Source organism: Cupriavidus yeoncheonensis (genome assembly GCF_905397275.1).
Taxonomy (GTDB): Bacteria; Pseudomonadota; Gammaproteobacteria; order Burkholderiales; family Burkholderiaceae; genus Cupriavidus; species Cupriavidus yeoncheonensis.
The window spans coordinates 1-56,629 of the sequence record NZ_CAJPUY010000025.1 but is presented as its reverse complement, the minus strand read 5'-3'; the positions used below and the strand labels follow the sequence as shown (position 1 = coordinate 56,629).

Genomic DNA, 56,629 nt, shown 5'->3' with positions numbered 1-56,629 from the left:
ACGGCGGTGCTGTCGCCGCCCATGATGCCGGCCAGGCTCTCGATCTCCTTGTCGTCCGCGATCACGCCAACCTGCTCGTCAACCTCGATGGTGTTGCCGTTCAGCAGCTTGATCTGCTCGCCCTTGCGGCCCCAGCGCACATCGAGTCCGCCGTGGATCTTGTCCAGGTCGAACACGTGCGACGGGCGGCCCAGTTCGAGCATGACGAAGTTGGAGATATCCACCAGTGCCGAGATGCTGCGCTGGCCCGAACGCTCCAGGCGTTGCACCATCCATGCCGGCGTAGCGGCGTGGGCATTCACGCCGCGGATCACGCGGCCGGAGAAGCGGCCGCACAGATCGGGGGCCGACACCTTCACCGGCAGCTTCTCGTCGATGGTCACCGCCACCGGCTTCATGTCCGGCAGCGTCAGCGCTGCGCCCGTCAGCGCCGCGACTTCGCGCGCCACGCCGTGGATCGACAGGCAGTCCGCCTTGTTCGGTGTCAGCTTGATGACGAAGACCTGGTCGTCCAGGTCCAGGTATTCGCGGATGTTCTGGCCGACCGGTGCGTCATCCTGCAGCACCAGCAGGCCGCCGTGCTCTTCCGACAGCTTCAGTTCGCGGGCCGAGCACAGCATGCCGTAGCTCTCTACGCCGCGCAGCTTGCCGACCTTGATTTCGAACGGCTTGCCGTCGGGCTCCGCCGGCGGCAGGACGGCGCCGACCATCGCGCACGGCACCTTGATGCCGGGCTTGACGTTGGGCGCGCCGCAGACGATCTGCAGTGTCTCGCCGGTGCCGACATCGACCTGACACACATTGAGGCGGTCGGCGTTGGGATGGCGCTCGGTCGACAGCACGTGCGCGACCACCACCTTGTTGAACGGCGGCGCGACCGGGCCGACCTCTTCCACTTCGAGCCCGGCCATGGTCAGGCTGTGCGACAGCGCGTCGGTGGAGATCTTTTCAGGGTTGGCGAAGGTGCGAAGCCAGGATTCCGAGAATTGCATGGCGCTTCTGATCCGGTAAGTATTCTGTGATGTCTGGGACGATGGGCTGGGCGCGGCCGCGCCGCGTCAGGCGAACTGGCGCAGGAAACGCACGTCGCCTTCGAAGAACAGCCGCAGGTCGTTGATGCCATAGCGCAGCATCGTCAGGCGCTCCAGTCCCGAGCCAAAGGCGAAGCCGATATAGCGCTCCGGATCCAGGCCCATATTGCGCAGCACGTTCGGGTGCACCTGGCCGGAGCCGGAGATCTCCAGCCACTTGCCGTTGCCGAATGCCATGTCGATCTCGGCCGACGGTTCGGTGAACGGGAAGTACGACGGGCGGAAACGCACCTGGATATCGTCGCGCTCGAAGAACTTGCGCAGGAAGTCGGTGTAAACGCCCTTCAGATCCGCGAAGCTCACGTCCTCGCCGATCCACAGGCCTTCGACCTGGTTGAACATCGGAGAGTGCGTGGCGTCGCTGTCAACGCGGTAGGTGCGGCCCGGGCAGATCACCTTGATCGGCGGCATCGGCTTGCCGGCGTACTTCTCGACATGCATCTTGGCGTAGCGCACCTGCATCGGGCTGGTGTGCGTACGCAGCAGCAGGAGCTTGTCGTCGCTGTCGCGGCCGTCGATATAGAACGTGTCCTGCATCGAACGCGCGGGATGGTTGTCCGGGTTGTTCAGCGCGGTGAAGTTCATCCAGTCGGTTTCGATCTCGGGGCCGTCGGCCACGTCGAAGCCGATCGAGCCGAAGATCTGTTCCACGCGTTCCCACGTGCGCATGACCGGGTGCAGGCTGCCGCGGCTGACGGCACGGCCCGGCAGGGTCACATCGATGGCTTCGGCGGACAGGCGCGCGTTCATCAGCGCGTCGGCCAGTGCCTGGCGGCGCGCCGTCAGCGCAGCTTCGACCTGCTGCTTCACCTGATTGATGCGTGCGCCTTCGCTCTTGCGCGTTTCCGGGTCGAGCTTGCCCAGGCCCTTGAGCAGTTCGGTCAGCGCACCGGTCTTGCCGAGGAACCTGGCTTTCTCGTTTTCGAGCGTGGCGTTGTCGTTAGCGGCGGCGAAAGCGGCCTGGGCGTCGGCGACGATTTGATCCAGATCCTGGGACATGGCGGTCGTGGAAATAGCTTGGCGCCATGACACGACATCTGTCGCGGCGCAGGTTGGGGTTCGTTTCGAATGGCGTTTCGGCACTGCCTGCGCGCGGCGCCAGGACAGTCGCCGAAGCGGCATTCGAAAATGAAAACGGGGCCCCGTGAGAGCCCCGTTTCAGCAGACCTTGCGGTCGGTGCTTGCCCGGCAACCCCTACGGGTTGCCGCAGCCGGCATCAGGCAACGGTGGCTTTCACCTGGTTGACGATGGCGGCAAAGGCAGGCTTGTCGTGAATAGCCATGTCCGACAGCACCTTGCGGTCCAGTTCAATCGAGGCCTTCTTCAGACCGTTCATGAACACGCTGTAGGTCATGCCATGCTCACGCGTCGCGGCATTGATACGCGCAATCCAGAGAGCGCGGAACACGCGCTTCTTGTTGCGGCGATCGCGGTACGCGTACTGGCCAGCACGCATGACCGCCTGCTTGGCGATACGGTAGACATTATTGCGACGGCCGCGGTAACCCTTGGCAGCGTCGATGACTTTCTTGTGGCGGGCCCGTGCAGTAACCCCACGCTTAACTCGAGGCATTGAATACTCCTTTCGCTGTCGTTAGAGGTTATGCGTACGGCATCATTGCGCGCACCGACTTCAGGTTCGTCTCATGGACGTCCTGGGTACCGCGCAGTTGACGCTTGTTCTTGGTGGTCTTCTTGGTCAGGATGTGACGCTTGAAGGCCTGGCCACGCTTGAACGAACCGTTCGGACGGGCAGTAAAGCGCTTGGAGGCGCTTTTCTTCGTCTTCATCTTCGGCATGAAAAACTCCAGCTCTATGACATGCATGCAGGTGGACGGCTGTCGCCGACGCTTGCAAGACCCGCATCCACTTGTTTTTGCACAGCTCCCTGAAAGGGTTCCGTGCCACTTCCACGCGACACAACGCCGGCATGCCTTGGCATCCCGGCCGCCGCATCGCGCAAAAATTACTTCTTCTTCTTGGGGGCGAGCACCATCACCATCTGGCGCCCTTCCATTTTCGGCATCTGCTCGACCTGGCCGATTTCTTCCAGGTCCGCCTTCAGGCGTTCGAGCACGCGCGCGCCGATTTCCTGGTGCGCCATCTCACGGCCGCGGAAGCGCAGCGTGATCTTGGTCTTGTCGCCGTCTTCCAGGAAGCGCTTCAGGTTGCGCAACTTGACGTTGTAGTCGCCGTCATCCGTGCCAGGGCGGAACTTCACTTCTTTGACCTGGATGATCTTCTGCTTCAGCTTCGCCTCGTGCGCGCGCTTGGCTTCCTCGTACTTGAACTTCCCGTAATCCATGATCCGGGCGACGGGCGGAATCGCGTTCGGGGCGATCTCGACCAAGTCCAAGTCCTTCTCCTCAGCCAGGCGAAGCGCGTCCATGAACTTGACGATGCCAAGCTGCTCGTTATCAACCCCTACCAGGCGCAATTCTGGCGCACTGATCTCCCGGTTGATGCGGTGACCTTTGTCTGTAGCGATGTTCCGTTACCTCAAGAAGACAAAAAAACAAGCCGTGCTTCCGACCCATCAGGCTTTGCTGGCAACGTCCTGTTGCAGACGCTCCACAAACGCGGAGACGGGCATGACACCCAGATCCACGTTGCCTCGGGCACGCACGGCCACTTGATTGGCATCCCGCTCCTTGTCGCCCACCACCAGCAGGTAGGGGATCTTCTGAAGCGAATGCTCGCGGATTTTATACGTAATTTTCTCGTTACGCAAATCGGCCTTTGCCCTAAACCCTTGTTTTAGCAGCGATTGCACGACGTTTTCGGCATATTCGGCCTGCGAATCCGCGATATTCATGACAACCACTTGCTCCGGCGCCAACCAGGCGGGCAGCGCACCCGCATGATTTTCGAGCAGGATGCCCAGGAAGCGCTCGAATGAACCCAGGATCGCCCGGTGCAGCATCACGGGACGTTTGCGCGAGTTGTCCTCCGAGACGTACTCGGCATCCAGGCGCTCCGGCAGCACCAGATCCAGCTGCAGCGTGCCGCACTGCCACGAGCGGCCGATAGCATCCTTGATGTGGTACTCGACCTTCGGGCCATAGAAGGCACCCTCGCCCGGCAGTTCTTCCCACTCCACGCCACAGGCGCGCAGCGCCAGGCGCAGGCCGTCCTCGGCGTGGTCCCAGACCTCATCCGAGCCGGCACGCTGGTCCGGGCGCAAGGACAGCTTGACCGCCACGTCCTTGAAGCCGAAGTCGTCGTACACGGAAAACGCCAGTTCGTTGAACGCTTTCGCCTCGGCCACGATCTGTTCTTCCGTACAGAAGATATGCGCATCATCCTGCACAAAACCGCGCACGCGCATCAGCCCATGCAGCGCGCCGGACGGCTCGTTGCGATGGCAGGCACCGAATTCAGCCAGGCGCAGCGGCAGGTCACGGTAGGAGCGCAGGCCGTGATTGAAGATCTGCACATGGCCCGGGCAGTTCATCGGCTTGATCGCGTAGTCGCGCTTCTCCGATTCCGTGACGAACATGTTCTCCTTGTAGTTCTGCCAGTGGCCGGACTTCTCCCACAGCGAACGATCCATCACCTGCGGCGTACGCACTTCGTCGTAGCCGGCCTCCGTCAGGCGGCCGCGCATGTACTGCTCGACCGCCTGCCACACCTGCCAGCCCTTCGGGTGCCAGAACACCATGCCGGGCGCCTCTTCCTGCAGGTGGAAAAGGTCGAGCGACTTGCCGAGCTTGCGGTGGTCGCGCTTCTCGGCCTCTTCGAGCATATGCAGATAGGCTTCCTGGTCTTCCTTCCTGGCCCAGGCCGTGCCGTAGATGCGCTGGAGCATCTCGTTGTTGGCATCGCCGCGCCAGTAGGCGCCAGCCACCTTCATCAGCCTGAAGACCTTCAGCTTGCCCGTGGACGGCACGTGCGGGCCGCGGCACAGATCGACGAACTTGCCTTCGCGGTACAGCCCTATCTCCTGGTCAGCCGGAATCGAGGCGATGATCTCGGCCTTGTACTTCTCGCCCATCGACTCGAACAGCGCCACCGCCTCGTCACGGTTCCATACCTCGCGCGTGACCTTCTCGTCCTTGCGCGACAGTTCCGTCATCTTCTTTTCGATGGCGGCAAGGTCTTCCGGCGTAAAGGGGCGCTTGTAGGCGAAGTCGTAGTAGAAGCCGTTCTCGATCACCGGCCCGATCGTCACCTGCGCTTCGGGGTAGAGTTCCTTGACCGCATAAGCCAGCAAGTGGGCCGTGGAGTGGCGGATGACGTCAACGCCGTCAGCGTCCTTGTCCGTGATGATGGCAAGCGCCACATCGCGATCGATCGAGTAGCTCGTGTCGACCAGGTTGCCATCCACCTTGCCAGCCAGCGCGGCCTTGGCCAGGCCCGTACCGATGCTCTGCGCCACTTCGGCAACCGTCACCGGGCCGGGAAACTCGCGACGGGACCCATCCGGCAGCGTGATTGCGATCATTTCGACTCTCCAGGATTCCACCCCGGCGCCTGACGCTCGGCGGGCGGATCAAACTGCATCTCTTGTAGCACCGGCCCACCCCGAAAAAGGCGGCGTGCCGGCAACGTTCTTGGTGCTTGCACTCAGCAGGCGGCAAGCTTATCAGGCAGCTGGCAGGCGACAGACGAAAAAAAACGCGGCCAAGGCCGCGTTTCTCTTTGTCAAATCCGGATTCAACCGGGACGGAGGCGCACCTCGACTACTGTCGCATACCAGCGGTAGTAGTTCGCGGTGTCATGAACATGATGCCCTTCCGTTCCTTGCGAGATTGAATCGGACTTGCCGCACTGTGTTGTTGTACAGCTTTGTTGTACAGCTTTGTTGTACTGCTTTGTTGTACTGCTTTACTGCAATTCGTTGGTAGGCTCGATTGGACTCGAACCAACGACCCCCACCATGTCAAGGTGGTGCTCTAACCAGCTGAGCTACGAGCCTAGCGAAGCAGCAATTATAGCCTTACTTTCTTCGCGCCTGCAATACCCCCTGCACATCTTCGATCAGCGACAGTGCGCGCTGCAGTTGCGTGGCCTCCGATACCTCGGCCGTGAACTGCATGCGCGCCACACCCTTGCTCGACAGCGTCTTCACGCCGGTGACGTTGATCTTCTCGCGCGAGAGCACTTCGGAGATATCGCGCAACAGCCCCTGGCGGTCGACCGCCTCGACATGGATGTCGACGGGATACACCGCATCGCTCTTCTTGCCCCATTCGGTCTGGATCACGCGCTCGGGCGCGCGGGCCGAAAGCTGCTGGAAGGTGTGGCAATTGCGCCGATGGATCGATACCCCGCGCCCGCGGGTAACAAACCCCACGATCTCGTCCGGCGGCGCCGGCTTGCAGCAGCGCGACATCTGCGTCATCAGCGAGTCCACGCCCACCACCAGCACGCCGGTCTTGGCGCCACGCGCCACGCTGGTGGCACGGCTTTTCTTGGTGACGGCGTCCTCTTCGCTGACGGGCACCTGGACCTCGCCCTCGGGGTGCCGCAGCGCCTGCTCCACATGCCGCAGGCTGAACTCGTCCTTCGCCACTGCAGCGAACAGATCGTCCGGCGTCTTGAAGCCGAGCCGCGTGGCCAGGTCTTCGAGCTTGACCGCGGTCTTGCCTTCGCGCTGCAGGGTCTTGTCGATCAGCGCGCGCCCCTGCGCGATGGTTTCCTGCGAGTCCAGCGCGTTGAACCATGCGCGCACCTTGGCCCGGGCGCGGCTGCTGGCCAGGTAGCCCAGCTCCGGGTTGAGCCAGTCTCGCGACGGCCCACCCTGCTTCACGGCAATGATCTCGACGGTCTGGCCGTTCTTCAGCGGCGTATTCAGCGGCACCATGGTGCCGTCGACACGCGCGCCGCGGCAGCGGTGGCCGAGATCGCTGTGCAGGTAATAGGCAAAATCCAGCGGCGTCGCGCCCTGCGGCAGCGCGATGACGCGCGCCTGCGGTGTCAGCACATAGATGTGGTCATCGATCGCCGCATGCTTGAGCTGCTCCCACGGCGACTCGTCATGGGCCACGCTGTGGTCGGCGTCGTCCTTCCAGGCCAGCAGTTGCCGCAGCCACGCGATCCGCTCGTCGTAGCTGTCGCTCGCCGCGAACTGTCCGCTGTAGCCCTTGCTGCCCGCTTCCTTGTAGCGCCAGTGCGCCGCCACGCCATACTCGGCGAAGTGGTGCATTTCGTGCGTGCGGATCTGCACCTCGAACGCGCGGCCGTCGTCGCCGATCACCACCGTGTGCAGCGACTTGTAGCCATTGGACTTCGGCCGCGAGATATAGTCGTCGAACTCGCGCGGAATCGGCTGCCAGATATGATGCACGATGCCGAGCACCGTATAGCAGTCCTTGATGTCGTCCACGATCACGCGGAAGGCCCGCACATCGTACAGGTCGGCAAAGTCCAGCTCCTTGCCGCGCATCTTCTTCCAGATGCTGTAGATATGCTTGGGCCGCCCGCTCACCTCGGCACGGATGCCGGCCTGGGCCAGCTCCGACTGCAGGCGCGCGATGGCGCTGGCGATATAGCCTTCGCGCTCGATGCGCTTTTCGTCGAGCAGCTTGGCGATGCGCTTGTAGGTATCGGGCTGCTCGAAGCGGAAGGCCAGATCCTCAAGCTCCCACTTCATCTGCCAGATGCCCAGCCGATTGGCGAGCGGCGCGTAGATGTCGAGCGTCTCCCGCGCAAGACCGGGCAGCGGCTCGCGCTTGTTCTGAGCAAGCCAGCGCAGCGACTGCAGCCGCGACGCCAGGCGCACCAGTACCACGCGGATGTCCTGCGCGAATGCCAGCAGCATCTTGCGCAGCGCTTCCACCTGTTCGTGCCGGGCCTGCGCCACGTTGCGCGATGCCTCCTGCACGTCGTGGCCGCCTGCGATGGCGCCGATGCGCAGCAGCTGCCGCACGCCCTTCACCATCCTGCCGACGTCGTCGCCGAAACGCGCCTCGATGTCCGCCTCCGCCGCTGGCGCGAACTCGGCCAGCGGGAACAGGCAGCAGGCGGCGCGCGCGGCGTCGTCCACGCGCAAGCCGTCGAGGATGCGCAGCATCCCTTCCGCATGCGAGAGCACCGGCTCGCCGGTCGGCAGCAAGGCGTCGCCCGCCTGCTCCCGCACGTACGCCAGCGCACGCCCGACCATGTCGGCGTCCGGGACGCCGGCAACCTGGCCGGCCAGATCGGTAGACGTCACCATAGGGTCACCATGTCACGACGCCGTCTTCAGTTGAGCGCAGCGGTCACCACCACTTCGATCAGGTAATCGGGATTGGCCAGCTTCGCTTCGACGGTGGCGCGCGGCGGCGTGTTGCCCTGTGCCACCCACGCGTCCCACACCTCGTTCATCGCACCGATCAGGCCGATGTCGGTCAGGAAGATCTGGCACGACAGGATGCGCGTCTTGTCGCTGCCGGCCTCTGCCAGAAGGCGGTCGATGTGGCCCAGCACTTCGCGGGTCTGGCCGTGGATGTCGGCCTTCGGGTCGACTTCGGGGACCTGTCCGGCCAGGTAGACCACACCGTTGTACACCGCGTATTCGGACAGGCGCTTGCCCACGTGGGCGCGCTTCAGTTCATTGCTGCTCATGACAAATCAAACGAGTTCAGGTTGATACGACCGATCCGGCTCCGCGCCGCTCAGGCACTGCCCAGGAAAAACTGGCGTGCCACGGCGATCTGCGTCGGATCGACAAAAGTCGGGGCATGCCCCACATCGGGGATTTCCACCGAACTGACATGCTTGCCACGGGCCACCATGTCCGCAACCGTTTCGCGCAGCAGCAGGTCAGATAGCGCGCCACGCACGACCAGCACCGGCACCGGGATAGCTTCGAACATCTGCCACATGGCGGCCTCGCCCGCGGCGAGCTGCTCCGGCGTGGCGCCCCGGAACGGCACGGCCAGCGCCGGATCGTAATGCAAGCCCCATTCCAGGCCCTGCTCGCCCTGCACGGGCTTGAGGATCGCGCCATTCAGCTCCCGCCACTGTTCCGGCGTATGGCGCCCGAATGAAGCGCTGATGGTCTGCAGGTACGCCAGACCTTCCTCAAAGGTCTTGAAGCGCACCGGCAGCCCCAGGTAGGAGCCGATCCGCTCCACGGCCGAGGCCGTGATGCGCGGACCCACGTCGTTGAGCAGCAGCTTGCGCACGGGCGAATTGGGCAATCCCGCCAGGCCCATGCCGATCAGCCCGCCCATCGAGGTGCCGAACCAGTCGACCTTCTCCACGTTCAGCCTGGCGATCAGCGTGACCATGTCCGCCACGTACTTCGGCACCACGTAACCGCTCGGGTCGCGCAGCCAGTCGGAACGCCCGCGGCCTGCCACGTCGGGGCACACCACGCGGTAGTCGCCGCACAGCGACTGGGCCAGCATGTCGAAGTCGCGGCCCGTGCGCGTCAGGCCGTGCACGCACACGAGCACGCGCGGATTGGCCGGGTCGCCCCATTCGTGATAGGCCATTCGGTGCAGGCCCGCCGGACTGATGCACTGAACGAAGCCGAGGCGCGGACTGGCAGACATCTGAACTCCCTGACGAACCGGCCGCCGCACGGGCTTTGCCGGAGGTTGAGCAAAGCAGGATTGTACGCCGCAGCGGTTACAATGCCACAGCACTGCGCGCGCTACCACGCACGCCGCCGCCCCGCATCGCGCTGCCAGCCGCGCTGCCAATCGCGCAGCGCCGTGGCACGGGCGCAGCGGTCCGGCCGGCCGTGTCCGGCCATCCATTCTCTCGACTCTCGATCTCGACGGAGGCTTACATGCTCAAAGGCAAGACGGCACTGGTGACTGGCTCGACCAGCGGCATCGGACTCGGCATCGCGCAGGCACTCGCGGCGCAAGGCGCCAACATCATTGCCAACGGCTTTGGTGACGTGGAGGACGCAAAGCGCGAGATCGCGCAGGCCGGCGCCGGCATCAAGGTGGGCTACCACGGCGCGGACATGAGCAAGTCGGCCGAGATCGAGGACATGATGCGCTATGCCGAGTCCGAATTCGGCGGCGCCGATATCCTCGTCAACAACGCGGGCATCCAGTTCGTGGCGAATATCGAGGACTTCCCGCCCGATCGCTGGGACGCGATCATCGCCATCAACCTGACCTCGGCCTTCCACACCACGCGCCTGGCCTTGCCGGGCATGAAGCAGAAGAACTGGGGCCGCATCATCAACGTCGCCTCGACCCACGGGCTGGTGGCGTCGGCGCAGAAATCCGCCTACGTGGCGGCCAAGCACGGCATCGTCGGCCTGACCAAGGTGACCGCGCTCGAAACCGCGCAGACCGGTGTCACGGCCAATGCCATCTGCCCGGGTTGGGTACTGACACCGCTGGTGCAGAAGCAGGTCGACGCGCGCGCCCAGAAGGAAGGCATCCCGGTCGAGCAGGCCAAGCGCGAGCTCGTGATCGAGAAGCAGCCGTCGGGCCAGTTCGTCACGCCCGAGGAACTCGGCGCGCTGGCGGTGTTCCTGTCCTCCGAGGCGGCGCGCCAGGTGCGCGGCGCGATCTGGAACATGGACGGCGGCTGGGTCGCCCAGTAAAGCCCGCCCGCCTGAACGAAAAAAGCCCCGCTTCGCAGCGGGGCTTTTTGTTTTGGCGCACGATGCTTACAGCAGCGGCGCGCCGGTCTTGCCCTGGATTTCCTCGCGGCTCACGCCCGGGGCGGTTTCCACCAGCTTCAGGCCTTCGGCCGTCACGTCCATGACGCCCAGGTCGGTGATGATGCGGTTGACCACGCCCACGCCGGTCAGCGGCAGGTTGCAATCCTTCAGGATCTTGATGTCTTCCGTGCCGTCCTTCTTCTTGGCGGTGTGTTCCATCAGCACCACCACGCGGCCCACGCCTGCCACCAGATCCATCGCGCCGCCCATGCCCTTGACCATCTTGCCCGGGATCATCCAGTTGGCCAGGTCGCCCTTCTCGCTGACCTGCATCGCACCCAGGATAGCCAGGTTGATGTGGCCGCCGCGGATCATCCCGAAGGAATCGGCCGACGAGAAGATCGACGAGCCCGGCAGCGTCGTCACGGTCTGCTTGCCGGCGTTGATCATGTCGGCGTCCACTTCGTCCTCGGTCGGGAACGGGCCGATGCCGAGCAGGCCATTCTCCGACTGCAGCCACACTTCCATGCCTTCCGGCACCCAGTTGGCCACCAGGGTCGGCAGGCCGATCCCCAGGTTGACGTAGAAACCGTCCTGCAGCTCGGCCGCGGCGCGCGCGGCCATTTCGTCACGTGTCCATGCCATGATGTCTCTCCCTCTTACTTGGCGGCACGCACGGTGCGCTGCTCGATGCGTTTCTCGGGGGTGGTGTTCAGCACCAGGCGCTTGACGAAGATGCCGGCCAGGTGGATCTCGTCGGGGTCCAGCTCGCCGGTTTCGACGATCTGCTCGACCTCGGCCACGGTGAACTTGCCGGCCATGGCGCACATCGGGTTGAAGTTGCGCGCGGTGCGGCGGAACACCAGGTTGCCGGCCTTGTCGGCCTTCCAGGCCTTGACCAGCGCCACGTCGGCGGTCAGCGAGCGCTCCATCACGTACTTTTCGCCGTCGAATTCGCGGATTTCCTTGCCGTCGGCAACGATCGTGCCCACGCCGGTCTTGGTGAAGAAGGCCGGGATGCCCGAACCGCCGGCGCGCAGCTTCTCGGCCAGCGTGCCCTGCGGCGTGAATTCCAGCTCGAGTTCGCCGGCCAGGTACTGGCGCTCGAACTCCTTGTTCTCGCCCACGTAGGACGAAATCATCTTCTTGATCTGGCGCGTGGCCAGCAGCTGGCCCAGGCCGAAGCCGTCCACGCCGGCGTTGTTCGAGATGCAGGTCAGCTGTTTGACACCGGTGTCGCGTAGCGCGGCGATCAGTGCCTCGGGAATGCCGCACAGGCCGAAACCGCCCACGGCGATCGTCTGGCCGTCGCGGACGACGCCTGCAAGCGCCTCGGCGGCGCTGGCGTAGACCTTGTTCATGCTTCGCTCCTTCCTCGGTAGTCCCCTGTCGCCTGGCCCGCCGCCGGGTTGTGCGGCGGACGACGCAAGGAAATTGTAACGGTACAATCGGCGGCGTGCGCCGCGCTCCTGTCCGACCGAAAGGATACGCAACCCGCGCCGCCTGCGCCATTACGTAAAAATACATAAGTAGATGCCCGCCATCGATTACCAGACCGCTTTCCAGCTCGCCCCCGTGGGCCTGGTGTTGTCCCGCGAGCGCATGATCGAGGACTGCAACGACGAGGTCTGCCGCATCTTCGGCACCACGCGGCAGGCGCTGATCGGCGAATCGTTCCAGGTGCTCTACCCCACGGCCGACGAATTCGAGCGCACCGGCGCGCGCATCGTGCCGATCATGAACAAGCGCGGCATGTATTCGGACGAGCGGATCATGAAGCGCGCCGGTGGCGAGCTGTTCTGGTGCCACGTCACCGGCCGGTCGCTGGACCGCTCGCAGCCGCTGGGGGCGGGGATCTGGACGTTCGAGGATCTGTCACAGAAGCGCCAGGTGACGGCTGAGCTGACGGCTCGCGAACGCGATATTGCAGCGCAACTTGTGGAAGGCAAGACCAGCAAGCAGATCGGCAAGTTGCTGGCAATCAGCCCGCGGACGGTGGATATCTACCGGGCGCGGCTGATGAAGAAATACGGGGCGAGTACCTCGGTGGATCTGGTGCAGCGGCTGGTGAACCACTGAGACCTGATTCCGGAAGGTTTTTTACGCTTCGACGATCGTCCGGATCTCCTCCGGCACCGGCACCGCCTTCTCCACCGCGTAGTCGCACCACACCACCTTGGCACCGCCTTCGGCCCACACCACGCCGGGCATGTCGGTACGCACGACCTCCATGCGCGTCTCGAAACTGGTGCGCCCGAGCTGCCCCGCATAAAGGCGGCATTCGATGGTGCCCGGATAGCGCAACTGCTTCAGGAACGTCATGTGGGCATTGATGATGACCGGCCCCTGCCCCTTCGGATCCTTGCCGCCGCGCCCGAGCGAGGCGAACCACTCGATGCGCGCCTGTTCCAGGTACTGGAAATACACCGTGTTGTTGACATGGCCCATCGCGTCCATGTCGCCCCAGCGGATCGGCATGACCGCCGTATAGACGTGCTTCATCACTGTCTCCAAGGCAACAGGCCCGCCATTGCTGGCGGGCCTGTCCGATGATTTAGCGCTTGGCGATCGAGGCTTCCGCCTTGGTCACCAGGTCCGCGCCGATCTGCTTCTTCCACTTGTCGTAGACTTTGGCAGTCGCCTTGCGGAAGGCATCGTGCTCGGCCGGGGTCAGGTGCGTGACCTTGACGCCATGACCCTCCATATCCTTCCACGCCGGCGCGCCCGGCTCGGCCAGGCCCTTGCGGGCCAGCGCGATTTCCTGCTTGCCGGCGTCGATGGCGGCCTGCCTGACGATCTCGCGGTCAGCCGGCGTCCAGCTTTCCCAGATCTGCTTGTTGACCACGAAGATCAGCGGGTCGGCCACATAGCCCCACGTCGTCACGAACTTCTGGCCCACCGTGTACAGCTTGGCGGCGGCGAACACCGACTGCGGGTTCTCCTGGCCGTCCACTGCGCCCGAGGCCATGGCCGGCTGCGCATCGGCCCAGCTCATCTGGGTCGGGTTGGCGCCCAGCGCGTTGAAGGTTTCGATGTACAGCGGCGAACCCACCACGCGCAGCTTCATGCCCTTGAGGTCGTCGGGCTTGCGGATTTCCTTCTTGGAGTTGGAGACCTCGCGGAAACCGTTCTCGCCCCAGGCCAGCGGCACCACGCCCGCCTTTTCCAGCGTCGTGAAGATCTGCTTGCCGACTTCGCCTTGCGTCAGCGAATCCAGCGCCTTGTAGTCGGGCATCAGGAACGGCAGCGAGAACAGGTTCAGTTCCCTGACCTGCGGCGACCAGTTGATGGTCGAGCCCACGGCCATGTCGATCACGCCCTGGCGGATCGCCGAGAACTCGCGCGTCTGGTCGCCGGCCACCAGCGAGGTGCCCGGGTACAGCTTGATGTTGATGCGCCCGCTGGTGCGCTGCCTGACCAGGTCGGCCCAGACCTCGCCGCCCTTGCCCCACGGGAAGGCCGGGCCGAGCACCAGCGACATCTTGTACTCGGGCTTGTAGGTCTGGGCCATGGTGGCGGCGGGCGCGAAGGCGGAAGCGGCGATCGTGGCAGCGATCGACAGCATCAGGGCACGGCGTTTCATCAGGTCTCTCCTCTTGGGAATCGTTGCTTGTTGTTTGTAGTGGCTACCGATCGGAATCAATAGCCCAGGTAGTCCGGCAGCCAGGTGGCCAGCGGCGGATAGGCCAGCACCATCAGCATGGCGACGAACATCGCCAGCAGCATCCAGATCACCCAGGGCACGGTCTCTTCCATGCGCACGCGGGCAATCCGGCACGACACCATCAGGTTCACGGCCAGCGGCGGCGTGAACTGGCCCAGCGCCACCTTCAGCGTCAGCACCACGCCGAACCACACCGGGTTCCAGTGGAAGGCGTTGGCAATCGGCAGCAGCAGCGGCACGAAGATCAGGAAGATCGAGATGCCGTCCAGGAACATGCCGACCGTCATCAGCAGCAGCACGATCAGCGCCAGCACGCCGTACTCGCCCAGCCCGGAGTTGGCGATAGCGTTGGCGAGCGGATCGATCACGCCCAGCGTCGACAGCGCATAGGCGAAGATGCCCGCCAGCGCCACCACGAGCAGGATCACGGCCGAGGTCTCGGCCGCTTCCTGGAAGATCACGAACAGGTCCTTCATGCCGATGCTACGGTAGATCACCATGCCCACGAACAGGCCATAGACCACCGCCACCACCGCGGCTTCGGTCGGCGTGAACCAGCCGGCGCGCATGCCACCCAGGATCAGGAACGGCGCCACCAGGCCCCACGCCGCCTCGCGCAGGCTCTTCCAGAACGGCGGGCGCGGCAGCGCGGCTTCGATCGCGCCCATATTGTGCTTGCGCGCCAGCCATACCGCCGGCACGATCAGCGCCACGCCGGCCAGCACGCCCGGGATCATGCCGGCCGCGAACAGTGCGGGCACCGATGCGCCCGGCACCAGCACGCTATAGATGATGAACGCCACCGAGGGCGGGATCAGGATGTCGGTCGCCGCGGCGGCGCCAACCACCGCCGCGCTGTACGAGCCCGGATAGCCGGCCCGCGACATTGCCGCGATCATCACGCCGCCGACTGCCGCCGCATTGGCCGGACCGGAGCCCGAAATGCCGCCCAGGAACATGGCCACCAGGATGGCCACCAGCGGCAGCATGCCCGGCCCGCGGCCGACGATGGCGATGGCAAACGTCACCAGCCGCTGCGCCACGCCGGAACGGTCGAAGATCGAGCCGACCAGCACGAACATCGGAATGGCCAGCAGCGGATACTTGGCCAGGCCCGCATAGAAATTCTGCGGCACGGCCAGCAGGCCGAACATCTGGGTATCGAGATTGGACAGGCCGATGGCGATCAGGCCGCCCATTCCCAGCGATATGCCAATGGGCACGCCCAGCAGCATCAGGCCAATGAAGACTACGAACAGGATGATGGCGATCAGCGTCATTGCACCTGCCCCACCTGTTCGCTGCGGGCGGCATGCAGCGCCTTGAGCGCGCGCACATTGCGCGCCATCAGCCCGAACGCGCGCAGCGCGATCCCGGCCGACAGCACGGGCAGCCAGACCGAATACCACCAGCTTGGCACGCCAATACCCGGCGAGGTTTCGCCGAAGGTGTACTCATCCCACGTGATACGGGCACCCAATATGGCCAGCGCGATAAACATCACGGCGACGGCCAACGCCGACAGGATGGCCAGCCGTTTCTGCCGCGCCTGGCTGCCGCGCTCGAAGAAGAATTCGATGCGGATATTGCGGTCGCGCGCCACCGCGGCGCTGCCGGCGACCAGCGCCAGCACGATCATCAGGAAAACCGAGAATTCCTCGGTCCAGGCAAATGACTCGTCGGTGAAATAGCGGACCACCACGTTGGCGAAGGTGATGCAGACCAGCAGCGCCATCACGATCACGCCGATCCAGTCCTCGACGCGGGGCGAAACCCGGAATTCGGCGTCCTGCGCCTCGTCTGCCGCCTGCGGGATGACCGCGGAATCGACGACGTGTTGCGGCACGGCGTCGCGCCGTGCCTGCTCTTGATGCTCCATCCTCCCCGGCCTCCGGTCCGGGCTGCTCGGGCCGGACGGCCACCACAGCTTTTTTGTATGTAAAGACTTAATCTGAAAACATGGCGGATTATGCCAAGACTGGCTCGCCCTGTATCGGGTTTTATTGCCACCTGTGTGGAAGCCGCGCTCGAATATCGCCCAAGGGGACCGGATAAGCCCTGGATAAACGAATAAGATGCGCTGCCCTCCGGCTTTTGGCCGGGGCAGCGCAATGGCGGCGCGTCTCCTGACGTCCTTGCCGGATGCGGACCGGGCTCAGACCATGCCGTCGTCGGCGGTGATCACGGCGCCGTTGATGAACTGCGACTGGTCCGAAGACAGCAGCAACAGCAGGCCGTCCAGGTCTTCGGGCTTGCCCAGGCGCTTGCGCGGCAGCATCTGGATCAGCTTCTGGCCGGCATCGGTGTCCCAGTGATGGTGGTTGATGTCGGTATCGATATAGCCGGGGCAGATCGCGTTGACATTGATGCCATGGCGCGCCCACTCGAGGGCCATGGCCTTGGTCATATGCACCACCGCCGCCTTGCTCATGCAGTAGATGCCGATCTGCGACAGCACCTTCAGGCCTGCGACCGACGCGACATTGATGATGCGCGCCTGCGGCAGCGGGTTGCCGTTCTTCTCCGCACCCTTGGCGCGCGCCATCATGCGCTTGGCCACTTCCTGCGCGACGAAGAAGGCGCCGCGGGTGTTGGTGTCAAAGACGAAATCGAAATCTTCCGCGGTGACATCCGTAAGCTTCTGCGTCGTCGAGACGCCGGAATTATTGACAAGGATGTCGATGGCGCCCGCCTCGGTTTCCGCGTGCGCCACGGCCGAGCGGATGCTGGCCGGATCCGTCACGTCCAGGCGCACCACATGGGCGCTGCCGCCATCCGCCTCGATCGACGCGCGCAACTCCTTGAGGCGCTCCGTGCGGCGCGAAGCCAGCACCACCTTGGCGCCGGCGGCGGCAAGAACGGTTGCAAAACGCGAGCCGAGCCCGCTCGAGGCACCGGTCACCAGCGCGACCTTGCCTTCCAGATTGATCGACAAACCCATATCTACCCCGCGAGCTGGCGTGACCGTGTGGTGTACCCTGCCTAATGAGGATCGGAAGGCAGAATACCAAAAAAAGAACGACCGTTCCAAAAAAATTCTTGCCTGAGGGTGACGAGTCCCGGACAATGCCGGAGATTCTAAGAACTTGGCCCGTAAAGGGAAAGAGGGAAAACGCGCGGAACGGCGCGTCCTGGCGTCCTTTGCAAGCAAGCCGGTTCCATACGAACAAACAAGGCATTTCCCACAATTGCAGGCAAGGCGCCAAGAAACAGAGGGTTAGAGACAATGGATCAGCAGCAACTCCTGGAGCAGTTCGGGCCACGTGAGGCCATGGAATACGATGTGGTCGTCGTCGGCGGCGGCCCCGCCGGCCTGGCCACGGCCATCCGCCTGAAGCAACTGGCACAGGAGAAAGGCAACGACGTCAACGTGTGCGTGCTCGAAAAGGGCTCGGAGCCCGGCGCGCACATCCTGTCGGGCGCCATCATGGACCCGCGCGCGCTCAATGAACTGTTCCCGAACTGGAAGGAACTGGGCGCGCCGCTGAACCAGCCTGTCACCGAGGACAAGTTCCTGTTCCTCAACGAGTCCGGTTCCAAGGGCACCCCGAACGCGCTGTTGCCGGAATGCTTCCACAACCACGGCAACTACATCGTCAGCCTGTCCAACGTCACGCGCTGGCTGGGCCAGCAGGCCGAAGCGCTGGGCGTGGAAATCTTTCCCGGCTTCCCGGCCGCCGAAGTGCTCTACAACGAAGACGGCTCGGTCAAGGGTGTGGCGACCGGCAACATGGGCATCGGCAAGGATGGCGAGCCCACCGATAATTTCCAGCTCGGCATGGAACTGCATGCCAAGTACACCATCTTCGCCGAAGGCGCGCGCGGCCATCTGGGCAAGCAGCTGATCGCGAAGTTCAAGCTCGACGCCGGCAAGGATCCGCAGAGCTACGGCATCGGCATCAAGGAACTGTGGGAGATCGACCCCGCCAAGCACCAGCCTGGCCTGGTGGTCCATACGGCCGGCTGGCCGCTGGATCCGGCGACCTACGGCGGCTCCTTCCTGTACCACATGGAAGATAACAAGGTCGCGGTCGGCTTCGTCGTTGGCCTCGACTACACCAACCCGTGGCTGTCCCCGTTCGAAGAATTCCAGCGCTTCAAGACGCATCCGGAGATCCGCCAGTACTTCGAAGGCGGCAAGCGCATCAGCTACGGCGCGCGCGCCATCACCGCCGGCGGCCTGCTGTCGCTGCCCAAGACCGTGTTCCCGGGCGGCGCGCTGGTCGGCTGCGACGCCGGCTACCTGAACGCCTCGCGCATCAAGGGCAGCCATGCCGCGATCAAGACCGGCATGATGGCCGCCGAAGCCGCCTACGACGCCTTGCAGGCGGGCCGCCAGGGCGACGAACTGAGCGCCTATCCGGCAGCCTTCGAGCAGAGCTGGCTGTACAAAGAACTGCTGCAGGCCAAGAACTTCAAGCAGTGGTTCAAGAAGGGCCGCACCACCGCCACGCTGATGACCGGCATCGAGCAGTGGCTGCTGCCGAAGCTGGGCATCCGCAACCCGCCCTGGACCATCCACCGCACCAAGCCCGACCACGTCTACCTGAAGCCGGCGGCCGAGTGCGAGAAGATCGTCTACCCGAAGCCGGACGGCAAGCTGACCTTCGACCGCCTGAGCTCGGTGTTCATCAGCAACACCAACCACGAAGAGAACCAGCCGGCCCACCTGACGCTGAAGGACGCCAGCGTGCCGGTCAACGTCAACTGGGAAAAGTTCGCCGGCCCCGAAAGCCGCTACTGCCCGGCCGGCGTGTACGAGTTCGTGCAGGACGAGACTTCGGGCAAGGAGCGCCTGCAGATCAATGCGCAGAACTGCGTGCACTGCAAGACCTGCGACATCAAGGACCCGACGCAGAACATCGTGTGGGTCACGCCGGAAGGCGGCGGCGGTCCGAACTACGTGAACATGTAAGGACCCGCCCGGCCATGCGCCGGGCCACCATGCAAAAGAGGCACCTTCGGGTGCCTCTTTTGTCTGGCTTGTCCTGGTGGAGCAGCGCCGCGCTAGACCGACAGGCCGCTGCCAAGCAGCAACTGCTCGTAGATGTAGCACTGCAGCAGCGTCATCTCGCGCTCGCCGAGCACATCGAAGGCAATGCCAAACGCGGGATAATCGGCGTCCCCGTGGCTCTCCGCCACGACCAGGGCATCGGCAAGGATTTCGCTGTCGATCGACGCGGTGCGCAAACGAAAGCGCAGCTGGACCCGGCTGCCGACGGCCGGCGCCGGCCCGGATGCCTGTACCAGCGCCCCGCCCGTGCTGAGATCCGACACGATCACCAGGCGCGCGGCACCGTTCGCTAGATCCCCTGAGAACGCATCGTGGTCGCCATCCTGCGACTGCGTCATGTAGGCAGCCAGCCGGGTTGGCACGCGCGCGGCCTTGCGCACCGGCATCTGGTCAAGCTGCGCCGGTGCCGACAGCACCAGGTAGCGGAACGGACTGCGGCACACCGCCGTGATGGTCGACGTGAAGCTATGGATGACGCGCCCCGAAAAGCCGCGCAGCAGCAGCGTGTCGCCGGCCTGCAGCATCAGGTCCCGGCCGCCCAGTTGCGGCCACGTAACGAACAAGCCCTGCTCGACGAAGCCGATCAGGCGGCTGGCCGCCGCACGACTGCTGTCCCCCGGCTGCTTGACGTGCAGCATCGTCCCGACCTGCAGGCCGAGCGGCCCCGGCGGCGGCAAATCGGCTGGCGGATGCTCGCCCGAATCGGCCTCCTGACGGCACAACAAGCCATGGCGGAACACCAGCGCCAGGTCCCGCGAATCGGGGATGACGTTGCCGCTGCCCAGCACCAGATTGCCTTCGCCGTCCAGCAGCGACCAGGGCAACGGCGCCCCCACGGGGAGATCGTTGGGAGAGAGATGGATCATGATGGTTCCGGCTGCGATGCGGGCAAGGACTGATCAATAGTGTGGCGGCTCGCTTTCTGAGCCGCATGCGCCACCCGATTCATATCGACGGATATCGGAAAACATTGAGCGGCTTTTTTAAAACAAGCCTCCCCTTGACGGTTGCACGGTCGCGCGGCAGAATTCGTCAAAATCTGTCTGACAGCCTGACATCTGACACCTGAATCCCATGGCGGACGTCCTTCCTCGCCCGGCCTCGCTGGCCAACCGTATTGCCCAGTCACTGCGCGAAGAGATTGCCGCAGGCCGGTTCTCCGCCGGCGCGCGGCTGCCAGCCGAGTCGGCGCTCGCGGGCACGTTCGGCGTCAGCCGCCCGATCGTGCGCGAGGCCATCGCCCTGCTCAAGGCGGACGGCATTCTGGTGACGCGCAAGGGCGCCGGCGCCTACGTGTCCGACACGCCGGGCGGCCAGGCGTGGCGTGTCGCGAGTGCGCCGGACGGCGGCCCCAGCCTGCCCCAGCTGTTCGAACTGCGCATGGTGGTGGAAACCGCCTGCGCCGAAATGGCGGCGGCGCGCCGTACTGAAGCCGACCTGCTGCAGATCCGCGAGGCGCTTGCCGCCATGCGGGATCACGCCGGCAATTTCGCTGCCGCAGCGGCCGCCGATATCGCGTTCCACCACGCCATCGCCCAGGCCGCACACAACCCCTGCTTCACCGGGCTGACCGATTTCGTCAGCCAGCAGATGCTGGCTGCGCGCCAGCGCGCCTGGGAAAACACGGCCCGGCTGCGGGCCGAAAGCGGCGCCGCGCACACCGCGGATACAGAACATATTGCACTGGTCGAAGCCATCGCCAGCGGCAGCCCGGCCGCGGCGCGGGAAGCCGCGCTTCGTCACCTGAACGCCGCCGCGCAGCGGCTGGGCCTGCCTCTGGCCTGAAAGAGGCCAGCCGGCAACCGGATACAGCATCAACCAGAACAGAGGAAAGAGCATGGACAACGTGGATTGCGTGGTGATCGGCGCGGGTGTCGTCGGACTGGCGGTGGCCAGGGCACTGGCGATGAACGGACGGGAAGTCATCATCCTGGAGGCCGAGAACGCCTTTGGCACCATCACAAGCGCGCGCAACAGCGAAGTCATCCATGCCGGGATCTATTACCCGGCCGGCTCGCTCAAGGCCGGGCTGTGCGTGCGCGGCAAGGCAATGCTGTACGAATACTGCGCCTCTCACCATGTCGCGCACCAGCGCTGTGGCAAGCTGATCGTGGCCACCAGCGAGGCGCAGGTCGCCACGCTGGAAGGCATCCGCGCCAAGGCGGCAGCCAATGGCGTGCATGATCTGCGCTTCCTGACGCGCGCCGAAGCCCAGGCGCTGGAGCCGCAATTGCAATGCCACGCCGCCCTGCTCTCGCCGTCCACCGGCATCATTGACAGCCACGGCCTGATGACGGCGCTGCTTGGCGATGCCGAAAACGCCGGCGCGATGCTGGCGGTGCAGTCACCGGTCCTGCGCGGTGCGATCACGCCCACGGGCATCGAACTGGAAGTCGGGAACGAGGGCGGCGGCAGCACCTCGCTGCTGGCCCGGACGGTCGTCAACGCGGCCGGCCTGACCGCACCGGAACTGGCGCGTCGCATCGATGGCATGCCGCAGGCCCATATCCCGCCGCAGTACTACGCCAAGGGCTGCTATTTCACGCTGGCGGGCCGCGCGCCTTTCTCGCGGCTGATCTATCCGGTGCCCGAAGCGGCCGGGCTGGGCGTGCACCTGACGCTGGACATGGGCGGCCAGGCGCGCTTCGGCCCCAACGTGCGCTGGATCGACGACATTGAATACAGTGTTGACCCCGCCGATGCGGACAGCTTCTACGAGGAAGTCCGCCGCTACTGGCCAGGACTGGCCGACGCTGCGCTGCAGCCGGGCTATGCCGGCATCCGCCCCAAGATCAGCGGCCCGCATGAGGTTGCCGCGGATTTCCGCATCGACGGCCCCGCCACGCACGGCGTGCCGGGACTGGTTCACCTGTTCGGCATCGAGTCGCCGGGGCTGACCTCCTCGCTGGCCATCGCCGAACGCGTGGCCGCCGAACTGGCCTGAGCAGCGCCCGGCACGGCCGGGCCGCGGAAGCTCATCAGGGCGCAGACCGCGCCCGCGGCGGCGGCGGCCGCCGCCAGGCCGAAGGTGTGCGCGGGTGCCAGCGCCTTCCAGGTCCAGCCCATCACCAGCCCGCCGAGCGTGCCGCCCACACCGTAGGAAATCCCCGTGTACAGCGCCTGCCCCCGCCCCTGTAGCGGCCCCGCGAACCAGTGCTGCAGGCGCTTGAGGCTGGCGCTGTGGTGGGCGGCAAAGGTCGCTGCGTGCAGCACCTGCACGGCGGCCATCAACCACAGGACTTCAGGGAAGTAGCCGGTCAGGCCGAAACGCACCGCGGCCAGCACGAACGTACCGGCCAGGATCGTCCCCAGCGGCACGCGCGCGAACAGCCGGCCCTGGAAGTAAAAGAACACGATCTCCGCCACCACGCCGATGGTCCACATCACGCCGATCGCGAACTTGCTGTAGCCCAGCCGCTCCAGGTAGAGCGAATAGAACACGTACAGCGCCGCGTGCGCGAACATCATCAGGAAAGCGGAAGCAAAGAACCAGGCCACGTCCGGCCGGCGCAACAAGGGCAACGCAGGCGGCGGGCGCACGCGCGGCCCTTCGTCGGGGGCATCGTGCATGCCGAACACCATCGCCATCAGGATCGCCAGCATGGTGCTGGCCGCCCATGGAAAGGCCTGCATGCCCAGTTGCTGAAACAGCGCCCCACCCGCCAGCACGGCGGCAATGAAGCCGACCGAACCGAACATGCGGATGCGCCCGTAGCGGTGGTCGAAGGCGCCGTAGCGGCGCAGCGTGGAAATGGTCAGCGCATCGCCGAGCGGCGACATCGCGCTGGTGATGAGGCTGATGGCGACCATCATCGCCATCATGCCGCCGTAGCTCTCCACGGCCGGCAGCGCCAGGAATGCCACCAGGGCACCGACCGCCGTCAGCCGCAGGATGCGCACGCGCGTGTGCATCGTGTCCGAGAGCCAGCCCCACAGATAGGGACCGAGGATGCGGCTGAACTGGAACGACGCCATCAGCACGCCGATCTGCACGGCAGTAAAGCCGCGCGCCGCGAAAAACAGGCTCACGAACGGCGAGATCACGCCGACGTAGCCGTAGTACCCGAGGTAGAAGAGACCGAAGCGGCCGTAGTCAGGCCGCGCCGGAACGGCGGTGACGGTCTCGGGCGCCGCGCCCAACTCAGCCCGGCTGGCCGGGTGCCTGCGCGGCAATGCGCGGCGTGTCCACCTTGACGTCGCCGCACTGGGCACGGTGGCGCAGCGCGTGGTCGACCAGCACCAGCGCCAGCAGCGCCTCGGCGATCGGCGTCGCGCGGATGCCCACGCACGGGTCGTGGCGGCCGAAGGTCTCGACGGTCGCCGCGTTGCCGGACTTGTCGATGGACTCGCGCGGCGTGCGGATGCTGGAAGTCGGCTTGATCGCCAGCGACACGGTGATGTCCTGGCCCGTGGAAATGCCGCCCAGGATGCCGCCCGCGTTATTGCTGCGGAAGCCCTGCGCGGTGAGTTCGTCGCCATGCTCGCTGCCGCGCTGGGCCACGCTGCCGAAGCCGGCGCCGATCTCCACGCCCTTGACCGCGTTGAGGCCCATCATGGCATGCGCGATATCGGCGTCGAGCCGGTCGAACAGCGGCTCGCCCAGGCCCACCGGCACATTGCTGGCGACCACCTCGATGCGCGCGCCGACCGAATCGCCGTCGCGGCGCAGCGCATCCATATACGTTTCCAGTTCCGGCACGATGTCCGCATTGGCGGCGAAGAACGGGTTCTCCGGTACATGCGACCAGTCGCTGAACGGCACCTCGATCTCGCCCAGTTGCGACATATAGCCCCGGATCTCGGTGCCGAAATGTTCGCGCAGCCATTTCTTGGCCACGGCGCCCGCCGCGACCACCGGCGCGGTCAGGCGCGCCGACGAGCGGCCGCCGCCGCGATAGTCGCGGATGCCGTACTTCTGCCAGTAGGTGTAGTCAGCGTGCCCGGGACGGAAGGTCTCGACGATATTGCCGTAGTCCTTGCTGCGCTGGTCGGTATTGCGGATCAGCAGGCAGATCGGCGTGCCGGTGGTCTTGCCTTCGAACACGCCCGAGAGGATCTCGACCTGGTCCGGTTCCTTGCGCTGCGTGACGTGCCGCGACGTGCCCGGCTTGCGGCGGTCAAGATCGGTCTGGATATCGGCTTCGGTCAGCGCCATGCCCGGCGGGCAGCCATCCACCACCGCGCCGATGGCGGGCCCGTGCGATTCGCCGAACGTGGTGACAGTGAAGAGCAGGCCAAGGGTATTGCCGGACATGATGGAAACCGCACAGAAATTGGGGACGGCCTACATTGTAAGGCCAATGCCCGCCCTTCTGCGCCAGGCCCGCCGCTCAGCGGCGCGACAGCTCGCCCGGCTGCGCCGCCTGCGGATCGAAATCCGGATAGAACTCCTCGCGCATGCGTGCCACGTAGGCCACCAGGTTGGCATGCCCCTCCGCGGCGGTGCGGATCGGTGTGTCGAACAGCGGGCACAGCAGGCTGCCGGCGAATGCGAACAGCGTGGCATCGGCGCCGCACGGGCGCTCGCCCATCAGGTACGGACGGTCGCCAAGGATGTCGGCGATCGACGTCACGCCCTTGGCGGCCAAGGCAACCAGTTCGTCTTCGCTATGCCGCCCGAGCCCCTGGTTCCACAGGGTACGGCGAATCTTGTGACGCACCAGCCGCTCCGCCAGCCCGCGTACCGGTGCCGGCACGCCGCGGAAGAACTGCGCCGGGCCCCGCTCGAAGTTGGCTTCGTCGAGCCAGCGTACGCGCGCCACGGCCCAGTACAGATTGTCTTCCATCAGCTTTTCCGCCGCCCAGGCGATGCCGCATTCGGCGGGCGTCAGGCCGGCATCGAAGTCGATGTGGTAGGTCTTCTCGATATGCCAGCGGATCAGCGTGGAATCGGCCACGACGCGGCCCATGTCGTCCAGGTAGGGCAGCTTGCCCTTGGGCGCGCGCCGCAGGCTGCCGCGCCGGGTCTGGTAAGGCAGCCCGGCCAGCTTGAGCAGCATTTCGGCCTTGGTGACGAAGGGGCTGGCGTCGGGCAGGCCGAAGGCCGGGCCAAAGGTGTAGAGCGTTAGCATGGCGGTGATCGCGACGGGACTGTCGGGGGCGCCGGCTAGCGCCATTCGCCGCGCAGGGCGGTGACCATCTGCTGCAGGCTTTCCGGCGTGGCCAGTTCCGGGGCTACCGGCTCGCCCACGACCAGCTCCAGGCGGTTCAGGATGCCGCGCCGGAACGGCCGCGTCATGGCCGCCCCGCCCTTGCGGGAGAAAAAGCTGCCCCACAGCCCGCGCAGCGCCATCGGCACCACGGTCACCGGCGTGCGCTGGATGATCTGCTGCACGCCCTGCTTGAACGCGCTGATCTCGCCGGTGGCCGTGATCTTGCCCTCGGGGAAGATGCAGACCAGATCGCCGTCCCGCAATGCCGCGGCCACGTCGTCATAGGCCTTCACCAGCAGTGCGGGATCTTCGTGCGCGGGCGCGATCGGAATCGCGCGGGCCTGGCGGAAGAACCACGACATCAGCGGCACCTTGAAGATGCGATGGTCCATCACGAAGCGCACCGGGCGCGGGCTGGCGGCCATCAGCACCACGGCGTCGGCAAAGCTGACGTGGTTGCAGACCAGCACGGCCGGCCCGTCGGCCGGAATGCGCTCGGCGTTCACGCGTTGCAGCCGGTAGACCGTGTGCACGAGAATCCAGGCCACGAAGCGCAGCAGGAACTCCGGCACCAGCGAGTAGATGTAGATCGCCACCAGCGCATTGAGCAGGCCCACCACCAGGAACAGCTCGGGAATGCTGAAGCCGGCCTGGGTCAGCGCCACGCCCAGCAGCGATGCGCCGATCATGAAGAAGCTGTTCAGGATGTTGTTGGCGGCAATGATGCGCGCGCGGTGCGTCGGCGCGCTGCGGCTCTGGATCAGCGCATACAGCGGCACGCTGTAGAAGCCGCCGAACATCGCCAGCAGCAGCAGGTCGGCCAGCACGCGCCAGTGGCGCGGCTCGGCAAGGAAGCCGCCAATGCCGGTCAGCGCGCCGCTTGCCTGCCCGTGGCTGGCGAAGTACAGGTCCACCGCGAACACCGTCATGCCGATCGAGCCGAACGGCACCAGGCCGATCTCGACATGCCGGCCCGACAGGCGCTCGCACAGCAGCGAGCCGATGCCGATGCCCACCGAGAACACCGCCAGCAGCAGGGTCACCACGTTCTGGTCGCCGCCCAGCACGTCCTTGGCAAAGCTGAAGAACGAGGTCAGGAAGGTCGCGCCCAGGAACCACAGCCACGAAATGCCCAGCAGGCTCAGGAATACCGTGCGGTTTTCGCGCGCGAGCATCAGGTTGCGCCAGGTCTCCGTGAACGGGTTCCAGTTGATGCGCAGGTCGGGCTGCGGCGCCGGCGACACCGGCACACCGCGCGACACGACGCGTCCGGCCACGGCAAGGCCGATGCAGGCCACCCCGACGTAGAGCGGCCCGATCAGCTTGCCGCCCTGTTCCAGTCCGGCCAGCTCGCCGCCGAGCAGCGTGCCAAGCAGGATGGCGACAAAGGTACCCATCTCGACCAGCCCGTTGCCGCCGACCAGTTCGGATTCATCCAGGTGCTGCGGCAGGTAGGCGAACTTGACCGGCCCGAACAGCGTGGAATGCAGGCCCATCAGGAAGGTGCCCGCATAGAGCAGCGTGGCGCTGTGCCAGGCGAAACCGGCGCAGCCGAGCGTCATGATGGCAATTTCGAGCGACTTCACCAGCCGGATCAGGCGCGACTTTTCGATCTTGTCGGCGATCTGCCCGCTGGTCGCGGAAAACAGCACGAACGGCGCGATGAAGATCGCCGAGATCAGGAATGCGGCGCTGCGGGCATCCACGCCCTCGAACAGCGCCGTGTGATAGGTCACCAGCGAGGTGAAGGCGACCTTGAAGACGTTGTCATTCATCGCCCCCAGGAACTGGGTCCAGAAGAACGGGGCGAAACGGCGCGCGCCGAGCAGTCGAAACTGGCTGTTTTGGCTCATGTTGGCAGGCTTGGGGCCCGGATGGGTTGGCCCCGGGATTCTGCCGGGGCGGCGTTCCGGCCGCCATCATGCCATCACCGCATGGCCGGACTGCACCTGGCCGGGGCACGCCCGGCCGGGCGTGCTCAGTCTGCGTGTTCTTCGGGCCAGTCGCGGATATAGGCCTTGAGCATCTTGTTTTCGAAGCTCTGGTCTTCCACCACCGCCTTGGCCACGTCGTAGAACGAAATCACGCCCATCAGCGTGCGGTTGTCGAGCACCGGCAGGTAGCGAGTGTGACGTTCCAGCATCATGCGGCGCACCTCGTTGACGTCGGTCTCCATGGTGCAGGTGAGCGGCGCGTCATCCATCACCTTGCGGATGCTGGTGGTGCCGACGCTGCCGCCGTTCTTGGCCAGTGTCTCGATGATCTCGCGGAAGGTCAGCATGCCGACCAGGTCGCCGTACTCCATCACCACCAGCGAGCCGATGTCGTGCTCGGCCATGGTGTGGACGGCTACCAGCAAGGCGGTGTCAGGCGTCACGGTGTAGAGCGTATTGCCCTTGATCTGGAGGATGTCGCTGACTTTCATGTATGTCTCCGCTACCGGTGCCTGCGGCATGGCGCCCAAGCGGGGCCGAATGCCTGATTTTATCTGTTCATGGGATGTCCGGGCTGGGGGCGCCCGTGCGCCGATGCTAGCCCAGATCGCCCGGATAAGTAAAGCACAGGCCGGTTTCCGGGCGGATGACCCATCCCCGCACGGGCGATGCTACGATGCAGCCCGGAGACAACTCTCGGCCGAATCATCATGTCTGGTACCCGTTTCGACACGCTGGCGCTGCACGCCGGCGCCGCGCCCGACCCCGCCACCGGGGCCAGGGCCACGCCCATTCACCTGACCACCTCGTTCGTGTTCAAGGACAGCGAGCATGCGGCTTCGCTGTTCAATATGGAACGCGCCGGCCACGTGTACTCGCGCATTTCCAACCCCACCGTGGCGGTGCTGGAAGAACGCATCGCCGCGCTGGAGAACGGCGCGGGCGCCGTCGCCACCGCCTCGGGCCAGGCCGCGCTGCACCTGGCCGTGGCCACGCTGATGGGCGCCGGCTCGCATATCGTTGCCTCCACCGCGCTGTACGGCGGCTCGCACAACCTGCTGCACTACACGCTGCGCCGCTTCGGCATCGAGACCACATTCGTCAGGCCGCGCGACATCGACGCGTGGCGTGCCGCGATCCGCCCGAACACGCGCCTGCTGTTCGGCGAGTCGCTGGGCAACCCCGGCCTGGATGTGCTCGACATCCCGACCCTGGCGCAGCTCGGCCAGGACAATGGCATTCCGCTGCTGGTCGACTCCACCTTCACCACGCCCTACCTGCTGCGCCCGTTCGACCTCGGCGCGGGGCTGCTCTACCATTCGGCCACCAAGTTCCTGGGCGGCCACGGCACCACCATCGGCGGCGTGCTGGTGGAAGGCGGCACGTTCGATTTCGAGGCCTCGGGGCGCTTCCCGGAACTGTCGGAGCCGTATGAAGGCTTCCACAACATGGTCTTCACCGAGGAGAGCACGGTCGCCCCGTTCCTGCTGCGCGCGCGCCGCGAAGGCCTGCGAGATTTCGGCGCCTGCATGAACCCGATGGCCGCGTGGCAGCTGCTGCAAGGCGTGGAAACGTTGCCGCTGCGCATGGCGCGCCATGTCGAGAACACGCGGCGCGTGGTGCAGTTCCTGGCCTCGAACCCGATGGTCGAGTCCGTCGCCTACCCCGAACTGGAATCGCACCCCGACTACGAACTCGCCAAGCGCCTGCTGCCGCGCGGCTGTGGCGCCGTGTTCAGTTTCAACCTGAAGGGCAATCGCGAAGCCGGCAAGCGCTTCATCGAAAGCCTGTCGCTGTTCTCGCACCTCGCCAACGTCGGCGACGCCCGCTCGCTGGTGATCCACCCGGCCTCGACCACGCACTTCCGCATGGACGCCGCGGCGCTGCAGTCGGCCGGCATCACCGAAGGCACGATCCGCCTGTCGATCGGCCTGGAAGACGCCGACGACCTGATCGAAGACCTCAAGCGCGGGCTGAAGTCCGCCGAAAAGGCCATGAGCGGCAAGGGAGGGCAAGCCTGATGGAACTGAAGATCGCAGGCCAGCCGGCCTACGCCTATACCGGCGGCAAGCCGTTCGACCCCGCCCTGCCCTGCGCCGTGTTCGTGCATGGCGCGCAGAACGACCACAGCGTCTGGGGACTGCAGACGCGCTGGTTCGCCAACCACGGCTTTTCCGTGCTGGCAGTGGACCTGCCCGGCCACAACCGCAGCAAGGGCGCGCCGCTGGCCACCGTCGAAGAGATGGCCGACTGGGTCATGGCGCTGGTGGCCGCCGCCGGCGTCACCGCGCCGGCACTCGTATTCGGCCACAGCATGGGCTCGCTGATCGCACTCGAATGCGCGGCGCGCCACGCGCAGTCCGTGCGTGGCATCGCCATGCTCGCAACGGCCTATCCGATGAAGGTATCGGACGCGCTGCTCGACGCCGCGCTCAACCGTGAAGACCAGGCCATCGCCATGGTCAATGCGTGGTCACACTCGAGCCTGGCCAACAAGCCGTCATCCCCCGGGCCTGGCGCATGGATGCAGGGCGGAAGCCAGCGACTGATGGAGCGCGTCTCGCGCAACAACCCGTCGGTCCATGTCTTCCATAACGACTTCACCGCCTGCAACACCTACGCGCATGGCGAGGAAGCCGCGGCGGCAATGTCCTGCCCGGCGCTCTTCATCACGGGCAGCAAGGACATGATGACTTCGCCCAGGGCCGCGCAGGCGCTGGCCGCGAAGATGGCCAATGCCAGCGTGGTTTCAGTACCATGCGGGCACGCCATGATGGGCGAGCGGCCGGACGAAGTCCTCGATGCCCTGTCCGGCTTTGCCCGCGAGGTCGTAGCGGCGCCCTGAGCGGCCGCACCGGCGGACGGCCCGCGCGGCGCCGTCCGCACCTGCTGCGCGCGGCGGGCTACACTCAGGCTTACAAGGATTCGGAGACAGCCATGACCCGGGCCCACGCGCGCGAATTCGAGAGTTTCGCGGCTTTCTATCCGTACTACCTGAGCGAACACCGTGACCGCACCTGCCGGCGGCTGCATTTTGCCGGCTCGACCGTAGCGCTGATTTGCCTGCTGATGAGCGTCATCACGGGCAATGCGTGGTGGCTGGCTGGTGCGGTGGTGTCAGGCTATGCGTTTGCCTGGGTCGGGCATTTCGGGTTCGAGAAGAACCGGCCCGCCACGTTTCGCCATCCGCTCTACAGCCTGATGGGAGATTGGGTGATGTATGCGGATATCCTGCGCGGGCGGATTCCGTTCTGAAGCCAGTTGGCTGCGGCGGCTCGCGCCGAAGCCACCCTGGCCTATCCCCGGCGCCCCGGCGGCACCACCTCCAGCGCCGGCCTCGGCGGTTCAGTCGACTCGGCCACCGATGGACCGGCGGCGCCCTGCTCCCGGAACACCACCTCCAGCGGCTGGTCCAGCTGCGGATTGATCAGGATCGATTTGAGCGACTCCGCCCCCTGCAGCTGCTGCGCCAGCGCCGTGCGCGGCAAGCGCGGCAGGTTCAGCACCAGCCGGTCATACAGCATCCGCAGCGTCACCTGCGACGGATCACAAAGCAGCGCCCAGTGCGCCTGCCCGCGATCCTGCTGCAGCTTGCCGATCAGGTGCATGGCCTTGAGCTTGCCGAGCAGCACGGCAAGGTAGTCGGCTTCGACACGAAGCTTGCGCCCCAGGTCCAGCTCCCCCACGCTGCGCGGCACCTCGTCGCGCGCCTTGTACAGCAGCAACAGCACGCCCAATGCATCGAAGAACTCGCTGCCGGCGAACGTGCGCCGGCGCCAGTGCCCGTGCCGCACGACCGGCAGGTTGGCGGCAATGGTGGCGCCCAGCAGCGTCACCAGCCAGCTCAGGTAGATCCACAGCAGGAAGATCGGCAGCGCCGCGAAGGTCCCGTAGACCGCCGTGTAGGTCGGGATATGCATGATGAAATACCCGAAGCCGCGCTTGGCGAATTCGAATGCGATGGCCGCGACCAGTCCCGCGGCAATTGCGTCGCGCCACTCGACATACGCATTCGGCACCGCGGTATAGAGGAACGCGAACGCCAGCGCCGACAGCACGACCGGAGTCGCACTGACCAGCAGCCCCAGGCCGATCGGCATATTGCCGACATAGCCCGCCGAGACCGAGATCAGGTAGGAACTGATCGACAGGCTGGCGCCGATCAGCACCGGGCCGAACGTCAGCACGGCCCAGAACACCAGCACGCGCTGCGCCAATGGCCGGCGCTGCTTGACGCGCCAGATCGCATTGAGCGCATCTTCCACCGTCAGCATGGTCAGCACCGACGTCAGCATCAGCCCGCCCAGGCCCATCGCCGTCAGGCCGCGTGCGCTCTTGGAAAACTGGCCGAGGTAGCGCGAGATCGATTCACTGACGTTGCCGGGAATCAGGTTCTGGAACAGGAAGGTCTCGATGTCCGCGCGGAACTCCCTGAATACCGGGAACGCGGCCAGCAGCGCGAACGCCACCGTCAGCACCGGCACGACCGACAGGAAGGTGGTGAAGGTCAGGCTGGCGGCGACCTGGGGCAGGCGGCCTTCGCCCGCGCGGCGCAGCGCATAGCGCGCGAGCGCGCGCAGCTTCTGCAGATTCCATTCCCTGCGCAGGCGGGCGACGCGGGTTCCATACATGCTGCGAGGGACTCCTGTGTGGTGATGATGGCGATCGGGCGGGTCCCGCCGAGGTGGCGGGGGCACAACTATAATACGCGGATTGTTCCGGGCCCCATGCCGAACTTCCCCGGCACGGCCCGCCACCCCGCCCCATGACCGACATCCTCGTCCTGTACTACAGCCGCCACGGCAGCACCCGCAAGCTGGCAGAACTCATCGCCACCGGCATTGACCGCGTTCCCGGCGCGCAGGCGCGCCTGCGCACGGTGCCGCCAGTCTCCACCGTATGCGAGGCCACCGCGCCGGATATCCCGGGCGATGGACCGCCCTATGTCGAACTGCGCGACCTGGAGGAGTGCGCCGGCCTGGCACTCGGCAGCCCCACGCGCTTCGGCAACATGGCCGCGCCGATGAAGTACTTCCTCGATGGCACGGTCGCCCAGTGGCTGTCGGGCACGCTCACGGGCAAGCCGGCCTGCGTATTCACGGCCACCGGCAGCCTGCATGGGGGCCAGGAAACCACCTTGCTGTCGATGATGCTGCCGCTGCTCCACCACGGCATGCTGATCATGGGCCTGCCCTATTCCGAGAAGGCGCTGATGACGACCACGGCCGGCGGCACGCCCTACGGCCCGAGCCACCATGCGCACGGCGACAATCGCGGCCCGGTCACCGATGACGAAGCCGCCCTGGCCATCGCCATGGGCAAGCGGCTGGCCGAAGCCGCGTTGCGCCTGGCGGGAGACCGCGCATGACCGCCGCGCCGGCCGACAGCAACAGCAGCGACAGCGCCCTGCACAACACCGCGCTGTACCGCCTGAGCGTGGGCAGCCTGGTCGCGCTGATGGTGCTGTGCATTGCGTGGGAATGGTTCCTGGCACCTCTGCGGCCCGGCGGGTCGTGGCTGGTCATCAAGTTCCTGCCCCTGCTGCTGCCGCTGCGCGGCGTGCTGACGCGCAACCGCTACACCATGCAGTGGTCGTCGATGCTGATCCTGCTGTTCTTCACCGAAGGCATCGTGCGCGCCACCAGCGACCGCGCGCCGTCTTCGACGCTGGCCTGGATCGAGGTCGCGCTGACGCTGCTGTACTTCTTCAGCACCGTCTTTTACCTGCGCCCGTACAAGCGCCGCGCCAGGGCGGCAAAGACCGATCCCTCCGGCAGAACCGCCGGCAAGTAGCCGCATTCCAGGACACGACATGCCTGCTCCGCACCACGACTCCTTCCTTGACCTCTGCCGTGCCGCACTCGGTCCCCAGCATGTGCTGACCGACGCCGCCGACAAGGCGCCCTTCCTGACGGACTGGCGCAAGCGCTACACCGGCGACGCCATCGCCGTGCTGCGCCCGGGCAATACCGAGGAAGTGGCGGCCGCTGTCCATGCCTGCCATGCGCACCAGATCGCCGTGGTGCCGCAGGGCGGCAATACCGGCCTGTGCGGCGGCGCAACGCCGGCCACGATGGATTCCGTGGTGATTTCGCTGCAGCGGCTGAACCGCGTGCGGCAGGTCGACCCGCTCAACAACACGGTGACGGTGGATGCCGGGGTGGTCCTGCAACACCTGCAGGATGTGGCGCACGAACATGGCCGGCTGTTTCCGCTGAGCCTGGCGGCCGAGGGCAGCTGCACCATCGGCGGCAACCTCTCCACGAATGCGGGCGGCACCGCGGTGCTGCGCTATGGCAATACGCGCGAGCTATGCCTCGGGCTCGAAGTCGTGACGCCCAGTGGCGAGATCTGGCATGGCCTGCGCGGACTGCGCAAGGACAACACCGGCTATGACCTGCGCGACCTGTTCATCGGCGCGGAAGGCACGCTCGGCATCATCACGGCCGCGGTCATGAAGCTGTTCCCGCTGCCGCGTGCCAGCGTCACCGCGCTGGCCGCCGTGGCAAGCCCGCGCGCGGCGCTGGCGCTGCTTGCCATCGCCCAGTCCCACGCAGGGGCCATGCTGACGGGCTTCGAGCTGATGTCGGCGATGAGCATGCAACTCGTCACCACGCATTTTCCGCAGCTGCGCTACCCGTTTGCCGAGGTGCATCCGCAGCTCGTGCTGATAGAGCTTTCCGACAGCGAAGGCGAGGACCATGCGCGCGCCATCTTCGAAAAACTGATGCAGGTCGCCTTCAATGCCGGCGTCGTCGCCGACGCCGCGGTGGCGGAATCCGTGCAGCAGTCGCGCGATTTCTGGAACCTGCGCGAACACATTCCGCTCGCGCAGGTCGAGGAAGGCAAGAACATCAAGCATGACATTGCCGTGCCGGTGTCGCGCGTGGCCGATTTCATCGAGACCACCGACGCGCTGCTCCAGGTGTCGTTCCCGGGCGCCCGCATGGTGACCTTCGGCCACCTCGGCGACGGCAACGTGCACTACAACGTGTCGCCTCCGGCCGGCGAGGACCACGACGCGTTCCTGGGCAACCAGGACGCCGTCAACCGCATCGTCCATGACAGCGTGCATTCGCACGGCGGCTCGATCTCCGCCGAGCATGGCCTGGGCCAGCTCAAGCGCGAGGAGAACCGCCTCTACAAGAGCGAGGTGGAACTGGCCATGATGCGCGCGATCAAGCAGGCGCTGGACCCGCAGGGCCTGATGAACCCCGCCAAGGTCATCTGAGCGCGGCCAGCCCGGCGCGAAAGGCCCCAACTGCCCATCCGGCAGTCGCGGGCACGGCATGCCCGCGACGGCCGCGCGGTCACGCTCAGGCACAAGGAATCGGCCGCCGGCACTGTGACTCGCGGCGCGCAATGTAACGCACGCATGGCACGGCCAGCTTGCGGAGTGGCCCCGCGCAGTCATCGCAAGGTACCGGAACCATGACATCGCGCGAGCCTCCAACAAGGTAGGCGGCCCGGCCGGCGCATTGGCCGGTGCCATTCCCGCGCGGCAGCGCAGACGCCTGCCCCACGAGCCACCGATACGACTCAGGACCGCCGTGGCTGCTTTGATCGAGGACTACGCACTGATCGGCGATTGCGAAACGGCTGCACTGGTCTGCCGTGACGGCAGCATCGACTGGCTGTGCCTGCCGCGCTTCGACTCCGCCGCGTGCCTGGCCGCGCTGCTGGGCACGCGCGATCACGGACGCTGGCGCATCGCACCGGCTGGTCGCGGCGGCAGGAGCCGGCGCCACTACCGGCCCGGCAGCCTGGTGCTCGAAACCGTCTTTGTCCATCCGGAAGGCGTCGTCACCGTGATCGACTTCATGCCGATCCGCCACGGCATGGCCAACTCCGGCGAGCGTTCTGATGTTGTCCGGATCGTTTGCGGCCGTAGCGGCAAGCTCGACATGAAGATGGACCTGACGCTGCGCTTCGACTACGGCGCGACGGTGCCATGGGTGACCCGGCTCGAACAAGGCAATGGCATCCGCGCCGTGGCGGGCCCCGCCATGGCCGTCTTGCGCGCGCCCGAGCCATTGCGCGGAAAGGACCTCGCCACGACCTGCGAGTTCACGATAGAGGCCGGCGAGGTCAAGCCATTCGTACTGACCTATAGTCCCTCGCACCTCGCCGCTCCACCCCCGCTCGATGCACTGCAGGAACTCGAACGCACGGACCGCTGGTGGCGAGACTGGTCCGAACGGTGCGAGGCCGGCGGTGACTGGAGGGGGCCGGTCAGGCGTTCGCTGCTCACCCTCAAGGCCCTTACCTACTGGCCGACCGGCGGGCTGGTCGCGGCGCCGACCACATCCCTGCCCGAAGCACCGGGCGGCGTACGCAACTGGGACTACCGCTACTGCTGGCTGCGCGACGCGACCGGGACCCTGCTGGCGCTCATGGCCGCCGGCTACTACGACGAAGCCCAGGCCTGGCGGGCCTGGCTCACCCGCGCGGTCGCCGGCAGCCCCGAGCAGGCCCAGATCATGTATGGCGTCGGCGGCGAGCGGCGCCTGTGGGAATGGGAACTGGACTGGCTGCCGGGGTACAAGGGCGCCAGCCCGGTACGCGTCGGCAACCTTGCCGCGACCCAGCTCCAGCTCGACGTCTATGGCGAAGTCATGGACGCGCTGTACCAGGCGCGCCTTGGCGGCCTGCCCCGCGATCCGGACTCGTGGGCGTTGCAGCGCTCGCTGGTCAACCACCTTGCCGCGATCTGGCAACAGCCCGACGAGGGCATCTGGGAAGTGCGCGGCGGGCGGCAGCCGTTTACCTTCTCCAAGGTCATGGCCTGGGTCGCGCTGGACCGGGCCATCAAGACCATCGAAATGCATGACTGGCCGGCCTCGGCGTCGCACTGGCGCACGGTGCGGGACACTATTCACGCCGACGTGCTGGCCAACGGCTTCAACCGCAAGCGCAACAGCTTCGTGCAGGTCTACGGCGGCAGCACGACCGACGCCAGCCTGCTCCTGCTGCCGATCGTGGGCTTCGTCGACGGCAAGGACCCGCGCATGCTCGGCACGATCCGGGCCGTCGAAGAAGAACTGCTCGCCGACGGGCTGGTGCGCCGGTACCTGCCGTCCCGCACGGCAGACGGGCTGCCCGGCGACGAACCGACCTTCGTCGCCTGCAGCTTCTGGCTCGCCGACGCCTATGCCGTGGCCGGCCGCCGGCAGCAGGCATGCGAACTGTTCGAGCGCCTGCTCCTGCTGCGCAACGATGTCGGCCTGCTGTCCGAGGAATATGATCCGGCCACGCGCCGCATGGCCGGAAACTTCCCGCAGGCGCTGTCTCATATCGCGCTGGTCAACACCGCGTTGCTGCTCGACAAGGGCGTCAGGCGGGCGTGAGGCCGCGGCAACTCCCCCGCAGCAACTCCCCCTTGCCAGCAGCAACCGGTCAGCCGCCTTTCCGCGCTCGCCCGGCAAACTGTCCGACGATGCCCTTGCGGAACATCAGCACGCACAGGACGAAGATCAGGCCCGTCACCATCGATACCGATTCGCCCAGTCCATTGAACCAGTCGACGCCAGTCGCCGCCGCAAGGTAATTGCCAATATCCCCGAGCTTGTTCTCCAGCGCCACGATCACGAACGCGCCGACGACGGGGCCGGAAAGCGTGCCGAGCCCGCCGACCAGCGTCATCAGGATCACCGCGCCGGACATCGACCAGTGAACGTCCGTCAGCGTCTCGAAGCCAAGCACGAGTGCCTTCAGCGATCCAGCCAGCCCCGACAGCGCCGCCGAGAGCACGAACGCCGCGAGCTTGAAGCGGTCGACGTCATAGCCGAGCGAGACCGCGCGCGGCTCGTTCTCCTTGATCGCCTTCAGGATCTGGCCGAACGGCGAATGCACCGTGCGCACGATCAAGGCGAACGCTGCCACCACGATGGCCAGCACTACGTAGTACAGGGTGAGATCGCCTTCCAGCGACAACACGCCGAACAGCCTGCCGCGCGGGATGCCTTGCAGCCCGTCCTCGCCGCCCGTGAACGGCGCCTGCAGGCACAGGAAGTACAGCATCTGCGCGAGCGCCAGCGTGATCATCGAGAAGTAGATGCCCTGGCGCCGAATGGCCAGCGCGCCCATTGCCAGCCCGATCAGCGCGCCCGTCCCCGTGCCCAGGAGCAGGCCGAACTCCGGCGTCACGCCCCACGCTTTCATGGCTTGTCCCGCGGCATAGCCGGCGCCGCCGAGGAACGCGGCATGCCCGAACGAGAGCAAGCCCGCATAGCCGATCAGCAGGTTGAACGCACACGCAAACAGCGCGAAGCAAAGCACCTTCAGCACGAACACCGGATAGGCGCCGGCCAACGGCGCGGCCAGCAGGCCAAGCAGGAGCAGGCCGTACAGGGCCGTCTTCGGCATGCGCCAGGCCGGCGCGCGCGGCTGCAGCACGACTGCAGTCATCGAGGGTTCACGCATCATTTCTCCTTTCCGAACAGCCCGGCCGGCCGCACCAGCAACACCAGCGCCATGATGATGAACACCACGGTCGATGACGCTTCCGGATAGAACATCCTGGTCAGTCCCTCGATCACCCCCAGGCCGAGGCCGGTCAGGATCGACCCGGTGATCGATCCCATGCCGCCGATCACTACCACCGCAAAGACCACGATGATCAGGTTCTGCCCCATCAACGGCGAGACCGGCATGACCGGCGCGGCCAGCACGCCGGCAAAGGCTGCCAGCGCCACGCCGAAGCCATAGGTCATGGTCACCATCAGCGGCACGTTGACGCCGAACGCTTCCACCGCCCTGGGGTTCTCGGTGCCCGCGCGCAGGACGCTGCCGAACCTGGTCTTCTCGATCAGGTACCACGTGCCGAGGCATGCGCCCAGCGACGCAGCCACGACCCACGCGCGATAGTTGGGCAGCCGCATGAAGCCAAGGTCGCTCGCGCCTTGCAGCGCGGCTGGCGGGGCATACGGCAAGCCCGACACACCATAGGCCGAGCGGAACGCGCCTTCGATCACGAGCGTGATCCCCAGCGTGAGCAGCAGGCCGTAGATGTGGTCGAGCCGGTAGAGCCAGCGCAGCATCGTCTTCTCGATGAGCATGCCAAGCGCCATCACCACCAGCGGCGAGAGCAGCAGCATCACCCAGTAACCGAGCCCGGCGTAGGCCATGCCGGCCCACGCCAGCAGCGCGCCGAGCATGAACAGTGCGCCGTGCGCGAAGTTGATGACATTGAGCAGGCCAAAGATCACGGCCAGCCCGAGGCTCAGCATCGCATAGAACGCGCCGTTGACCAGCCCCAGCAGAAGCTGGGACAGCAGCGCGGAAAGCGGGATATTGAACAGCTCCATGGAACTCCCCTTTTGGGCGCTATACGCCCAGCAATTCGTTCAGCACCGGCATCTTCGCTTGCAGCTCGCTGGCCGCGAAGCGTTCGACGATGCTGCCGTGCTCCATCACGTAGAAGCGGTCGGCCAGCGGCGCGGCGAAGCGGAAGTTCTGTTCCACCATCACCACCGTATAGCCCTTCTTCTTGAGCATCAGGATCATGCGCGCGAGCGCCTGCACGATCACCGGCGCCAGGCCTTCCGAGATCTCGTCGAGCAGCAGCAGGTTCGCGCCGGTGCGCAGGATGCGCCCCACCGCCAGCATCTGCTGCTCGCCCCCCGACAGGCGCGTGCCCTGGCTCTGGCGGCGCTCCTTCAGGTTGGGGAACATGTCGTAGATCTCGGCTTCGCTCATGCCCTTGCTGCTGTCGGCGCCCTTCAGCACCGGTGGCAGCAGCAGGTTCTCCTCGCACGACAGGCTCGAAAAGATCGCCCGCTCTTCCGGGCAGTAGCCGATGCCGTAGTGCGCGATCTTGTGCGTGGGCAGGCTGATGGTCTCGTGGCCGTTGACCTGGATCGAGCCCTTGCGCGCGCCCGTCAGGCCCATGATCGCGCGCAGCGTGGTGGTGCGGCCCGCGCCGTTGCGGCCCAGCAGCGTCACCACCTCGCCGCGGTTCACGGTCAGGTCCACGCCGTGCAGGATGTGCGATTCACCGTACCAGGCGTGCAGGTCCCTGATGTCGAGCGCGGGTACGCTGGTTGTCGTCATGTCGGTGGCCTCCTCAGTGCGCGCCCTGCAACTCGGCGTCGGCGGTGCCCATGTAGGCTTCCATCACGCGCGGGTCTTTCGACACCTCCGCATACGGCCCTTCGGCCAGGATGGCGCCACGCTGCAGCACGGTGATCTTGTCGGCGATCGACGACACCACGTTCATGTTGTGCTCCACCATCAAGATGGTGCGGCCCGCCGAGACCTTCCTGATCAGCTGCGTGACGCGGTCCACGTCCTCGTGGCCCATGCCCTGGGTGGGCTCGTCGAGCAGCATCAGCTCGGGTTCCATCGCGAGCGTGGTGGCGATCTCCAGCGCGCGCTTGCGCCCGTACGGCAGGTTCACCGTGACGGTCTGCGCGAACTCGGTCAGGCCGACCTGCTCGAGCAGCTCCATGGCGCGGTCGTTGAGCACGTCGAGCGAACGCTCGCTGCGCCAGAACTGATACGCGGTGCCCAGCTGGCGCTGCAGGCCGATGCGCACGTTCTCCATCACCGTCAGGTGCGGGAACACGGCCGATATCTGGAACGAACGGATCACGCCGCGGCGCGCGATCTGTGCCGGCTTCTCGCGCGTGATATCGACGCCGTTGAAGAGGATGGTGCCCTTGGTCGGCTCCAGGAATTTGGTGAGCAGGTTGAAGCAGGTGGTCTTGCCGGCGCCGTTGGGCCCGATCAGCGCATGGATCGAGCCGCGGCGCACGCGCAGGTTGACGTCGCTCACCGCCGTGAAGCCCCGGAAGGACTTCGCCAGGCTGCGGGTTTCGAGTATCAGATCTTCATGGGACATGACTGGATCTCCGGTGAGGTGGAGCTTCAGCCCTGGACCGGCAGCGAGACGACCTCATACCCGTGCCGCAGCGTGCGGCCCAGGACCGGGTCCTCCAGCTCGATCTCGAAGCGCTCGGCCGGCCGGATGCCACCGATCGCTGGCAGGGTGCCGCACAGCATGGCCGTGCCGTCGGCAAACTCGCCGCCGTGCTCGGCAAAGCGGGCGATGAGATCGGCCGGCGCGCGCATGGCCGACACCGGGCCTTCCTGGTACAGCACGCGATCGCCGTCGATGGTGGCGTACGAGCGCAGCACCAGCGCATCCCAGTGGCCCTCCACATCGGCCAGGCGCCACAGCGTCGCGGCGCATGGCTTTTCGCACATCTGCTTGGACACGGTGATGCCGTAGGTCTCCACCTCGCGGTCGGTGTGGTCGGAGGCAATGCCGACGAGCACCTCGTCGCCATCCTTCACCAGCAGGAACTCCGCCTCGCCGCTGCTGGCCTGGCCGCTGACCTGGATCTGCCCGGGCGCGCCGAGCCGTTCTGCCGCCACGCGATAGAAGACCGGTGTGTATGCGGGGCGCTTGACGCCCAGTTCCTCCAGCTCGCGGATGTGGGCCTGCATGGCGGCGACGTCGCGCCCGGTCCAGCCCGCGACCACGAGCTGGCGGATGGTAAAGGTGCGGCTTTCCCGGGCCTGGGTGCTGTCGATATCGAAGGTAAGCGTTTTCATGATGAGACGAAATCCTGTATTGGCGAAATGGATGCGCGGCGCTTACTTGCGCATGAGCGGACAGGTGCTCGCGCTGAGCGGGCGGAACGCCTCGCTCGCGGGAATCACGCTCCTGATCTTGTAGAAATCCCACGGACGCCTTGATTCGTCCGGGCGCTTGACCTCGACGAGGTACATGTCGTGGACCATCAGGCCATCGGCCCGGATGCGGCCGTCCTTCGCGAAGAAGTCATTGACGGGCGTTTCGCGCATCTTTGCCATGACGGCGTCGCTGTCGTCGGTCTGCGCGGACTGGATCGCCTTCAGGTAATGCAGGGTCGACGAATACACGCCGGCCTGGACCAGCGTGGGCATGCGCCTGGTCCGCTCATAGAAGCGCTGCGACCACGCCCGCGTGGCGTCGTCGCGGTCCCAGTAGAACGACGTGGTGAGCAGCATGCCCTGCGCGGCCTGGAGGCCAAGGCTGTGGATGTCGCTGATGAACAGGTGCAGCCCGGCCAGCTTCTGCTTGCCGCGGTTGACGCCGTTGCCAATGCCGAAATCCGCGGCCGTCTTGATCGCGTTCACCGCATCGGCGCCCGCGTTGGCAAGGCCGATCACCTTCGCGCCCGATGCCTGCGCCTGCAGCAGGTAGGACGACAGGTCCGCCGAATGGATCGGATGCTTCGCCTTGCCCGCCAGCTTGCCACCGGCACCCGCCAGCGCGTCCGTTGCGTCCTTCTCCAGTGACGCGCCCAGCGCGTAGTCGACGGTCAGGAAGTACCAGCTCTTGTCGCCCGACTTCGCCAGCGCCTTCACCGTATTGGCAGCGAAGGCATACGTGTCATACGAGTACTGGACCGTGTAGGGCGAGCAATCCTCATTGCTCAGGCGCGTGGTTCCCGCGCCGCTGGCAATGACGATCTTGTGCTTGAGCTTGCCAAGGTTCGACACGGCCAGCGCCACCGACGAAGGCAGCGCGTCCTGGATGACATCCACCTTCTGGTTGTCGAACCAGCCGCGCGCCAGCGTCGCGGCGACATCGGTCTTGTTCTGGTGATCAGCGCTGACGACCTGTACGGGTGCGCCAAGCACCTTGCCGCCAAAGTCCTCCACGGCCATCTGGGCGGCCACGACCGATCCCTTGCCGCCGATATCCGAGAAGATCGAGGACATGTCGGTGAGCACGCCGATCCTGACGACGCCGTCGCTGATCCGGGGTGCGTCCGCGGCCCCCGCAGGGGCGGCACATAGCATGGCTGCGGCCAGGGCGGCCGCGCCGATTCGCATTGCAGGCATGTTGTCTACTCCAGGTTGGATTCTCTTGGGGAATCTGATTTGCACGTCTATCGTTTCAAGGCGGCTTCCACGCCCATGCCGATGCCCAGCAGCCGCCGGTCGGCCCGGTGACGGCCGAACAGCATCAGCCCCACCGGCGCCTCGCCGCGCCGGTGGCACGGCACCGACAACGCACACAGGTCGAGCATGTTGGCGATGGCCGGGTTGCGCAGCAGCAGGCGGTTGACACGGAAGAAGGCCTCGTCATCGTCGAGGTCGGCAATGCGCGGCGCCACGATCGGCACGGTGGGCAGCACCACCGCATCGAACCCCGCAAGCTCGGCATCGGCTTGCCGGCACAATGCGGCGCGGCGCGCGAGCATGCGCACGTAGTCGGACGCACGCTGCGCATCGGCCAGGCGGATGCGCGACAGCACGCGCGGGTCGTACGCGTCCGCATGCGCCGTCAGCAGGTCCGCATGCCAGGCGCTTGCCTCGGCAGCCACCAGGCCGCCGCCTGCGCCGATCTCCGCGAGATGGTCCCAGCTGCCGAAATGCACATCCTGCAGCCGGGCCCCGGCGGCCGAGAGCTGGCGCAGCGCGCGGCTGAATGACCCGGCCACCTCGTCGCTGACGCCATCGAAGACCAGTCCGGAGGGCACGGCCAGGCGCAAGCCGGCAAGCGGCACCGGGGCCAGCGGGGTCGTGTCTTCGCCCGCCATCACTGCGTCGATATCGGCACAGCACGCGACCGTGTTGGCCAGGCACCCGACCGAGTCGTAGCTCGGCGACAGCGGCACCGCGCCGTCCAGCGGGATGCGGCTTGCCGTGGGCTTGAAGCCCGCAATGCCGCACAGCGCCGCCGGGATGCGGCATGAGCCGCCGGTATCCGAACCGATAGCGGCCAACGCCATGCCATCGGACACCGACACCGCGGCGCCCGAAGACGAGCCACCGGGAATACGCTCGCCGGCACGATCGAACGGATTGCGCGGCGTGCCGTAGTGCGGGTTGATGCCGACTCCCGAGTACGCGAACTCGGTCATATTGGTCCGCCCGACGAACACCGCGCCCGCCGTCCGCAGCCGGGCGATGGCCGTCGCGTCGGCGGCAGCCGGCTGCTCGGGCAGCATGCGCGCCCCGGCCCGCGTGACGTCGCCTTGCACATCAAAGAGATCCTTGATCGAGATCGGCACGCCGGCCAACGGGCCGGCAACGCCGTACTCGCGCATCAGGTCGCTGGCACGCGCCTGCTTGCATGCGGCCATGCTTACGCCGTGCGGAAAGACGCGCGCGCCCTCGCCCCCCGGATTGCAGATGCGCTCCACGCAGGACGCCAGCAGCGACGCGGCGCTCGCGCTGCCATCAGCCAGTTGCCGCAAGGCGGCTCGTACGGTGGCAGTCATGATCAGGCCGGATCGTAGTAGTGGATCTCGAGCAGCATGCAGCCGGCGTCGGACTTGAACGGGCCGTGGAACGCGCCGGGCGGGCGGCAGGCATAGGTGTTGGGCTCGAATGCTTCGCCGCCTTGCCCGTTCGCGTCGTTGCCCACGGTGAGGTCACCGCTGAGCAGATAGACCTCTTCCCAGTACTCGTGCACGAACGGCCTGGTGGTGAAGACACCGGGCCCGAAGCGCAGCAGGCGCGTGCGGCTGCCGCGGCGGCCCGGTTCATCGAGTTCGCCGGACAGGATCTTCTGCTGGATGCCAGCCGGATAGCCATGCGGCACCTCCCAGCCGGACTGCAGGTCAAGCGTATGGAATTCGTCGTGAAGCTTGTTGATCGCCATGATCATCTCCTGGTGTGGGGTGAGTCCGAAGCAACGGTGCGAGACGGGCCTCAGGCGGCACGTGCGCTTGCGCCCAGTTCGGCTTCGAGTGAATAGCTGCCGAGCATGTTGTCGACGAGGTGCGCGGCGCGCTTCCAGTCGTACGTGCGGTAGGCGTGGCCTTTCGTGACAAAGGAAGCGCCCGCATAGAACATCTCGTACTGGTTGTGGCGCGACGCGAACTCCGAACCGACCGCGTCCCACGCGAGCTTGAAGAACTTGACGCGCTCCTCCGGGCTGCAGGCCGGCGATTTCTGCGTCTTGGCGATGATCTCGGCCAGCACCGGGTTGGCGAAGTCCCGGATGCTGGAAGGCAGCATGATCATGCCGCCGCCGGCCAGCTCGCGCAGCGTGTTGAGGACCTTCGCGTAGAGCTGCTGCGTCAGCACCTGCGAGCCGTACAGCATGCTGCGGTCCGGCACGTAGTAGCCGTTGACCATCTGGCCCTTGGCTTCCATGCCGTAGACCCACGCCTCCACCATGCCTGCTTCGGCGGCGAGCTGGCCGAGCATCTCCTTCACCTGCGGGAAGTTGCTGGTACCGTTGACTTCGGTGATCTTGTGCGCGATGCCGACCAGGAAGCGCAGCTTGACCATCAGGCGCACCTGACACTGGTAGTTCTGGTAGCTGTGCGCCGGCGTGGCATGGAACTGGCGCGCGCACATGGCAACGTCGCCGGCAACGAAGACGCGGTCCCAGGGCACCTTCACGTCGTCGAAGTAGAGCACCGCATCGTTCTCGTCATAGCGGCTCGCGAGCGGGTTGTCGAACACCGACGTCGCGCTGGCCTCGTAGGACTTGCGCGACATGACCTTCAGGCCTTTAGTGTTCATCGGGATCGCGAACGACAGCGCGTACATCTCGTCGCCTTCGCGCAGCGGCTGGATGCAGCTGCAGAAGACTTCGTTGGCCATGATGCCGCTGGTGGCCAGCATCTTGGCGCCGCGCACGGTGATGCCTTCGGCGTCCTGGTCAACGATGCCCACTGCCAGGTATTTGTCTTCCTGCTCATGCGCCGACCTGGACTGGTTGGCCTGCGGGTTGACGATGACGTAGGTCAGGAACAGGTCGTTGTCACGCGCATAGCGGTAGTAGTCGCGCAGCGCACCGGCACGCTTCGGGTCGGCCTGCTCGAACACGTCGATGCCCATGAACATTCCCGAGATGCATGAGGCGACGTGGTCGGGCGAACGCCCCATGAAGCCGTAGTGCAGCTCCGTCCAGGCCTCCAGTGCGTCGCGGCGCTGCACCAGTTCGTCGTAGCTGGCCGGAAGTTGCCAGATCCGGCTGACGCGGTTGGCAGTGCCGTCCGGCTGGAACGTCATCTTTTCAAGGTTCTCGGGCCGGGCCTGGAAGTCGTAGAGGCTCGCGTAGCTGCCGATCGAATTGCGGAAGGCCGGGTGCGTGGTGACATCGGTCACGCGCTTGCCGTCCAGATAGACTTCGCGTCCATCGCGCAGCATGGCGATGTGCTGGGTGCCGGTCTTGACCATGTTTCTCTCCTGGGTGACTGCTGGATTGGGTGCTTGTGGTGGGCTCAGGCGGCGGCCGGGCTGGCGTCCAGCGCGCGGTACTTGCCGCCAAAGAAGATCAGGGGCCTGCCGTCCTGCCGGGACTGGTGGCGAACGACGCGCCCGATGAAGATCACGTGATCGCCGCCGTCATGCTGCGCATACGGCTCGCATTCGAAGGTGGCCAGCGCATCGGGCAGCAGCACGTGGCTCGCATCGTGCGAACCGGCGTCGATACCGTCCCACTTGCCCGAGTTCGCACGGGCAAAGCGGTTCGAAATATCCTGCTGGGCCTCGGCCAGCACATTCACCGCGTAGCGCGGTGTTGCGCACAGGTCGCCAAGGCTGTGGCAGCGTCGGTCCACCGAGAACAGGATCAGCGGCGGATCCAGCGATACCGAATTGAACGACGCCACCGTGATTCCGACCGGCGCGCCCTCCTCCCGCGGCGCGGTAATGACGGCGACACCCGTGGCGAACATGGCCAGCGTGCTGCGGAAATGACGTTGGGCGTCGAGTTCGATAGCGCCCACAACAGATGACTCAGACATCACGACTCCTACACATGTTGTCGACCTCGTCGATTTGCTTTTGTTTTTAGCTTTGTTTGTTAGCTATTATTCAATGCTAATAAATTTCGCTATTCAAGCTAGTGGAAACACCTAGGCGAACTTCGAAAGAGCCGTCCCGACACGATGGATGACGCCCCGAAACCCTTGCCGGACAAGGGTTTCCAATAGATCCAGGCCGACCGGTCCGGCTTGGCGGATTGGCGCCCCAAACCCGACAACAACCCTATCGGCGGCATGGAGCGGCAAGGAATCTGGCGGCCCCGGTGCTAGACTCGGCCCGCGTACCCCCACTCCAGAGCAGACATCATGCAATCCGAGCCCCGGACCTTTCCGATCTACATGGACTACAGTGCGACGACTCCGGTCGACGTCCGCGTCGTCGAGAAGATGGTTCCCTTCCTGCACCAGCACTTCGGCAACCCTGCCTCGCGCAGCCACGCATACGGCTGGCACGCGGAAGACGCCGTAGAGACCGCGCGTGCGCATGTGGCCGCGCTGCTGAATGCCGATCCGCGCGAGATCGTCTGGACCTCCGGGGCGACCGAAGGCAACAACCTCGCCATCAAGGGCGCGGCGAATTTCTGCCGCGGCAAGGGACGACACATCATCACCGTGAAGACCGAGCACAAGGCCGTGCTCGATACGTGCCGCGAGCTGGAACGGCAAGGGTTCGAGGTGACGTATCTCGATGTGCGCGAGGACGGCCTGATCGATCTCGACGCGCTGCGCCAGGCACTGCGGCCCGACACCATCCTGGTGTCGGTGATGATGGTCAACAACGAGATCGGCGTGATCCAGCCGGTGAAGGAGATCGGCGAGATCTGCCGCGCCGCGGGCGTCGTCTTCCACTGCGATGCGGTGCAGGCCGCCGGCAAGATTCCAATCGACCTTGAAGTGCTGAAGATCGACCTGCTCACCGTGACGGCGCACAAGGTCTACGGTCCGAAGGGCATTGGTGCGCTCTACGTGCGGCGCAAACCCCGGATCCGCCTTGAAGCACAGATCCATGGCGGCGGCCACGAATGCGGCATGCGCTCCGGCACGCTGCCCACGCACCAGATCGTCGGCATGGGCGAGGCCTTTCGCATCGCGCGGCTCGAACTGGACGAAGAAGCGCGCCGCGTCGGCGCGCTGCGCGACAGGCTGCTGGCGGGGCTGAGCGCGCTTGAAGAGGTCTACGTCAACGGCAGCATCGCGCAGCGCGTGCCGCACAACCTGAACGTCAGCTTCAACTTTGTCGAGGGCGAGTCCCTGATCATGGGGATCAAGGGCGTGGCGGTGTCGTCAGGTTCGGCCTGTACATCGGCTTCACTGGAGCCGTCGTTCGTGCTGCGCGCGCTCGGCCGCAGCGACGAACTCGCGCACAGCTCCATCCGCTTCACGCTGGGCCGCTATAGCACCGAGGCGGAAGTCGATGAGGTGATCGGCCAGGTGAACGCCACGGTCGGCCGGCTGCGCGAACTGAGTCCGCTTTGGGACATGCACAAGGAAGGCATCGATCTGCGCACGATCCAGTGGGCCGATCACTGATGGCGCGGGTCCCGCGACGGCTAGCCGGCCCGCCGCCTGGCGTCCAGGTGCTCGAGGTCCAGCGCGGCGCGGTCGCCGTTGGCGACAAGGCGATCGACAATGGAGCACAGCACCTTGAATTCCGTGCGCGTGACGCCGTCGAACAGCACGTCATTGATGCGCTGCTGCACCGGAAGCAGTTCGCCGAGCAGCCTGACGCCGGCCGGCGTGATCGTCAGCAGCATCTTGCGCCGGTCCTCGGGGTGCGCCTTCTTGTCGATCAGGCCGAGCGTCTTCAGCTTGCCGGTTTCGATCGTGATGAACGGCCCGCTCAGGTGCAGATGGTCGGCAAGCTGGTTGACGGTCACGTCGCCCTGCTGGGACAGGTGCGAAATCGACCGGATCAGGGAGTACTGCACCCCGGTCAGCCCGATCAGGCTGCCGAAGCCGTCCCGCACCGTCAGCAGCCGCGCGGCAAAGGGCAACAGCCCGTTCACGAGGTGGCGGAATTCGGTATCCGAGCCGTCTACCAGGCATGCCGGGTTGGTGATGGTCAGGGTCTTGCTGGACGCTTTCGACGCCACGGTATGCTCCACTTAGCTTTTTAAGCAAGCTTTGCATCAAATTGTAGCAAACGCTGCCGGAGGGGCTGGCGCTGCCAGATCCCCTCCGACGCGATTCCCTGAAACGGAGATCACTGTGACCGCTTTCCCTGCCGCTGCGGCGGAAGCCCTGCTGAACCAGTACATCGAGGCCAAGGACAACAACCGTCCTGCGATCATCGACGCGGCATTCGCGCAGGACGCCTGGCTGACGATCTCGCTCGACACCGATGCCATCAGCTTTCCGTCGAGGACGGAAGGCGCACCGGCCATCGCCCGCACCCTGGTATCGGATTTTGCCAGGACCTTCGATCGTTGCCGGACCTACTACGTCGGCGAGCGCCAGTCATGGCACGACGGCGCCATGACGCTTCCATGGCTCGTCGCCATGCGCGAGACCGCGGCCGGCAAGCTGCGCGTGGGCAGGGGCTACTACCGCCTTGGCTTCACAGCGGATGCCCCCACGCGAATCGCGAGCCTGCATATCCATATCGACCGCATGGACGTGATCGATGATCCCGGCGCGCTAGCGCTGGCAGCCCTGCACGATGCCCTGCCGTATCCGCGCCTGTCTGCCGCCGAGCTGGAAGCAGGCTTCGGGCGGGTCCTGTCGAAGCACCCCGCTCTCGATGGCCTCAGGGCATTCGCCGAACCGGCGCCAAATGGCGACACCACATCGCCCGGCAGGGGTGCTCCGGACGCCAGCACGCTGCACTGATCATGATGTTGTCCGACTGCGCGTACGCCGCAATGGCGGCGTGGCCCGGGCGGGCATAAGCGCCAACCGGTGCGGGGCCCAACTGCCAGAGACATTCGAGGGTTCCTTTTGTGGCTACCGGATCTAGAAGCTGACGGCAAGCCGCCACTAACATGTGATCGTGCATCGGCATCAGCTTATCGTTAGCGCTATCGGCGAGAGATATACAAATGGCAGCTTCCCGGGCAATCCAGCTCTTCGATCCGGAACGGCGAACGGCTCAGGAGGCTCGGCAGTGGCCGTACCGACGTACTTGGGTGCCGAACGGCAGTTCCTCCGCCGACTCGGCCCTTCGGCGCTGCGCAGTCGAATGGTTCAGAAGGGTCGAAAGGCCCCATTCGGATAAGCTGTCCGGCTGTATGCGTCGAAGCTACTCCAAGGGTGGTTCATTTCTTACCACCAGTTCCATGAACCCTGAGCTTATATCGTATTCCCGGGAGAAACTGTATTCGGGAAGAAGCGCCAGCAAGATCTCCGCGGTCGTACGGACCCTGCAACCGCGTGCTACATGACCACCAAACACTCGACCCTGCGGGTTGGCCACCGACATGTGCAGGTGCGCTCCATCAGATGATATGGATCCGGCGAGCGTCAAGATTTCCAGATTGTCACGCAGCTCAGTGGGATCCTCGTCCCCGGCAAATCGCAATTGGGCAACGCTGAGGCTCCCGATACCCTGAATAACGAAGGCCGCGCGTAGCTTGAATTGACACAGCACGTCTTCGAGTGCGACACGCAGATCGTCGCCAGGAGAGAGGCGCAAAGGATATGCTTGCATCGCAGGGCTCTAGGTGGGGCTCCGTGACAGGTTAAGGCGAATTGAGATCAACCGCAATTGAGCGCCAGTTCGTGCATAACAGGCGTCGTAGGGGCGACAATCGGGCAACGAGGGCGTGCGGCATCGGGCCGGGTCCGGCCATAGAGCGCCATTGGCTCGCGCGGTCGCGTCCTCGTTCGAATGTCGGCTTCCGTTTTGCCAACGGCAACCATCGCAGCGCTCCGTCGTCGTCTTGTGTCTCGGTCACGAAGTGTAACTGGGCGCGCGGCATGTCTGCCGCCAGCGCGGCGCCTGCACCAACGCCGCGGCCTGCGCAATGCACTGCGCTGCCGGCTTGCGCAGCGCCACAGCACGCTCTATGGGCACCTGGCGCCAGCCAGCGCGCACCTTTCGTGCCACGACCGTTCCATGATCCGCTAAGCATATGCGTCAACGCCCTCCACCAACCGCCTGGCCAGGCGGGGCTTGCGCAATTGTTCCAGCCACCACTGCAGTGCTCGCCCCTCGTGATCGCCGCGCCAGCCGACATACAACACGTTAGGCTCTCGCGGATCGGCGGTGCGCTTTTCCACCAGCTCGCCGCGCTCAAGCAGCGAGGCAACCCTGCGGCGTGGTAGCCAGCCAATACCCAAGCCATCGCGCTGGGCGAGAATCTTGGCGCGCATGCTTGGCACGGCCAGTGAACGCTGGCCGCCCACCATGCCGTACGCGCGGCCACCGGTCAGACGAGAGGAGTCCGCCACCACGACGGCACGGTTCCGGGCGATGTCCTCGCGACTGATCGGCACGCGGGTACCGGCCAGAGGGTGCCGAGGGGAGATCGCGAACACCCACTCGACTACGCCCAGTTCCAGCCAGCCCAGATTCGGGATGGCCGGCGGCTCATTGGTGGCACCGATCACCAGATCGGCACGGCCGTCCCGCAGTGCTTCCCATGTGCCGGCAAGCACCTCATGCGTCACACGCAGGGCCACACCAGATTCCAGTGCGTCAAACGCATGCATGACCGGCATCAGCGTTTCGAACTCCATCAGATCATCGGTGACGATCCACAGCCGGTCTTCCCACCCAGTCGCAACCTGTCGCACGCGCTGCGTCACACGTGATACGTCCTGCGCGAGCCGCGCGGCTTCCTCGGTGAGTACCTCACCGGCACGCGTCAGTTGCAGGCGGTAACCACGCCGGTCGAACAGGAGTGCGTCGAAGCGCTGCTCGAGCTGCCGCGCAGCGTGCGACACCGTAGACGGTGCCTTGCCCAGTCTGGCCGCAGCACGCGACAAGCTGCCGGCATCGCGGATGGCCTCGAGCAAGGCCAATTCATCTTCCGACAACATGTGCAACTCCATCGAACATGTTTGCCGAATCGATCGTATGGCAAACCACCAGTCGTTGTCCATACTGCATTCACACAATCGTTCAAGTTCATCTTTTCCGACTGGAGAACATCATGAATCGCTTCGAAGGCAAGACCGTTCTGGTTACTGGCGGCAACAGCGGAATCGGCCTCGCCGCCGCCCAGGCATTTGCCAAGGAAGGGGCCCGCGTGGTCATCACGGGCCGCGATGCTGGCGCACTGGAAACCGCGCGTGCCACGCTCGGTAATGAGGCGCTCGCCATCCGCAACGAGACTGGTACCGTTCAATCCGCGCGCGAACTTGCCCGGCAACTGACCGATGCCGGCATTCGCCTGGATGCCATATTCATCAACGCCGGCACCGCAAAGTTCGCCGCCGTGGCCGAGGTGGATGAGGCGCTTTGGGATGCCACCTTCAACGCCAACGTCAAGGGTGCGTACTTCCAGATTCAGGCGCTGCTGCCGCTGATGAATCCGGGCACCTCCGTCGTGCTGAACGGCTCGATCAACGCACACATCGGCATGCCGATGTCGTCGGTCTATGCCGCCAGCAAGGCCGCGCTGATCTCACTGGCCAAGACGCTGTCAGGGGAACTGATCAGCTCAGGCATCCGCGTGAACGTGGTGAGCCCCGGCCCGGTGACGACCCCGCTGTATGGCAAGCTGGGCCTCGACGCCGACACCCTGTCGGCTACCGCGGCGCAAATCCAGCGCCAGATCCCGCTGGGCCGCTTCGGCCAGCCGGCGGAGATCGCCTCGACGGTACTGCATCTGTCCGCACCGGAATCGGCCTTCATCGTCGGTACGGAAATCATCGCAGATGGCGGCATGAGCCAATTGTGATCAATCCCCTTGGCTGGGCCGTGGCGTAAGCGCAGCTCCACCGGAAGTCGTCATGAACATTCTTTCCCGTATCCTTCGACGCCTCGCGCCTCAATTGGGCGCTGTGCTGATCGGTGTAGTGGCCGTGCAGGCCCATGCCGTCCCCTCTGCCGTGCAGGCTCGCACGGTGAACGCCGCGGGCCTGCAGTTTCACACACTGCAAGCCGGAAGCGGTCCCGAAACTCCTGTCGTGCTGCTGCATGGCTACACGCAGACCAGCCACATGTGGTTGCCGTTGATTCCAAGGCTCGCTGACAACCGCGTGGTGATCGCTCCGGACTTGCCCGGAGCGGGTGCCTCCTCGATCCCGGCGTCGGGCTTCGACAAGAAGACGCTGGCTCAGGACATCCACGCAATGGTGCAGGCACTGGGCTACCGCAAGGTCAAGCTGGTCGGCCACGATATCGGCCTGATGGTGGCGTATGCGTACGCCGCGCAGTACCCGGATGAGGTCGAGAGCATCGTACTGATGGATGCGTTCCTGCCAGGCGTGGGCGATTGGCAGAAGGTGTGGCTCTCGCACGACCGCTGGCATTTCCATTTTTACGGCGAAACACCGCTCAAGCTGGTGCAAGGCCGCGAGCGCATCTATTTCGAGCATTTCTGGAACGACTTCGCTGCCGATAAGACCCATTCCGTGCCTGAGACGGATCGCCGCTTCTATGCCGCGGCCTATGGGAAGCCCGGCCGGATGGCTGCCGGCTTCGAGTACTTCCGTGCCTTCGCGAAGGATGCAGAGGACTTTTCGGCCTTTGCCAGGACGCCGCTGCCCATGCCAATGCTGGTGCTAACCGGCGAGAAGGCGTCCGGTACCTTCCTGATCGACCAGGCCAGGCTCGCCGCCAGCAATGTGAATGGCGTCGTGATCAAGGGTTCCGGCCACTGGATCATGGAGGAAGCACCGGAGCAGACCATGTCGGAGTTGATCCGCTTCCTCAATGCGCCAGCCCGGACGGCGGACTGAATCCGCACAGGGTTGATCTACATCTGCCCAACAACGGCGCCGTGAACTTAGCCATTCCGAGGTCACTGTGAGCCGGCCCGGAACGTAGCGCCCGGGCCGCCAACCGGCGCCAACCTCCATCACTTTCTTCATCGAGAAGGCTCATCATGCTTGAAAACAATATGCCTGCCGCGCCGACGCTGCGCCTGAATAACGTCGCATTGGCGGTCGCCGACCTGGAAGCCATGATCCATTGGTATCGGACCGCGCTTGGCCTGCAGGTCGAACAACGTGGCCATTTCGACCCAGTGGACGCGGACTTCGCCATGCTGACTGGCAACGGATTCCGGCTGGAACTGGTGTCGCGTGCGGGTGGCGAGCATCGCCCGGCCGACCGCTCCGCACCGCCGCAGCACCTGCATGTGCTTGGCTGGAAAGCGATTGTGCTGGAAACAGACGATCTGGCTGCAACTACCGTAGCACTGAAGGCCCAGGGCGTCGACATCGTCTGGTCCGAGCAGGCGCTGACGCCGACGCTGGCATCCACCATGATCCGCGATCCAGAGGGGAACCTCGTCAATATCTTCGGCAAGCTGGCTTAGCAACACTCCGGCGCTTCTATTAAGAGAGTACGGCCAGACCCCTCCATCTCGTAATATCGACCTTACGGAAAACATCATAGCCCCCCCTTGAAACATTCCTTCTTCGGTACTGACCAGCCATGATATCGAGAACCCACGTACACGCGATCGCATGTACTCTGATTTTGTCAGTGACCTTGTTGCTGACGGGCGCCATATTTTCTGCTTCCGCCGCGGAGCCCGCGCTAGACCGGCCGGCCACGGACGAAAGCCAGGCCTATGGCCCCGAGCTCGAGGGCTTCGACTATCCGTATCCAGTGCGCAGCTTCTCCTTTATGTCACAGCGCCAGGCTATGAAGATGGCTTACATGGATGTGCGCCCAAAGGAACCGAACGGCCGGGTAGCCGTTCTTCTGCATGGCAAGAACTTCTGCGCTGCGACATGGCATGAGACGATCGAAAGCCTCGCCGACGCTGGCTACCGTGTGATTGCGCCTGACCAGATTGGCTTCTGCAAGTCGACGAAACCACAACAGTATCAATATTCGTTTCAGCAACTCGCAGCCAATACGCACGCGCTGCTGGCCGCGCTGAATGTGTCGAAGGTCACGCTGATTGCCCATTCCACCGGCGGCATGATCGCCGCGCGCTATGCGCTCATGTATCCACAACAGACGGAGCAACTTGTCCTCGTCAATCCGATTGGCCTCGAAGACTGGAAGGTAAAGGGCGTGCCACCGATTTCAGTCGACCAGTGGTATGAGCGTGAGCTTCAGACCAGCGCTGACCGAATTCGCCGCTACGAACAAGCAACCTATTACGCCGGCCAATGGCAGACCAGCTATGAACGATGGGTGCAGATGCTGGCCGGCATGTACCGTGGGCCGGGCAAAGAGGCGGTAGCATGGAATTCGGCGCTGCTGTACGACATGATTTATACCCAGCCGGTCCTGTATGAGTTTGGCCGGATCTCCATGCCGACGTTGCTGTTAATAGGAGACAAGGACAATACCGCGATTGGCAAGGAATTTGCGAAAGCCGAAGACCGCGCGGCGCTTGGTAACTATCCCGAACTGGCGAGGCTCGCCGTCGAGCACATTCCGCATGCAACCCTGATCGAGTTCCCGGATCTCGGACACGCGCCGCAGATCCAGAATCCGCAAGTTTTCCATAAAGCCTTGCTCGATGGACTAGCCAAGCTTCGCATGGCACCGAAGTGATTGCGGCTGCCAACGCCGCCGGGTATGGGCTTGGCACCTTGTCGCATCTGGCGATGCGCAACCCGGCGTCCTGACAACGCATTGAGCAATACCTCGATAACCAATGCATCAAGACTGGCCCGAACGCCTCGTCCGAATGCATAGCCGGCTCCGATATACAAGGCCGGGGCACTCAGAACGTGTGCTTGATCCCAAGCAGAAAGCCGCTCTGCCCTTGCCCCGGCGCCGGCTCCGCACCCGTCGGCATGCTGCCGCTTACCGAAACCGCAGCAAGCGCTGACCGGCGCTTTCGCGCTATGCCAACGACGGGCGCCCGGAGCTTGACAACAACACCGCCGGACGTATGTTGCGCACTGTCGCTTCAACCCAGAAGCCTGACTGCGCCACGTGCTGGCGCGAATCGCCGATCACCCCATCAACCGGATCACCGAACTCCTGCCTCGGGTTGTCGCTTGTCGCTGCAGAACTGCAGCCGCCCAACGACACTGTTTCCGCCCAAGTACCAATGGACCCGTCGAATCGACGAGTCCGAATGACGGCATTCGGCGGACCGTTACTCATGCCCCCCTTCCCATTGTCAGGGAAGCGCTGAATGACCGCTGTACTTTGAAGCTGACGCCGGAGCGGTGCCGGGGCGAACGACGGCAGCGGGTCGAATACGGCCCGCTATCTATTGCAGCAACTCAGTTCCGCTCGTTCAAATCGTCGCAAGGCCAGGCAGGCGCCCGCTCAAGGCGAACAATGGTTGTGACAGGACACGTTGGATGTCCTGCTCGGGCTGTCGGTGGCGCCGCGACGGTCGGCCGCGCCCTGTCGGAAAAAATCCGCCAACTACGTGGGCTACGCCGGCTGTGATCGGTCGCGCAGACGGGCTTGAGACGGCCATTTCTCCTTGTTCTGTTGGGCCCGGCCGTGCGTCCCACGAATCGCTGCGAGCTTTGGCACGGCCTATGCTTTGATCAAAGCACGTGTTGCAACTCCCACTCGACACGAACTTTCACATTGCTCAGGAGCACGCCATGAACACACTCAAGATTACCGACCTTCCCATGGCCGACGAACTTGACCATCACGACATGGCCGCCGTGCATGGCGGCATGATGAAACTCCCGGGCGGGCACACTACCGGCAGCTTGCTGATGTCGCCCGATGGCGAGCCCGTTTCCGTCTATGTTGACGGCGTGCTGATCAACTCGGTCACGAACGGCTATGCGCCGCGCTAGCTGGGACGCTACTTCGCGCGTGCGACGGATAGTATTGTCAGGTTCTTCGTCTGTCCCGACCCAGGGCACCGGCGCGCGTTGACTATCTGGCCGGGCGCGAGCTGTCGTCCGGGGAACCCTGTCGAGGACGCGCTTAGCCAGATCCTAAAGCCAGGAGGCGGCCGAGCACTTCTATGGCTCCCCGGAGTCCGCACTCGCTACGGCACGGCGCAGAAGATCCGCCACTTCGAGACCGTCGCAACGACCGACAAAGCGAGCGGCAGTGCGGGTCGAATTGGCGATCGGCAGCGGGAAGAGGCGTAGGACTTCGGAAGTGGAGGAAGGCATGGCCGCTCACTGCGGTCGGTTTTTACCATCCAGACAAACAGAAACCTGGTGCACACCGCGACCCATTTCAATGAGGCGCCTGCATGTGCACAAACGGAAACTATCAGCGTTCCGTGCGACATTGGACGCCCCCGATCCGCGAGCCCGGAAAGCTGCTTCATTTTTCCGTCGGCGTTCCCCGAACACCTTCAAGAACACCTAAGGCAACGCTGAACAAGCCTCTGAATTGACGCTTGGCCGGTTGATCAAAGGGTATTTCGCTGGGGAAGCGACTGTTATTCGCGTCTTCCTGCCCTTGCGGGCTATAAAAGCG

Annotated in this window: 55 protein-coding genes and 1 tRNA gene (1 of these 56 cut by a window edge); 19 read left to right on the top strand and 37 right to left on the bottom strand. The window is 65.2% G+C overall.

Annotated elements, in window-relative coordinates; all coding sequences use genetic code 11:
• From pheT to KHO22_RS27100, 10 genes are all read right to left on the bottom strand, one after another.
• A protein-coding gene (gene pheT, locus KHO22_RS27145) for a phenylalanine--tRNA ligase subunit beta (RefSeq protein ID WP_211950269.1) crosses the window boundary here: on the bottom strand, positions 1–992 show its 5' portion. The gene continues 1,456 nt to the left of window position 1, outside the view; only the first 992 of its 2,448 coding nucleotides appear in the window; its start codon is at positions 990–992; its stop codon lies beyond the left edge, outside the window.
• Between the two features lie 66 nt (positions 993–1,058).
• Complete coding sequence (gene pheS / locus KHO22_RS27140) at positions 1,059–2,090, bottom strand: phenylalanine--tRNA ligase subunit alpha (protein ID WP_211950268.1); 1,032 nt, start codon at positions 2,088–2,090, stop codon at positions 1,059–1,061.
• A gap of 218 nt (positions 2,091–2,308) precedes the next feature.
• The gene (gene rplT, locus KHO22_RS27135; RefSeq protein WP_008650487.1) at positions 2,309–2,665 is read right to left on the bottom strand and encodes a 50S ribosomal protein L20; all 357 of its coding nucleotides are present in this window, start codon (positions 2,663–2,665) and stop codon (positions 2,309–2,311) included.
• A 28-nt stretch (positions 2,666–2,693) separates the two neighbouring features.
• On the bottom strand, positions 2,694–2,891 hold the full coding sequence (gene rpmI / locus KHO22_RS27130) for a 50S ribosomal protein L35 (RefSeq protein WP_006575466.1): 198 nt from the start codon (positions 2,889–2,891) through the stop codon (positions 2,694–2,696).
• Between the two features lie 167 nt (positions 2,892–3,058).
• On the bottom strand, positions 3,059–3,580 hold the full coding sequence (infC, locus tag KHO22_RS27125) for a translation initiation factor IF-3 (RefSeq protein ID WP_211950298.1): 522 nt from the start codon (positions 3,578–3,580) through the stop codon (positions 3,059–3,061).
• Between the two features lie 48 nt (positions 3,581–3,628).
• The gene (gene thrS, locus KHO22_RS27120; RefSeq protein ID WP_211950267.1) at positions 3,629–5,536 is read right to left on the bottom strand and encodes a threonine--tRNA ligase; all 1,908 of its coding nucleotides are present in this window, start codon (positions 5,534–5,536) and stop codon (positions 3,629–3,631) included.
• 397 nt (positions 5,537–5,933) lie between these two features.
• A tRNA-Val gene (locus tag KHO22_RS27115) sits at positions 5,934–6,010 on the bottom strand.
• 21 nt (positions 6,011–6,031) lie between these two features.
• Positions 6,032–8,251 (bottom strand): RelA/SpoT family protein, encoded by a 2,220-nt coding sequence (locus tag KHO22_RS27110; RefSeq protein WP_211950266.1) that lies wholly within the window; start codon positions 8,249–8,251, stop codon positions 6,032–6,034.
• Positions 8,252–8,277: 26 nt separating this feature from the next.
• The gene (locus tag KHO22_RS27105) at positions 8,278–8,640 is read right to left on the bottom strand and encodes a RidA family protein (RefSeq protein ID WP_211950265.1); all 363 of its coding nucleotides are present in this window, start codon (positions 8,638–8,640) and stop codon (positions 8,278–8,280) included.
• Between the two features lie 50 nt (positions 8,641–8,690).
• Positions 8,691–9,575, bottom strand: a complete 885-nt coding sequence (locus tag KHO22_RS27100) for an alpha/beta fold hydrolase (RefSeq protein ID WP_211950264.1) — start codon at positions 9,573–9,575, stop codon at positions 8,691–8,693.
• 239 nt (positions 9,576–9,814) lie between these two features.
• On the opposite strand from KHO22_RS27100, the gene KHO22_RS27095 reads away from it, so the two are divergent.
• Entirely contained in the window at positions 9,815–10,591 is a 777-nt protein-coding gene (locus KHO22_RS27095; RefSeq protein ID WP_211950263.1) for a 3-hydroxybutyrate dehydrogenase, read from the top strand.
• Positions 10,592–10,657: 66 nt separating this feature from the next.
• On the opposite strand, the gene KHO22_RS27090 is transcribed toward KHO22_RS27095, so the two are convergent.
• Both KHO22_RS27090 and KHO22_RS27085 read right to left on the bottom strand, forming a co-directional pair.
• Positions 10,658–11,296 (bottom strand): CoA transferase subunit B, encoded by a 639-nt coding sequence (locus KHO22_RS27090; RefSeq protein WP_211950262.1) that lies wholly within the window; start codon positions 11,294–11,296, stop codon positions 10,658–10,660.
• 14 nt (positions 11,297–11,310) lie between these two features.
• Positions 11,311–12,012, bottom strand: a complete 702-nt coding sequence (locus tag KHO22_RS27085; protein ID WP_211950261.1) for a CoA transferase subunit A — start codon at positions 12,010–12,012, stop codon at positions 11,311–11,313.
• 172 nt (positions 12,013–12,184) lie between these two features.
• On the opposite strand from KHO22_RS27085, the gene KHO22_RS27080 reads away from it, so the two are divergent.
• Complete coding sequence (locus KHO22_RS27080) at positions 12,185–12,730, top strand: PAS and helix-turn-helix domain-containing protein (RefSeq protein ID WP_211950260.1); 546 nt, start codon at positions 12,185–12,187, stop codon at positions 12,728–12,730.
• A gap of 21 nt (positions 12,731–12,751) precedes the next feature.
• Here KHO22_RS27080 and KHO22_RS27075 read toward each other — a convergent pair whose 3' ends face one another.
• The 5 genes from KHO22_RS27075 to KHO22_RS27055 form a co-directional block, all read right to left on the bottom strand.
• Positions 12,752–13,153 carry an acyl-CoA thioesterase gene (locus KHO22_RS27075; RefSeq protein ID WP_211950259.1) on the bottom strand — a complete coding sequence of 134 codons (402 nt, stop codon included), beginning with the start codon at positions 13,151–13,153 and terminating at the stop codon, positions 12,752–12,754.
• A 52-nt stretch (positions 13,154–13,205) separates the two neighbouring features.
• Positions 13,206–14,234, bottom strand: a complete 1,029-nt coding sequence (locus KHO22_RS27070) for a DctP family TRAP transporter solute-binding subunit (RefSeq protein ID WP_211950258.1) — start codon at positions 14,232–14,234, stop codon at positions 13,206–13,208.
• Between the two features lie 56 nt (positions 14,235–14,290).
• Positions 14,291–15,595, bottom strand: coding sequence for a TRAP transporter large permease (locus KHO22_RS27065; protein ID WP_211950257.1), 1,305 nt, complete (start codon positions 15,593–15,595; stop codon positions 14,291–14,293).
• Positions 15,592–16,194, bottom strand: a complete 603-nt coding sequence (locus KHO22_RS27060) for a TRAP transporter small permease (RefSeq protein ID WP_211950256.1) — start codon at positions 16,192–16,194, stop codon at positions 15,592–15,594. The genes KHO22_RS27065 and KHO22_RS27060 overlap by 4 nt, the downstream gene beginning before the upstream one ends.
• A gap of 276 nt (positions 16,195–16,470) precedes the next feature.
• The gene (locus tag KHO22_RS27055; protein ID WP_211950255.1) at positions 16,471–17,256 is read right to left on the bottom strand and encodes an SDR family oxidoreductase; all 786 of its coding nucleotides are present in this window, start codon (positions 17,254–17,256) and stop codon (positions 16,471–16,473) included.
• Between the two features lie 285 nt (positions 17,257–17,541).
• Between KHO22_RS27055 and KHO22_RS27050 the strand changes: the two genes are divergently transcribed.
• On the top strand, positions 17,542–19,230 hold the full coding sequence (locus tag KHO22_RS27050) for an electron transfer flavoprotein-ubiquinone oxidoreductase (RefSeq protein WP_211950254.1): 1,689 nt from the start codon (positions 17,542–17,544) through the stop codon (positions 19,228–19,230).
• Between the two features lie 92 nt (positions 19,231–19,322).
• Here KHO22_RS27050 and KHO22_RS27045 read toward each other — a convergent pair whose 3' ends face one another.
• On the bottom strand, positions 19,323–20,195 hold the full coding sequence (locus KHO22_RS27045) for a flagellar brake protein (protein WP_211950253.1): 873 nt from the start codon (positions 20,193–20,195) through the stop codon (positions 19,323–19,325).
• A gap of 208 nt (positions 20,196–20,403) precedes the next feature.
• Between KHO22_RS27045 and KHO22_RS27040 the strand changes: the two genes are divergently transcribed.
• Complete coding sequence (locus tag KHO22_RS27040; protein ID WP_211950252.1) at positions 20,404–21,114, top strand: FadR/GntR family transcriptional regulator; 711 nt, start codon at positions 20,404–20,406, stop codon at positions 21,112–21,114.
• A gap of 52 nt (positions 21,115–21,166) precedes the next feature.
• Complete coding sequence (locus tag KHO22_RS27035; protein ID WP_211950251.1) at positions 21,167–22,273, top strand: NAD(P)/FAD-dependent oxidoreductase; 1,107 nt, start codon at positions 21,167–21,169, stop codon at positions 22,271–22,273.
• Here KHO22_RS27035 and KHO22_RS27030 read toward each other — a convergent pair.
• The 5 genes from KHO22_RS27030 to KHO22_RS27010 form a co-directional block, all read right to left on the bottom strand.
• Positions 22,195–23,469: an MFS transporter gene (locus tag KHO22_RS27030; RefSeq protein ID WP_211950297.1), complete on the bottom strand. Its 1,275-nt coding sequence runs from the start codon at positions 23,467–23,469 to the stop codon at positions 22,195–22,197. The genes KHO22_RS27035 and KHO22_RS27030 overlap by 79 nt on opposite strands.
• 1 nt (position 23,470) lies before the next feature.
• Complete coding sequence (gene aroC, locus KHO22_RS27025; protein ID WP_211950250.1) at positions 23,471–24,583, bottom strand: chorismate synthase; 1,113 nt, start codon at positions 24,581–24,583, stop codon at positions 23,471–23,473.
• 76 nt (positions 24,584–24,659) lie between these two features.
• Entirely contained in the window at positions 24,660–25,400 is a 741-nt protein-coding gene (locus KHO22_RS27020) for a glutathione S-transferase C-terminal domain-containing protein (RefSeq protein WP_211950249.1), read from the bottom strand.
• A 35-nt stretch (positions 25,401–25,435) separates the two neighbouring features.
• Positions 25,436–27,334, bottom strand: a complete 1,899-nt coding sequence (locus KHO22_RS27015) for an MFS transporter (RefSeq protein WP_211950248.1) — start codon at positions 27,332–27,334, stop codon at positions 25,436–25,438.
• Between the two features lie 125 nt (positions 27,335–27,459).
• The gene (locus KHO22_RS27010; protein ID WP_211950247.1) at positions 27,460–27,906 is read right to left on the bottom strand and encodes a CBS domain-containing protein; all 447 of its coding nucleotides are present in this window, start codon (positions 27,904–27,906) and stop codon (positions 27,460–27,462) included.
• A 219-nt stretch (positions 27,907–28,125) separates the two neighbouring features.
• Here KHO22_RS27010 and KHO22_RS27005 point away from each other — a divergent pair, with 219 nt between their 5' ends.
• The 3 genes from KHO22_RS27005 (at position 28,126) to KHO22_RS26995 (ending at position 30,670) form a co-directional block, all read left to right on the top strand.
• On the top strand, positions 28,126–29,436 hold the full coding sequence (locus tag KHO22_RS27005; protein ID WP_211950246.1) for an O-acetylhomoserine aminocarboxypropyltransferase: 1,311 nt from the start codon (positions 28,126–28,128) through the stop codon (positions 29,434–29,436).
• Positions 29,436–30,260 carry an alpha/beta fold hydrolase gene (locus KHO22_RS27000; protein WP_211950245.1) on the top strand — a complete coding sequence of 275 codons (825 nt, stop codon included), beginning with the start codon at positions 29,436–29,438 and terminating at the stop codon, positions 30,258–30,260. The genes KHO22_RS27005 and KHO22_RS27000 overlap by 1 nt, the downstream gene beginning before the upstream one ends.
• Before the next feature lie 92 nt (positions 30,261–30,352).
• Entirely contained in the window at positions 30,353–30,670 is a 318-nt protein-coding gene (locus KHO22_RS26995; protein WP_211950244.1) for an Mpo1-like protein, read from the top strand.
• A gap of 41 nt (positions 30,671–30,711) precedes the next feature.
• Here KHO22_RS26995 and KHO22_RS26990 read toward each other — a convergent pair whose 3' ends face one another.
• Positions 30,712–32,046, bottom strand: a complete 1,335-nt coding sequence (locus tag KHO22_RS26990) for a YihY family inner membrane protein (protein WP_211950243.1) — start codon at positions 32,044–32,046, stop codon at positions 30,712–30,714.
• 134 nt (positions 32,047–32,180) lie between these two features.
• Between KHO22_RS26990 and wrbA the strand changes: the two genes are divergently transcribed.
• The 4 genes from wrbA to KHO22_RS26970 all read left to right on the top strand — a co-directional run bounded on the left by wrbA (position 32,181) and on the right by KHO22_RS26970 (position 36,762).
• Positions 32,181–32,783 (top strand): NAD(P)H:quinone oxidoreductase, encoded by a 603-nt coding sequence (gene wrbA, locus KHO22_RS26985; protein WP_211950242.1) that lies wholly within the window; start codon positions 32,181–32,183, stop codon positions 32,781–32,783.
• Positions 32,780–33,208, top strand: coding sequence for a DUF2069 domain-containing protein (locus KHO22_RS26980; protein ID WP_211950241.1), 429 nt, complete (start codon positions 32,780–32,782; stop codon positions 33,206–33,208). The genes wrbA and KHO22_RS26980 overlap by 4 nt, the downstream gene beginning before the upstream one ends.
• A 19-nt stretch (positions 33,209–33,227) precedes the next feature.
• A complete protein-coding gene (locus KHO22_RS26975; RefSeq protein WP_211950240.1) occupies positions 33,228–34,646 on the top strand; it encodes an FAD-binding oxidoreductase in 1,419 nt (472 codons plus the stop codon).
• 319 nt (positions 34,647–34,965) lie between these two features.
• Entirely contained in the window at positions 34,966–36,762 is a 1,797-nt protein-coding gene (locus KHO22_RS26970; protein WP_211950239.1) for a glycoside hydrolase family 15 protein, read from the top strand.
• 49 nt (positions 36,763–36,811) lie between these two features.
• Here the strand turns inward: KHO22_RS26970 and KHO22_RS26965 are convergent, their stop codons facing one another.
• From KHO22_RS26965 to KHO22_RS26920, 10 genes are read right to left on the bottom strand one after another with little or no spacing between them, the layout of a single operon-like run.
• Positions 36,812–37,780, bottom strand: coding sequence for a branched-chain amino acid ABC transporter permease (locus KHO22_RS26965; protein ID WP_230427048.1), 969 nt, complete (start codon positions 37,778–37,780; stop codon positions 36,812–36,814).
• 56 nt (positions 37,781–37,836) lie between these two features.
• Positions 37,837–38,721, bottom strand: coding sequence for a branched-chain amino acid ABC transporter permease (locus KHO22_RS26960; protein WP_211950238.1), 885 nt, complete (start codon positions 38,719–38,721; stop codon positions 37,837–37,839).
• A gap of 19 nt (positions 38,722–38,740) precedes the next feature.
• Positions 38,741–39,466, bottom strand: coding sequence for an ABC transporter ATP-binding protein (locus tag KHO22_RS26955; RefSeq protein ID WP_211950237.1), 726 nt, complete (start codon positions 39,464–39,466; stop codon positions 38,741–38,743).
• A gap of 13 nt (positions 39,467–39,479) precedes the next feature.
• Entirely contained in the window at positions 39,480–40,256 is a 777-nt protein-coding gene (locus tag KHO22_RS26950) for an ABC transporter ATP-binding protein (protein WP_211950236.1), read from the bottom strand.
• A gap of 26 nt (positions 40,257–40,282) precedes the next feature.
• The gene (locus KHO22_RS26945; protein ID WP_211950235.1) at positions 40,283–40,972 is read right to left on the bottom strand and encodes a DUF2848 domain-containing protein; all 690 of its coding nucleotides are present in this window, start codon (positions 40,970–40,972) and stop codon (positions 40,283–40,285) included.
• A gap of 42 nt (positions 40,973–41,014) precedes the next feature.
• Positions 41,015–42,250: an ABC transporter substrate-binding protein gene (locus KHO22_RS26940; RefSeq protein WP_211950234.1), complete on the bottom strand. Its 1,236-nt coding sequence runs from the start codon at positions 42,248–42,250 to the stop codon at positions 41,015–41,017.
• Between the two features lie 47 nt (positions 42,251–42,297).
• Positions 42,298–43,635: an amidase gene (locus tag KHO22_RS26935; RefSeq protein WP_211950233.1), complete on the bottom strand. Its 1,338-nt coding sequence runs from the start codon at positions 43,633–43,635 to the stop codon at positions 42,298–42,300.
• 2 nt (positions 43,636–43,637) lie between these two features.
• Entirely contained in the window at positions 43,638–44,018 is a 381-nt protein-coding gene (locus KHO22_RS26930; protein ID WP_211950232.1) for a cupin domain-containing protein, read from the bottom strand.
• 50 nt (positions 44,019–44,068) lie between these two features.
• Entirely contained in the window at positions 44,069–45,550 is a 1,482-nt protein-coding gene (locus KHO22_RS26925) for a 4-hydroxyphenylacetate 3-hydroxylase family protein (RefSeq protein ID WP_211950231.1), read from the bottom strand.
• 44 nt (positions 45,551–45,594) lie between these two features.
• Positions 45,595–46,119: a flavin reductase family protein gene (locus KHO22_RS26920; protein ID WP_211950230.1), complete on the bottom strand. Its 525-nt coding sequence runs from the start codon at positions 46,117–46,119 to the stop codon at positions 45,595–45,597.
• Positions 46,120–46,446: 327 nt separating this feature from the next.
• On the opposite strand from KHO22_RS26920, the gene KHO22_RS26915 reads away from it, so the two are divergent.
• Positions 46,447–47,670, top strand: a complete 1,224-nt coding sequence (locus KHO22_RS26915; protein ID WP_211950229.1) for an IscS subfamily cysteine desulfurase — start codon at positions 46,447–46,449, stop codon at positions 47,668–47,670.
• 20 nt (positions 47,671–47,690) lie between these two features.
• On the opposite strand, the gene KHO22_RS26910 is transcribed toward KHO22_RS26915, so the two are convergent.
• Positions 47,691–48,233, bottom strand: coding sequence for a MarR family winged helix-turn-helix transcriptional regulator (locus KHO22_RS26910; RefSeq protein ID WP_211950228.1), 543 nt, complete (start codon positions 48,231–48,233; stop codon positions 47,691–47,693).
• A 115-nt stretch (positions 48,234–48,348) separates the two neighbouring features.
• Here KHO22_RS26910 and KHO22_RS26905 point away from each other — a divergent pair, with 115 nt between their 5' ends.
• Entirely contained in the window at positions 48,349–48,969 is a 621-nt protein-coding gene (locus KHO22_RS26905; RefSeq protein ID WP_211950227.1) for a hypothetical protein, read from the top strand.
• A 409-nt stretch (positions 48,970–49,378) separates the two neighbouring features.
• Here KHO22_RS26905 and KHO22_RS26900 read toward each other — a convergent pair whose 3' ends face one another.
• The gene (locus KHO22_RS26900) at positions 49,379–49,786 is read right to left on the bottom strand and encodes a PPC domain-containing DNA-binding protein (protein ID WP_211950226.1); all 408 of its coding nucleotides are present in this window, start codon (positions 49,784–49,786) and stop codon (positions 49,379–49,381) included.
• Positions 49,787–50,202: 416 nt separating this feature from the next.
• Positions 50,203–51,120, bottom strand: coding sequence for a LysR family transcriptional regulator (locus KHO22_RS26895; protein ID WP_211950225.1), 918 nt, complete (start codon positions 51,118–51,120; stop codon positions 50,203–50,205).
• 113 nt (positions 51,121–51,233) lie between these two features.
• On the opposite strand from KHO22_RS26895, the gene KHO22_RS26890 reads away from it, so the two are divergent.
• The 5 genes from KHO22_RS26890 (at position 51,234) to KHO22_RS26870 (ending at position 55,989) form a co-directional block, all read left to right on the top strand.
• Entirely contained in the window at positions 51,234–51,983 is a 750-nt protein-coding gene (locus KHO22_RS26890) for an SDR family oxidoreductase (protein ID WP_211950295.1), read from the top strand.
• Positions 51,984–52,035: 52 nt separating this feature from the next.
• Positions 52,036–52,986: an alpha/beta fold hydrolase gene (locus KHO22_RS26885; protein ID WP_211950224.1), complete on the top strand. Its 951-nt coding sequence runs from the start codon at positions 52,036–52,038 to the stop codon at positions 52,984–52,986.
• 161 nt (positions 52,987–53,147) lie between these two features.
• Positions 53,148–53,567 carry a VOC family protein gene (locus KHO22_RS26880; protein WP_230427045.1) on the top strand — a complete coding sequence of 140 codons (420 nt, stop codon included), beginning with the start codon at positions 53,148–53,150 and terminating at the stop codon, positions 53,565–53,567.
• A 170-nt stretch (positions 53,568–53,737) separates the two neighbouring features.
• Entirely contained in the window at positions 53,738–54,766 is a 1,029-nt protein-coding gene (locus tag KHO22_RS26875) for an alpha/beta fold hydrolase (RefSeq protein ID WP_230427044.1), read from the top strand.
• A 1,019-nt stretch (positions 54,767–55,785) separates the two neighbouring features.
• Positions 55,786–55,989 carry a hypothetical protein gene (locus KHO22_RS26870; protein WP_114131927.1) on the top strand — a complete coding sequence of 68 codons (204 nt, stop codon included), beginning with the start codon at positions 55,786–55,788 and terminating at the stop codon, positions 55,987–55,989.
• Positions 55,990–56,629 lie beyond the last annotated feature (640 nt).

Coding starts and splice junctions, on each gene's coding strand:
- KHO22_RS26885 (WP_211950224.1), top strand. CDS start 52,036: ATGAACATTCTTTCCCGTATCCTTCGACGCCTCGCGCCTCAATTGGGC.
- KHO22_RS26960 (WP_211950238.1), bottom strand. CDS start 38,721: ATGGAGCTGTTCAATATCCCGCTTTCCGCGCTGCTGTCCCAGCTTCTG.
- rpmI (WP_006575466.1), bottom strand. CDS start 2,891: ATGCCGAAGATGAAGACGAAGAAAAGCGCCTCCAAGCGCTTTACTGCC.
- KHO22_RS26900 (WP_211950226.1), bottom strand. CDS start 49,786: ATGCAAGCATATCCTTTGCGCCTCTCTCCTGGCGACGATCTGCGTGTC.
- KHO22_RS27070 (WP_211950258.1), bottom strand. CDS start 14,234: ATGAAACGCCGTGCCCTGATGCTGTCGATCGCTGCCACGATCGCCGCT.
- pheS (WP_211950268.1), bottom strand. CDS start 2,090: ATGTCCCAGGATCTGGATCAAATCGTCGCCGACGCCCAGGCCGCTTTC.
- KHO22_RS26990 (WP_211950243.1), bottom strand. CDS start 32,046: ATGTATGGAACCCGCGTCGCCCGCCTGCGCAGGGAATGGAATCTGCAG.
- KHO22_RS27075 (WP_211950259.1), bottom strand. CDS start 13,153: ATGAAGCACGTCTATACGGCGGTCATGCCGATCCGCTGGGGCGACATG.
- aroC (WP_211950250.1), bottom strand. CDS start 24,583: ATGTCCGGCAATACCCTTGGCCTGCTCTTCACTGTCACCACGTTCGGC.
- KHO22_RS27080 (WP_211950260.1), top strand. CDS start 12,185: ATGCCCGCCATCGATTACCAGACCGCTTTCCAGCTCGCCCCCGTGGGC.
- KHO22_RS27065 (WP_211950257.1), bottom strand. CDS start 15,595: ATGACGCTGATCGCCATCATCCTGTTCGTAGTCTTCATTGGCCTGATG.
- wrbA (WP_211950242.1), top strand. CDS start 32,181: ATGACCGACATCCTCGTCCTGTACTACAGCCGCCACGGCAGCACCCGC.
- KHO22_RS27060 (WP_211950256.1), bottom strand. CDS start 16,194: ATGGAGCATCAAGAGCAGGCACGGCGCGACGCCGTGCCGCAACACGTC.
- KHO22_RS27105 (WP_211950265.1), bottom strand. CDS start 8,640: ATGAGCAGCAATGAACTGAAGCGCGCCCACGTGGGCAAGCGCCTGTCC.
- KHO22_RS26950 (WP_211950236.1), bottom strand. CDS start 40,256: ATGTCCCATGAAGATCTGATACTCGAAACCCGCAGCCTGGCGAAGTCC.
- KHO22_RS27010 (WP_211950247.1), bottom strand. CDS start 27,906: ATGAAAGTCAGCGACATCCTCCAGATCAAGGGCAATACGCTCTACACC.
- KHO22_RS26945 (WP_211950235.1), bottom strand. CDS start 40,972: ATGAAAACGCTTACCTTCGATATCGACAGCACCCAGGCCCGGGAAAGC.
- KHO22_RS26915 (WP_211950229.1), top strand. CDS start 46,447: ATGCAATCCGAGCCCCGGACCTTTCCGATCTACATGGACTACAGTGCG.
- KHO22_RS26870 (WP_114131927.1), top strand. CDS start 55,786: ATGAACACACTCAAGATTACCGACCTTCCCATGGCCGACGAACTTGAC.
- KHO22_RS27000 (WP_211950245.1), top strand. CDS start 29,436: ATGGAACTGAAGATCGCAGGCCAGCCGGCCTACGCCTATACCGGCGGC.
- rplT (WP_008650487.1), bottom strand. CDS start 2,665: ATGCCTCGAGTTAAGCGTGGGGTTACTGCACGGGCCCGCCACAAGAAA.
- thrS (WP_211950267.1), bottom strand. CDS start 5,536: ATGATCGCAATCACGCTGCCGGATGGGTCCCGTCGCGAGTTTCCCGGC.
- KHO22_RS27015 (WP_211950248.1), bottom strand. CDS start 27,334: ATGAGCCAAAACAGCCAGTTTCGACTGCTCGGCGCGCGCCGTTTCGCC.
- KHO22_RS26890 (WP_211950295.1), top strand. CDS start 51,234: ATGAATCGCTTCGAAGGCAAGACCGTTCTGGTTACTGGCGGCAACAGC.
- KHO22_RS26975 (WP_211950240.1), top strand. CDS start 33,228: ATGCCTGCTCCGCACCACGACTCCTTCCTTGACCTCTGCCGTGCCGCA.
- KHO22_RS26955 (WP_211950237.1), bottom strand. CDS start 39,466: ATGACGACAACCAGCGTACCCGCGCTCGACATCAGGGACCTGCACGCC.
- KHO22_RS26995 (WP_211950244.1), top strand. CDS start 30,353: ATGACCCGGGCCCACGCGCGCGAATTCGAGAGTTTCGCGGCTTTCTAT.
- KHO22_RS27095 (WP_211950263.1), top strand. CDS start 9,815: ATGCTCAAAGGCAAGACGGCACTGGTGACTGGCTCGACCAGCGGCATC.
- KHO22_RS27085 (WP_211950261.1), bottom strand. CDS start 12,012: ATGAACAAGGTCTACGCCAGCGCCGCCGAGGCGCTTGCAGGCGTCGTC.
- KHO22_RS27020 (WP_211950249.1), bottom strand. CDS start 25,400: ATGCTAACGCTCTACACCTTTGGCCCGGCCTTCGGCCTGCCCGACGCC.
- KHO22_RS26935 (WP_211950233.1), bottom strand. CDS start 43,635: ATGACTGCCACCGTACGAGCCGCCTTGCGGCAACTGGCTGATGGCAGC.
- KHO22_RS27035 (WP_211950251.1), top strand. CDS start 21,167: ATGGACAACGTGGATTGCGTGGTGATCGGCGCGGGTGTCGTCGGACTG.
- KHO22_RS27100 (WP_211950264.1), bottom strand. CDS start 9,575: ATGTCTGCCAGTCCGCGCCTCGGCTTCGTTCAGTGCATCAGTCCGGCG.
- KHO22_RS26925 (WP_211950231.1), bottom strand. CDS start 45,550: ATGGTCAAGACCGGCACCCAGCACATCGCCATGCTGCGCGATGGACGC.
- KHO22_RS26920 (WP_211950230.1), bottom strand. CDS start 46,119: ATGTCTGAGTCATCTGTTGTGGGCGCTATCGAACTCGACGCCCAACGT.
- KHO22_RS26895 (WP_211950225.1), bottom strand. CDS start 51,120: ATGTTGTCGGAAGATGAATTGGCCTTGCTCGAGGCCATCCGCGATGCC.
- KHO22_RS26980 (WP_211950241.1), top strand. CDS start 32,780: ATGACCGCCGCGCCGGCCGACAGCAACAGCAGCGACAGCGCCCTGCAC.
- KHO22_RS26880 (WP_230427045.1), top strand. CDS start 53,148: ATGCCTGCCGCGCCGACGCTGCGCCTGAATAACGTCGCATTGGCGGTC.
- KHO22_RS27005 (WP_211950246.1), top strand. CDS start 28,126: ATGTCTGGTACCCGTTTCGACACGCTGGCGCTGCACGCCGGCGCCGCG.
- KHO22_RS26940 (WP_211950234.1), bottom strand. CDS start 42,250: ATGCCTGCAATGCGAATCGGCGCGGCCGCCCTGGCCGCAGCCATGCTA.
- KHO22_RS27090 (WP_211950262.1), bottom strand. CDS start 11,296: ATGGCATGGACACGTGACGAAATGGCCGCGCGCGCCGCGGCCGAGCTG.
- KHO22_RS27055 (WP_211950255.1), bottom strand. CDS start 17,256: ATGGGTTTGTCGATCAATCTGGAAGGCAAGGTCGCGCTGGTGACCGGT.
- KHO22_RS26930 (WP_211950232.1), bottom strand. CDS start 44,018: ATGGCGATCAACAAGCTTCACGACGAATTCCATACGCTTGACCTGCAG.
- KHO22_RS27050 (WP_211950254.1), top strand. CDS start 17,542: ATGGATCAGCAGCAACTCCTGGAGCAGTTCGGGCCACGTGAGGCCATG.
- KHO22_RS26965 (WP_230427048.1), bottom strand. CDS start 37,780: ATGCCGAAGACGGCCCTGTACGGCCTGCTCCTGCTTGGCCTGCTGGCC.
- KHO22_RS27110 (WP_211950266.1), bottom strand. CDS start 8,251: ATGGTGACGTCTACCGATCTGGCCGGCCAGGTTGCCGGCGTCCCGGAC.
- KHO22_RS27040 (WP_211950252.1), top strand. CDS start 20,404: ATGGCGGACGTCCTTCCTCGCCCGGCCTCGCTGGCCAACCGTATTGCC.
- KHO22_RS27045 (WP_211950253.1), bottom strand. CDS start 20,195: ATGATCCATCTCTCTCCCAACGATCTCCCCGTGGGGGCGCCGTTGCCC.